49 protein-coding genes, 1 tRNA gene and 3 pseudogenes (2 of these 53 cut by a window edge) are annotated in these 57671 nt (G+C 44.4%); 30 read left to right on the top strand and 23 right to left on the bottom strand.

The window, feature by feature from the left end; genetic code table 11:
- The 6 genes from ACXABW_RS17485 to ACXABW_RS17460 all read left to right on the top strand — a co-directional run.
- A protein-coding gene (locus tag ACXABW_RS17485; RefSeq protein WP_193272084.1) for a hypothetical protein crosses the window boundary here: on the top strand, nucleotides 1–547 show its 3' portion. Its footprint begins 338 nt before the window's first position; only the last 547 of its 885 coding nucleotides appear in the window; the start codon falls outside the window, past its left edge; its stop codon occupies nucleotides 545–547.
- Nucleotides 537–953 carry a hypothetical protein gene (locus ACXABW_RS17480; RefSeq protein ID WP_193272083.1) on the top strand — a complete coding sequence of 139 codons (417 nt, stop codon included), beginning with the start codon at nucleotides 537–539 and terminating at the stop codon, nucleotides 951–953. The genes ACXABW_RS17485 and ACXABW_RS17480 overlap by 11 nt, the downstream gene beginning before the upstream one ends.
- 104 nt (nucleotides 954–1057) lie before the next feature.
- Nucleotides 1058–2200, top strand: a complete 1143-nt coding sequence (locus ACXABW_RS17475; protein ID WP_457526550.1) for a DUF3800 domain-containing protein — start codon at nucleotides 1058–1060, stop codon at nucleotides 2198–2200.
- A 164-nt stretch (nucleotides 2201–2364) separates the two neighbouring features.
- Nucleotides 2365–2814: a hypothetical protein gene (locus ACXABW_RS17470; RefSeq protein ID WP_457526549.1), complete on the top strand. Its 450-nt coding sequence runs from the start codon at nucleotides 2365–2367 to the stop codon at nucleotides 2812–2814.
- A 197-nt stretch (nucleotides 2815–3011) separates the two neighbouring features.
- Nucleotides 3012–3410, top strand: coding sequence for a hypothetical protein (locus ACXABW_RS17465; RefSeq protein ID WP_457526547.1), 399 nt, complete (start codon nucleotides 3012–3014; stop codon nucleotides 3408–3410).
- A gap of 271 nt (nucleotides 3411–3681) precedes the next feature.
- On the top strand, nucleotides 3682–4758 hold the full coding sequence (locus ACXABW_RS17460; protein ID WP_457526545.1) for a hypothetical protein: 1077 nt from the start codon (nucleotides 3682–3684) through the stop codon (nucleotides 4756–4758).
- Between the two features lie 346 nt (nucleotides 4759–5104).
- Here ACXABW_RS17460 and ACXABW_RS17455 read toward each other — a convergent pair whose 3' ends face one another.
- The 3 genes and pseudogenes from ACXABW_RS17455 to ACXABW_RS17445 all read right to left on the bottom strand — a co-directional run bounded on the left by ACXABW_RS17455 (nucleotide 5105) and on the right by ACXABW_RS17445 (nucleotide 6327).
- On the bottom strand, nucleotides 5105–5776 hold the full coding sequence (locus tag ACXABW_RS17455; RefSeq protein WP_457527214.1) for an IS110 family RNA-guided transposase: 672 nt from the start codon (nucleotides 5774–5776) through the stop codon (nucleotides 5105–5107).
- Between the two features lies 1 nt (nucleotide 5777).
- A pseudogene (locus tag ACXABW_RS17450) lies at nucleotides 5778–6076 on the bottom strand (type II toxin-antitoxin system RelE/ParE family toxin).
- A gap of 8 nt (nucleotides 6077–6084) precedes the next feature.
- Nucleotides 6085–6327, bottom strand: coding sequence for a type II toxin-antitoxin system Phd/YefM family antitoxin (locus tag ACXABW_RS17445; protein WP_457526543.1), 243 nt, complete (start codon nucleotides 6325–6327; stop codon nucleotides 6085–6087).
- A 189-nt stretch (nucleotides 6328–6516) separates the two neighbouring features.
- On the opposite strand from ACXABW_RS17445, the gene ACXABW_RS17440 reads away from it, so the two are divergent.
- The 4 genes from ACXABW_RS17440 (at nucleotide 6517) to ACXABW_RS17425 (ending at nucleotide 9164) form a co-directional block, all read left to right on the top strand.
- Nucleotides 6517–6774, top strand: coding sequence for a type II toxin-antitoxin system Phd/YefM family antitoxin (locus ACXABW_RS17440; protein ID WP_457526541.1), 258 nt, complete (start codon nucleotides 6517–6519; stop codon nucleotides 6772–6774).
- Complete coding sequence (locus ACXABW_RS17435; RefSeq protein WP_457526539.1) at nucleotides 6762–7064, top strand: type II toxin-antitoxin system RelE/ParE family toxin; 303 nt, start codon at nucleotides 6762–6764, stop codon at nucleotides 7062–7064. Before ACXABW_RS17440 ends, ACXABW_RS17435 begins: the two co-directional genes overlap by 13 nt.
- 234 nt (nucleotides 7065–7298) lie before the next feature.
- The gene (locus ACXABW_RS17430; RefSeq protein WP_457526537.1) at nucleotides 7299–8483 is read left to right on the top strand and encodes an amino acid aminotransferase; all 1185 of its coding nucleotides are present in this window, start codon (nucleotides 7299–7301) and stop codon (nucleotides 8481–8483) included.
- 21 nt (nucleotides 8484–8504) lie between these two features.
- The gene (locus tag ACXABW_RS17425) at nucleotides 8505–9164 is read left to right on the top strand and encodes an ATP-dependent zinc protease family protein (protein ID WP_265686353.1); all 660 of its coding nucleotides are present in this window, start codon (nucleotides 8505–8507) and stop codon (nucleotides 9162–9164) included.
- A gap of 82 nt (nucleotides 9165–9246) precedes the next feature.
- On the opposite strand, the gene ACXABW_RS17420 is transcribed toward ACXABW_RS17425, so the two are convergent.
- The gene (locus ACXABW_RS17420; protein WP_252031010.1) at nucleotides 9247–9432 is read right to left on the bottom strand and encodes a hypothetical protein; all 186 of its coding nucleotides are present in this window, start codon (nucleotides 9430–9432) and stop codon (nucleotides 9247–9249) included.
- A 272-nt stretch (nucleotides 9433–9704) separates the two neighbouring features.
- On the opposite strand from ACXABW_RS17420, the gene ACXABW_RS17415 reads away from it, so the two are divergent.
- Nucleotides 9705–10598, top strand: a complete 894-nt coding sequence (locus ACXABW_RS17415; RefSeq protein ID WP_457526535.1) for a LysR family transcriptional regulator — start codon at nucleotides 9705–9707, stop codon at nucleotides 10596–10598.
- Here ACXABW_RS17415 and ACXABW_RS17410 read toward each other — a convergent pair.
- The 6 genes from ACXABW_RS17410 to ACXABW_RS17385 form a co-directional block, all read right to left on the bottom strand.
- The gene (locus ACXABW_RS17410; protein ID WP_457526533.1) at nucleotides 10595–12115 is read right to left on the bottom strand and encodes an AbgT family transporter; all 1521 of its coding nucleotides are present in this window, start codon (nucleotides 12113–12115) and stop codon (nucleotides 10595–10597) included. The two genes, ACXABW_RS17415 and ACXABW_RS17410, sit on opposite strands and share 4 nt — an antisense overlap.
- A 42-nt stretch (nucleotides 12116–12157) precedes the next feature.
- Nucleotides 12158–13333 carry a M20 aminoacylase family protein gene (locus ACXABW_RS17405; RefSeq protein WP_457526531.1) on the bottom strand — a complete coding sequence of 392 codons (1176 nt, stop codon included), beginning with the start codon at nucleotides 13331–13333 and terminating at the stop codon, nucleotides 12158–12160.
- 146 nt (nucleotides 13334–13479) lie between these two features.
- Nucleotides 13480–15948, bottom strand: coding sequence for a diguanylate cyclase (locus ACXABW_RS17400; protein WP_457526529.1), 2469 nt, complete (start codon nucleotides 15946–15948; stop codon nucleotides 13480–13482).
- Nucleotides 15949–16206: 258 nt separating this feature from the next.
- Entirely contained in the window at nucleotides 16207–18561 is a 2355-nt protein-coding gene (locus ACXABW_RS17395; RefSeq protein WP_457526527.1) for a fatty acid cis/trans isomerase, read from the bottom strand.
- 165 nt (nucleotides 18562–18726) lie between these two features.
- On the bottom strand, nucleotides 18727–20292 hold the full coding sequence (locus tag ACXABW_RS17390) for an arylsulfatase (protein WP_457526525.1): 1566 nt from the start codon (nucleotides 20290–20292) through the stop codon (nucleotides 18727–18729).
- A gap of 268 nt (nucleotides 20293–20560) precedes the next feature.
- Complete coding sequence (locus ACXABW_RS17385) at nucleotides 20561–21313, bottom strand: substrate-binding periplasmic protein (RefSeq protein ID WP_457526523.1); 753 nt, start codon at nucleotides 21311–21313, stop codon at nucleotides 20561–20563.
- A gap of 226 nt (nucleotides 21314–21539) precedes the next feature.
- Here ACXABW_RS17385 and ACXABW_RS17380 point away from each other — a divergent pair, with 226 nt between their 5' ends.
- The 7 genes and pseudogenes from ACXABW_RS17380 to ACXABW_RS17350 all read left to right on the top strand — a co-directional run bounded on the left by ACXABW_RS17380 (nucleotide 21540) and on the right by ACXABW_RS17350 (nucleotide 29161).
- Complete coding sequence (locus ACXABW_RS17380; protein ID WP_457526521.1) at nucleotides 21540–22526, top strand: AAA family ATPase; 987 nt, start codon at nucleotides 21540–21542, stop codon at nucleotides 22524–22526.
- Nucleotides 22527–22538: 12 nt separating this feature from the next.
- Complete coding sequence (locus tag ACXABW_RS17375) at nucleotides 22539–23501, top strand: DUF58 domain-containing protein (protein ID WP_457526519.1); 963 nt, start codon at nucleotides 22539–22541, stop codon at nucleotides 23499–23501.
- A complete protein-coding gene (locus tag ACXABW_RS17370; protein WP_457526518.1) occupies nucleotides 23498–24091 on the top strand; it encodes a DUF4381 domain-containing protein in 594 nt (197 codons plus the stop codon). Before ACXABW_RS17375 ends, ACXABW_RS17370 begins: the two co-directional genes overlap by 4 nt.
- Nucleotides 24088–25134, top strand: coding sequence for a vWA domain-containing protein (locus ACXABW_RS17365; protein WP_252030986.1), 1047 nt, complete (start codon nucleotides 24088–24090; stop codon nucleotides 25132–25134). The genes ACXABW_RS17370 and ACXABW_RS17365 overlap by 4 nt, the downstream gene beginning before the upstream one ends.
- A pseudogene (locus ACXABW_RS17360) lies at nucleotides 25127–26881 on the top strand (vWA domain-containing protein). Before ACXABW_RS17365 ends, ACXABW_RS17360 begins: the two are co-directional and overlap by 8 nt.
- Nucleotides 26871–28139, top strand: a complete 1269-nt coding sequence (locus tag ACXABW_RS17355) for a BatD family protein (protein WP_457526516.1) — start codon at nucleotides 26871–26873, stop codon at nucleotides 28137–28139. Before ACXABW_RS17360 ends, ACXABW_RS17355 begins: the two are co-directional and overlap by 11 nt.
- A 116-nt stretch (nucleotides 28140–28255) precedes the next feature.
- Entirely contained in the window at nucleotides 28256–29161 is a 906-nt protein-coding gene (locus tag ACXABW_RS17350) for a LysR family transcriptional regulator (RefSeq protein ID WP_457526514.1), read from the top strand.
- Between the two features lie 75 nt (nucleotides 29162–29236).
- Here ACXABW_RS17350 and ACXABW_RS17345 read toward each other — a convergent pair whose 3' ends face one another.
- The gene (locus ACXABW_RS17345; protein WP_457526512.1) at nucleotides 29237–29815 is read right to left on the bottom strand and encodes a sugar O-acetyltransferase; all 579 of its coding nucleotides are present in this window, start codon (nucleotides 29813–29815) and stop codon (nucleotides 29237–29239) included.
- Nucleotides 29816–30033: 218 nt separating this feature from the next.
- Between ACXABW_RS17345 and ACXABW_RS17340 the strand changes: the two genes are divergently transcribed.
- The gene (locus tag ACXABW_RS17340; protein ID WP_252034217.1) at nucleotides 30034–30441 is read left to right on the top strand and encodes a hypothetical protein; all 408 of its coding nucleotides are present in this window, start codon (nucleotides 30034–30036) and stop codon (nucleotides 30439–30441) included.
- Nucleotides 30442–30623: 182 nt separating this feature from the next.
- Complete coding sequence (locus tag ACXABW_RS17335; RefSeq protein WP_457526511.1) at nucleotides 30624–31046, top strand: hypothetical protein; 423 nt, start codon at nucleotides 30624–30626, stop codon at nucleotides 31044–31046.
- 59 nt (nucleotides 31047–31105) lie between these two features.
- Here ACXABW_RS17335 and ACXABW_RS17330 read toward each other — a convergent pair whose 3' ends face one another.
- Both ACXABW_RS17330 and ACXABW_RS17325 read right to left on the bottom strand, forming a co-directional pair.
- Nucleotides 31106–31786, bottom strand: a complete 681-nt coding sequence (locus ACXABW_RS17330) for a DUF1826 domain-containing protein (RefSeq protein WP_457526509.1) — start codon at nucleotides 31784–31786, stop codon at nucleotides 31106–31108.
- 257 nt (nucleotides 31787–32043) lie between these two features.
- Complete coding sequence (locus ACXABW_RS17325) at nucleotides 32044–32715, bottom strand: heparin lyase I family protein (protein WP_457527212.1); 672 nt, start codon at nucleotides 32713–32715, stop codon at nucleotides 32044–32046.
- Nucleotides 32716–33118: 403 nt separating this feature from the next.
- On the opposite strand from ACXABW_RS17325, the gene ACXABW_RS17320 reads away from it, so the two are divergent.
- The gene (locus tag ACXABW_RS17320) at nucleotides 33119–33682 is read left to right on the top strand and encodes a flavodoxin family protein (protein ID WP_457526507.1); all 564 of its coding nucleotides are present in this window, start codon (nucleotides 33119–33121) and stop codon (nucleotides 33680–33682) included.
- Between the two features lie 67 nt (nucleotides 33683–33749).
- On the opposite strand, the pseudogene ACXABW_RS17315 reads toward ACXABW_RS17320, so the two are convergent.
- Both ACXABW_RS17315 and ACXABW_RS17310 read right to left on the bottom strand, forming a co-directional pair.
- Nucleotides 33750–35434: pseudogene (locus tag ACXABW_RS17315) on the bottom strand (alkaline phosphatase family protein).
- A 9-nt stretch (nucleotides 35435–35443) separates the two neighbouring features.
- Nucleotides 35444–36232, bottom strand: coding sequence for a formylglycine-generating enzyme family protein (locus ACXABW_RS17310; RefSeq protein ID WP_457526505.1), 789 nt, complete (start codon nucleotides 36230–36232; stop codon nucleotides 35444–35446).
- Nucleotides 36233–36368: 136 nt separating this feature from the next.
- Here ACXABW_RS17310 and ACXABW_RS17305 point away from each other — a divergent pair, with 136 nt between their 5' ends.
- Nucleotides 36369–37724 (top strand): anaerobic sulfatase maturase, encoded by a 1356-nt coding sequence (locus ACXABW_RS17305; protein ID WP_457526503.1) that lies wholly within the window; start codon nucleotides 36369–36371, stop codon nucleotides 37722–37724.
- Nucleotides 37725–37771: 47 nt separating this feature from the next.
- Nucleotides 37772–38794, top strand: coding sequence for a hypothetical protein (locus ACXABW_RS17300; RefSeq protein WP_457526501.1), 1023 nt, complete (start codon nucleotides 37772–37774; stop codon nucleotides 38792–38794).
- Nucleotide 38795: 1 nt separating this feature from the next.
- Here ACXABW_RS17300 and ACXABW_RS17295 read toward each other — a convergent pair whose 3' ends face one another.
- Together ACXABW_RS17295 and ACXABW_RS17290 are read right to left on the bottom strand one after the other, a co-directional pair.
- On the bottom strand, nucleotides 38796–40418 hold the full coding sequence (locus tag ACXABW_RS17295) for a VRR-NUC domain-containing protein (RefSeq protein ID WP_457526499.1): 1623 nt from the start codon (nucleotides 40416–40418) through the stop codon (nucleotides 38796–38798).
- An 80-nt stretch (nucleotides 40419–40498) separates the two neighbouring features.
- Nucleotides 40499–41740: an L-lactate MFS transporter gene (locus ACXABW_RS17290; protein WP_252030960.1), complete on the bottom strand. Its 1242-nt coding sequence runs from the start codon at nucleotides 41738–41740 to the stop codon at nucleotides 40499–40501.
- Nucleotides 41741–42163: 423 nt separating this feature from the next.
- Between ACXABW_RS17290 and ACXABW_RS17285 the strand changes: the two genes are divergently transcribed.
- Nucleotides 42164–42706, top strand: coding sequence for a DUF3332 domain-containing protein (locus ACXABW_RS17285; RefSeq protein WP_252030958.1), 543 nt, complete (start codon nucleotides 42164–42166; stop codon nucleotides 42704–42706).
- A gap of 111 nt (nucleotides 42707–42817) precedes the next feature.
- On the opposite strand, the gene ACXABW_RS17280 is transcribed toward ACXABW_RS17285, so the two are convergent.
- Complete coding sequence (locus ACXABW_RS17280) at nucleotides 42818–44278, bottom strand: DUF3360 family protein (protein WP_265686324.1); 1461 nt, start codon at nucleotides 44276–44278, stop codon at nucleotides 42818–42820.
- Between the two features lie 366 nt (nucleotides 44279–44644).
- On the opposite strand from ACXABW_RS17280, the gene ACXABW_RS17275 reads away from it, so the two are divergent.
- The 5 genes from ACXABW_RS17275 (at nucleotide 44645) to ACXABW_RS17255 (ending at nucleotide 51834) form a co-directional block, all read left to right on the top strand.
- Nucleotides 44645–47203: a DUF294 nucleotidyltransferase-like domain-containing protein gene (locus ACXABW_RS17275; protein WP_457526496.1), complete on the top strand. Its 2559-nt coding sequence runs from the start codon at nucleotides 44645–44647 to the stop codon at nucleotides 47201–47203.
- A gap of 172 nt (nucleotides 47204–47375) precedes the next feature.
- Nucleotides 47376–49373 (top strand): HAMP domain-containing methyl-accepting chemotaxis protein, encoded by a 1998-nt coding sequence (locus tag ACXABW_RS17270; protein ID WP_252030953.1) that lies wholly within the window; start codon nucleotides 47376–47378, stop codon nucleotides 49371–49373.
- A gap of 158 nt (nucleotides 49374–49531) precedes the next feature.
- Nucleotides 49532–50950, top strand: coding sequence for a transporter substrate-binding domain-containing diguanylate cyclase (locus ACXABW_RS17265; protein WP_457526494.1), 1419 nt, complete (start codon nucleotides 49532–49534; stop codon nucleotides 50948–50950).
- A 115-nt stretch (nucleotides 50951–51065) separates the two neighbouring features.
- Nucleotides 51066–51140 (top strand) — tRNA-Gly (locus ACXABW_RS17260).
- A gap of 187 nt (nucleotides 51141–51327) precedes the next feature.
- Nucleotides 51328–51834, top strand: coding sequence for a DUF3087 domain-containing protein (locus ACXABW_RS17255; protein WP_457526493.1), 507 nt, complete (start codon nucleotides 51328–51330; stop codon nucleotides 51832–51834).
- 74 nt (nucleotides 51835–51908) lie between these two features.
- Here ACXABW_RS17255 and ACXABW_RS17250 read toward each other — a convergent pair whose 3' ends face one another.
- The gene (locus ACXABW_RS17250; protein WP_457526491.1) at nucleotides 51909–52748 is read right to left on the bottom strand and encodes a hypothetical protein; all 840 of its coding nucleotides are present in this window, start codon (nucleotides 52746–52748) and stop codon (nucleotides 51909–51911) included.
- Nucleotides 52749–52919: 171 nt separating this feature from the next.
- Between ACXABW_RS17250 and ACXABW_RS17245 the strand changes: the two genes are divergently transcribed.
- Complete coding sequence (locus ACXABW_RS17245) at nucleotides 52920–53666, top strand: hypothetical protein (protein WP_457526489.1); 747 nt, start codon at nucleotides 52920–52922, stop codon at nucleotides 53664–53666.
- Nucleotides 53667–53685: 19 nt separating this feature from the next.
- Here ACXABW_RS17245 and ACXABW_RS17240 read toward each other — a convergent pair whose 3' ends face one another.
- The 4 genes from ACXABW_RS17240 to ACXABW_RS17225 all read right to left on the bottom strand — a co-directional run.
- Nucleotides 53686–54795, bottom strand: coding sequence for a DSD1 family PLP-dependent enzyme (locus ACXABW_RS17240; protein WP_457526487.1), 1110 nt, complete (start codon nucleotides 54793–54795; stop codon nucleotides 53686–53688).
- Nucleotides 54796–55006: 211 nt separating this feature from the next.
- A complete protein-coding gene (locus tag ACXABW_RS17235) occupies nucleotides 55007–56011 on the bottom strand; it encodes an aldo/keto reductase (RefSeq protein WP_457526485.1) in 1005 nt (334 codons plus the stop codon).
- Nucleotides 56012–56027: 16 nt separating this feature from the next.
- Nucleotides 56028–56978, bottom strand: a complete 951-nt coding sequence (locus ACXABW_RS17230) for a Gfo/Idh/MocA family oxidoreductase (RefSeq protein ID WP_457526483.1) — start codon at nucleotides 56976–56978, stop codon at nucleotides 56028–56030.
- Between the two features lie 26 nt (nucleotides 56979–57004).
- Nucleotides 57005–57671, bottom strand: partial view of a DUF1932 domain-containing protein gene (locus ACXABW_RS17225; protein ID WP_457526481.1) — the 3' portion only. 266 nt of this gene lie beyond the right edge of the window; 667 of the gene's 933 nt are visible here — the last part of the coding sequence; its start codon lies beyond the right edge, outside the window; its stop codon occupies nucleotides 57005–57007.

The following is a 57671-nucleotide window of genomic DNA, read 5'->3' as shown; positions in this document are numbered from 1 at the left end:
ATTGGCAAAACTTGAAGATGAAATCGCGACAGCTGCTGAAGAATTCGATGTTGAAGAATTCCCAAATGTCTTTTCACTAGATCGCCATAGGCTATTGAAAGGTTATACTGAACTTTCCCAGTCAACATCTGGCTTGAACAGTGTCGATCAGGTTTACTTAGACTCTCAAGGCAAAATTAAGAAAATTAATAAAAAGTTCCATTTAACCAAAGAAGATGTCGAAGCTATCTTGATTGAAAAGGTAGAAAAGAACACTACAACAGAAACTTTGGTTATTAAGAAAGCTGATTTTATCGGCAAATCTATGTGGGACTTTTTACGTAAAAAGTCGACTATTTCTGCCCGAATAACACACCAAGAATGGCTGGATAAGTTTCATTCCCGTCAAGAGATCGTTGCCCCTGGTGATGGTTTATTGTGTGATCTCGTTACAACGGCTTACTTTGATAAAAGTGATAATTTGATCGACACAAAGTATGAAATCATACTCGTTCACAAGAAAGTTGACGTACTTAACGTACAGCAAGAGTTAAAATATGACAGCTAGTAAGTCCAATCAAAATGCGTGGTTAATTCTGCTTTCAGAGTATTTGTTTATTTTCTTGCCGTTTTTAGTTATCGGTATTATTAAAATTTATAAGTCTGACTTTTCAACATTCTTTCAAGCAGCCGATTGGAGTTTTGCCGCATCAATTTTGTTTGGTCAGGTGATTGTAAAACTTGTTTCGGGCTCTGTTATTCATAAAAATGCTCAGTGGCAAAGGGTCGTGGTATTACTATCGTTTATCCTAGTTCTTGGGTTAGTGCCTAGCTTGATTGTTTTAGCGTTGATACTTATTGACGGTGGTGTGTCAGAGTTCTTGGTTAGAATGCAACTTAGCCTGTTTGGCTTAGCCTCATTGGTGTTTTTTCTTGTAGGTAGTGCTGCACATACAATGATAGATGAGGGTTAACAAAGCATTTAAGAGTGATTCGCAACGTTTGGCATTTTCGCTTCGCTCAAGTATAGCCAAACGTCGCTCACACCTTAATGCGGCGTTATGCCTTAGGAGGTAAATTGAAAAATCATGCAAATGTTTATTTCGACGAATCAGGTTTCACGGGGAATAAACTGTTAGATGCTCAGCAACCTGTTTTTTGTTATGCATCTGTAATCACAGAAGACGAAGAAGCAAAGTCGCTAGTAGAGCACATAATTAAAAAGTATAAAATTCAAAATGGTGAGATAAAAGGTGGAAAGCTTGTAAAGAAAGTTAAAGGACGTCGTGCAATTGACGAGATACTTACTGCATTGCATGGAAAAATGAAAGTATCAGTATCAGATAAAAAATATGCATTAGCAGGAAAGTTTTTTGAGTATATCTTTGAGCCTTCCCTTGCTCGTATAAACTCAGTTTTCTATCAACTAGATTTTCACAAGTTTGTTAGCACTATGCTCTACATTGAACTTGTTAGTAACCAAACTGCAGCAGAAGACCTGTTCGAAGAATTTGAAGAGCTAATGCGGAGCGGTGATTTCACTAACTTGAAATTGCTGTTTGGGGGGCACACTGGTGACAGGCTTACACAAACCATGGAGTACATACTTACATTTGCTGTGAACAACAAAGCAAATGTGGAAAAAGAACTCGATGGTTATATCGGTGAGGGGGCTGGTAAATGGAGTTTGGATCTAACCAATACTAGCTTACATACCTTGCTGGCAGATTGGGGGCAGACCTACGACACTCTAACGGCATATTGTGACAAATCTAAACCTCTAGAGTCAGATCATGAGGTTCTAGATGCTATGGTTGGTAGAGAAGACAGAGTTTATTCGACATTTGGTGATCAAAGCTTCCCTATAACCTTCAACCTTACTGAACCAATCATCCTTGTTGACTCATTAGATTACGCAGGAGTTCAACTCGCAGACGCTGTAGCAGCTGCGTTTTCGTATGCATGTAATCGTGACAATCAAGATGAATTTGCTATTAAATGGCGTGGTTTAATTGAAGATGTCGTGACTTATGGAAGTGTATTCCCTGATTTTGACCATATAGATCCTAGTAGAATGGAAGCTCAACGAAATGGCATGATTCTTCAGGAGTTAGCTCGTCGTTCAGAAAATAATGAGGACTTATTGTTTGGTATTACTGATTTTGTTCAAGGTGCTACAGCATTTTTAAATAGTCCGGAATTTAAGTTGGCACAGGCATAACAAAGCATTTAAGAATGATTCGCAACGCTTGGCATTTTTGCTTCGCTCAAGTATAGCCAAGCGTTGCTCACACCTTAATGCGGCGTTAGCTTACTAAGTATCAAATTAACAATTATGAAAAAGGAGACATTTTGGTCTGGGCAATAATCACATCGGTAGCGTCATTGGCAAGCATCGTCGGGTTGGCATTTCAGCTCTATCAGCATAAAGAAAAACCCTTAACGTATGCATTGTTATCTGTTGCCTTAGTTACTTCAATTGTTTCAGGAGTTCTTTGGGCAGAGAGTAGGTCACTCGATATAGAAAACCAGAAATTAAAGGCTGCTCGCTACCAAGCCGAAATGTTGTACACAAGTTGGCCGGATCCTGATGATTTCAATTTTGTGTCTGGTGGTGAGTTTAGAGGGATCGTGCTTTCTGGTATGGCATTTTTGGAAGCTAATAGAGAGTTGTTTCCTGAAACCTATGAAACAACTAAACATTTAATGTTTACTGAACTAAAAGCATCAACCGATGATGAACCTAATTACGTAGCTAAAAGGAGCAAGTTACAAGAAGCAGCGGAAGCAATGGTTTTAACCATAAAAACGATCAGAGTGCCTCCTAGCTCGTAAGCTAACAAGGCATTTAAGAGTGATTCCCAACGCTTGGCATTTTTCATTCCATCGTTGGGTTTTGTGTTTACGGTGGTATGGTTAAGTTTCGTGGTAGCGCTGCTCACACCTTAATGCGGCGTTAGCTTGCCTGCTATTTCTCATTTACTTCGCAGCTCTAAGTGAGATAATTACGTTTTAATATCTAGAACCTTGAAATGTCTCAAAATACAGATGTTCCTGCTCTTTCTGGCGCAGCAATTGCCGGTACTGTTTCAGTTTTTATGGGTAGTGGCTCATATGGCGTTATCAGCGCTATTATTAGTTTAACGCTGATGGTGTTTCTTAAAACTTACTCGTGGCATGCTGCTGACACAAAAGAAAAGCAGGTTGTATATTCGATGGTGTTTGCATTGGTTGCATTACCATTTGTTGCAACGATTTTGGAGGCTATTTTTTATTGTAGTCCGTTTATTGGTATGGTTTGGGAGTCCTCTTGCCTTGTGGAGTTCGGCAGGCAACCAGGTACATGGGTCACCGATACTCATATAGCATTCTCATGGGTAGCCATATTCATAATAGTATTTTTGGTGCGTAGGTATCAAAAAGCTAGCTAACAAAGCATTTAAGAGTGATTCCCAACGCTTGGCATTTTTCATTCCTTCGTTGGGTTTTGTGTTTACAATGGTAATGTTAGGTTTCGTGGTAGCGTTGCTCACACCTTAATGCGGCGTTAAGTGAATCGATGACCACCTGTTGCATATTTAACGAAAATGCGATAAGGTACGCCGTGTTGATTTGGTGGTGGCGCAGTTGGGCGCAAGATTACTTTTGTAATCTGGGGAGTTCGAATCTCTCGGCCACCGCCTAAATCTCTGGAGTATCCTCATGAATTACACGGTGAATCAATCTTGGAAGATACTGCTACCGCTGAGCCATCTGTCTCCAAATTATCTTCATGAACATCAACTATTTCAACGCCAAACGGGTAAGTCATTTTTGCGAAAAATTGGCGGCGGAATGGATAAGTTTCCAATAAGCCCTGAAATATTAAGACCGACTATTGTTTTTGATAATGAAATAAATAAAGTTGCACGCGCTTTAGGCTTGAAAGGCAAAAGAATGCCTTACGAAACAGCTAATGGAACATTAAATGTAAATATCCATTATTATTTTGAAAAATATATAGTCTTAGATGTGGTTTTCAAGCAGAGGATATCTTTTGGAGATATTTCTCTTCTACAAAAGTCTCGATTAAGCAGCTACCCAGAAATTGAGAGCTTAGTGCTTGCTATCGCTGGTCTCATTGTTTCAGGGAATCAACAGTCATACTCGCCTCTAACTTCTATTCCTACTATAAGGTGTTTTAGCATTCAAAGTCTTGATGATAATCAGTTTTCAAATATGGAGCTAGTTGAAGCTTTAACGGGTCATATTGAACCAACTCAACGAATTATTGACGATGTTTTGGCTAGGAATAGTGGGCATCAGACTAGTGGTCCCATAATTACATTGATCGATAAGCAAGGTGTTATTCAATTTATTCCTAATAAGCCTAAATTGACCAAGGATGCACTGCAAAAATATTCTAGCTGTTGTAACTTACTGGAGCTAATGCTTGTCATAGAACAATCTATTAAAGATGGTCATTTAGATTCAAATAATGTGTTCCTATCAGCACTCAAGAGTTTGGTTGAAAAACCTGAAGATATAGTGAAAAGCTATACTGCCCAAAGAACAATAAAGCAATATTCCAAAGACTTTCACCTTGAAAGCCGATTGTCTGATTTAACTAAAAAAATCGAGCTAGCTTCGTCAGTTTTGATATCAGAAAAGAAAACTCTGAGGAGAGGCTGGGACGAGTTTTATGCATCAAATGATTTTTTCCAAGTTTTGTTTACTGCTTTAGTTGCTGGGCTGGTTACTGGTTTCGGCATATTGTGGGCATTCTTAAAAGGGCTCTGAATTCACTTAACAAAGCATTTAAGAGTGATTCGCAACGCTTGGCATTTTTGCTATGCGTTGCGTTTTGTGTTTTAAGTGGTATGCGGGAGCTTCAGTATGACGTTGCTCACATATATGGTCTCCCCCTGTTTTGCAAGTCAGTAGCGTGATTAAAAGCGCAGGTTAACTTCCATATATACGGCCTGTTTTAACGGTTATTGCCTTGGCCAAGATGAGGAAGTCGAACACGAAGTCCTAATCACCTTATCGACTTTAAAAGCCAGAGTGAGCAGAAGGTTTTCAACGTGTAGTATTTCTCCTGTTATTCATCTCACTACGTACTTTGCAAAGGGTGGTGTTTGCTGTTTTATGTTGGTTGGTACTCTTCGTTTTTTGTTGTGACGGCCCATGCTATCCGCATGAGTTTGTTCGCGAGTGCGACCGCAGCGCGGTTGGGTCCTCGTCGTTCTTGTAAATCAAGCATCCATTTACTGAGTTTGTCGGATTTAAACTTGGCTCGTCTCAAGGCGGCCCTCGCTCCATGCACAAGTAAGGACCGAATGTAAGTATTACCGCGTTTCGTAATACCGAGAAGCATCACATTGCCACCCGTTGTATCTTGCCTTGGAACAAGCCCCATCGCAGCGGATGCATCTCTGCCCGTTTTAAACTGTTGCCCTGAACCAAGCCATACCGCAACAGCTTGGCTAGTGAGTGGCCCAAAGCCAGGAATAGACATCAATCGCTTGGCATTATCGAATTGTTTGATGGTTTGGTTGAGCTTGTCTTCAAACCACTGGATTTGTTCATCGATATATAGATAGCGTTCGTACTGGCGTGACAGAAGTTCTCGCAATATGGGCGATAGCTGATTTTCGGCGTCCTCTAGCACTTGGGGAATAGTTTGTCTGAACGAGGGTTTCCCTTTGGGAAGAACAATACCGTATTCGGCAATAAGGCCTCGAACTTGATTAATCAAACGGGTTCTTTCCGTTACGCATAATCTACGCACCCTAACTGTGATTGTTAGGGTGTGAATATTATTTCAAATGATTCTGAGGCAGTTGCGATTGACCAAGACAGCAACGATCAGAATAAAGCCGTCTTCTTTGGTAAAGTAGGCAGTGTGCTTACCAACAGGGAAGTAGAAGCCACCAAGGTACAACTCATCACAGTTTCTTCCAACTGCTGGATTGTCAGCGAGCATTTGAAAAGCAGTTAGTAGGTTGTCTCTATAGCTATTCCATTGGAGTTCAGAAAAGTTCGTAACGGTGTAGCTTTTAATTTTGCGTAAATGGCTTTGTGCTAATTTGCTTAGCTTATATTTGTTCGTTTGCATACTCTAAGTTACAGACTCTTCAAGAATGTGTCGCCATCAACGGCATTACCTTGTGCTAGGTCTTCGTTTGCTACCTCAAAGCAATGTTTAATGTAATCAGCTTTCATGGCTTCAAGTTCTTCGTAGTCCTGAATAGACATAACAACGACAGCATCTTTGTTGTTTTTGCTAATTTTTACAGGCTCTCGTTGAGCACTAAGAAGTAGTTCGCCAAAATTACGTTTAGCGTCATTTGCTGTTAATGTATGCATGTTAAAGGTCCAAACTTGAGTTGCTAGTAAGAATATAATCGTTTGTGCGAAATGTTCAATTTAATTAAATCGTGCGATTTGTGTGAAGGTTAAACTAGCAATTCTTAGCAAGGCGTTAGCCGTCATGGAGCTTGATATGCTCAAAGTGATAGAATAGTATCACTTTAGTATTCCTTTGGAGCAGCTCTCATGAAAGTAGAACTAGTTACATCACTCAAACGTCAAGCAACTAAGATCCTCGCCGATCTCCACGACACCAAAGAGCCAGTGTTAATTACTGAGCATGGTAAGCCATCCGCTTATCTCGTTGATGTTGATGACTACGAGTTTATGCAAAATCGTTTAGCTATTCTTGAGGGTATTGCACGAGGTGAGCGTGCGCTAGCTGACGGTAAAATGATAAGCCATGATGAAGCCAAGGACAAAATGTCAAAATGGCTAAAATAATCTGGACTGAACCAGCGTTATCTGACCTCAACGATATCGCTGAATACATCGCACTTGAAAATATCGTAGCTGCAAAGCAGTTAGTGCAAACGATCTTCTCCAAAGTCGAACGCCTACAAACTTTCCCTGAGTCAGGTCGTATTCCACCCGAGCTAGAACATCTAAGTTATCGTGAAATTGTCGCTAATCCATGTCGTATTTTCTATAAACAAGATGGTGACAAAGTGTTTATTCTGTTTGTTATGCGTGTAGAGAGAGATTTGCGTAAGTTCCTGTTGAGTAAGCAGTAACCTTTGGAAATGAGCGGCTAACATGAGACTATAGCGTCGATTGCTTATGCTTTCATTCGGCATGGCGCCATGACTCAATATCGAGTGCTATTTGTTCAACGCACCACCCCCAAACCATTCATCACTTTACTCAATTCTAATTTTGACCATCGATTACCAAATTTATCTTCGATTTTTTCACATCTAGTGTTAACTTGAACGCCATTACTTGAATTTCAAAGGGTTGTGACTTTCATGTTCTCACACTTACCAACACCAACACTGGATCCTATTCTTTCTCTTTCTGTTGCTTACCGTAACGATTCTCGCGAAAACAAAGTCGATTTAGGGATTGGCGTATACAAAGATAGCCAAGGCCAAACGCCGGTTATGAAAGCGGTTCAAATGGCGCAAGATGTTGTCGTTGAAACGCAAAAAACAAAGGCGTATGTAGGCCTTGCTGGCTGTGAAGAATTCAACCAAGGCATGGTTGATTTGCTTCTCGATGGCACTTCAGCAACCGACCGTGTTGCCGCTATACAAACACCAGGTGCGAGTGGAGCACTGCGCATGCTGGGCGATTTAATGAAAGTCGCACAACCAGATACCACGGTTTGGATTTCAAACCCAAGCTACGTTAACCACCAGCCTGTGATGGAAGCGGCTGGCCTAAAAGTGAAAAAGTACACTTACTTTAGCCCAGCGACAAAACAGGTCGATACCGCAAGAATGCTAGAAGAACTGTCACTAGCAGGCCCTAACGATGTGGTATTGCTTCACGGCTGTTGTCATAACCCAACAGGGGCAGACATCGATTTCGCCGCATGGCAAGAAATCACGAAACTGGCTCAGAAGAATGGTTTCACACCGTTTGTCGACATTGCTTACCAAGGCTTTGGTGATGGGCTAGAAGAAGACGCGAAAGGCCTGAAGTTTATGGCTGATAACGTTGAAGAAATGCTGATTACTACGTCATGTTCAAAGAACTTTGGTTTGTACCGTGAGCGTACTGGCGCAGCGATTGTAGTGGGTAAAAACGTACAAGATGTGGCTAACGCGAAAGGTAAGCTGCTTACCCTTGCTCGCGCTACTTATACTATGCCACCTGATCACGGTGCGGCTTTGGTGAAAACCATTCTGCAAGACCAAGAGCTAACGCGCGTTTGGAAACAAGAATTGAGCGAAATGCAGCAGCGTTTGCTTAACCTGCGTCAAACATTGTGTAACGATTTGAGAAATACGCACAAAACGTCACAGTTCGACTTTATCGAAAGTCACAAAGGCATGTTTACTGTGCTAGGCTTTACACAAGAACAAATGGCGCAACTACGTGAAGAATATGGAATTTATGGCGTTGGCGATGGCCGAATCAACATCGCTGGCCTGTCTGAACAGCACATTCCTTACGTTGCAGAAGCCATCGTAAAAGTAGCAAAATAATAAGTTTGACTGGGTGATTATATGAATAAACCATGGAAAGTATTGCTTCCGTTAATGTTAAGTGGTGGTTTGGTAGCCTGTTCGACAACTGGGCAAGCGCCAACAGAGCCTCAAGACAAGCCACAGATTGAAGAACCACAGGTAGAAACACCGGAAACTAAGCCTGAAGTCAAACCAGAAGAGAAGCCGGAAGTTAAGCCAGAGCCTAAACCTGAGCCGAAGCCAAAACCAAAGCCTCAGCCGACCAAAACTGAAGACGGCAAACTGATTCTGGGTGAGGAAGAGTGGGTTTTCATTCCGGGTTTAAAACAAAGCTTCAAAGCGCGTATCGATACCGGTGCGACAACATCTTCAATCAGTGCGACAGAAATCGTTCCGTTTGAGCGTGATGGAAAAGATTGGGTTAAGTTCAAGATTGATCACGACGGCAAGCAGAGCAAAGAAATCGCTCTACCAGTTCAACGCTGGGTGAAGATTAAGCAAGCGAACAGCGACGAATCGGACAAACGCCCTGTGATTATCGCTTGGGTTCAAGTGGGTGATCTGAAAGAAAAAACAGAGTTCACACTGGCTGATCGCACGCATCTTACGTACCCACTTCTAATGGGCCGTAGCTTCTTCAACGATGTCGCGGTTGTCGATGTCAGCAAGAAGTTTGTTCAGCCTAAAATCACTAAGTAATCGTGATTTATTGATAAGAAAAAGCGCCGAAGTTCGGCGCTTTTTTGTTTCTGGCGTTCGTTTAAATTAAACGAATTGGATACTACCACTTCTGATCAAACTGAATACCGATGTCTGGCGCGTTTGGGTCGTCGTCAAACGGGTGTTCAGCCCGATCCCTTAGCATCTCAAGCTGATTTTCAAGCATATTGACAGTATCGTAGTCGCCTTCAGAGCATGCGATGTATATCTGTTGCTCCAATGCTTCAATGCTATCTCTTATACCCATAAACCACCTCCTAGTTGCATACCAGTGGTACGAATCGCTGGTATTAGCTAGTTGCACGGTTCTACTTATTCTAGAACTAGGATAGTGCATGTCTGAAGATTATTCATAACGAATTATTTGTTATTTTGTTCTGATAATTTCAGTGAATGTAAATAAAAATATCGCCTATTGATAGATATCGCAGTTTATCAATATTTTACGATAGCGTGACAAATCCAAAGGGTGGGGCTTTACCATCCAGAAAAATCAACAAATGGAATGTGTGGTTCAGGATGAACATTACCTATCGTCAATTGAAAGCGTTTGTCGCGCTGGCGGATACGCAAAGTTATACGTTGGCTGCTGAAAAAGTCCATGTTACCCAATCGGCATTAAGCCAGATGGTCAGAAAGCTATCGACTCAAGTTTCTTGCGAGCTGGTGGAGCAAAGAAACCGACAAGTGGTATTAACCGAAGCAGGGGCTTCGTTTTATCTTGAAGCCAGCATGATCGTGAATCGATTAGACAAATGGGAACAAGACAACAAAGCGCGCATGCAAGGGAAGCACGAGACGCTAGTGATTTCATCGCTTTATTCAATGTGTGCTTCTTTGGTCCCGCAAACTATTCATAGCTTAAAAGAACAGAACCCGTTGTTCTCTTTCCGCTTGATTGAGGAGAGGGTAGACGACATCAACAGCTCTGTTTTAGATGGACGAGCAGACATTGGCCTAGGCACGCCACCTAACAATCCACAGTTGAATTTCGAGCCTCTGTTTAGGGACCACCTATGTTTTGCATGTAAGGCAGGGCATCCGCTTACCAAGTTAAAAGAGGTGAGTTGGCAGCAGGCTCATATGTATGCGTCGATCGGTATTAGCCCGGGGAACAGCCTACGAATTCTGGCGGACCAAGCTTTTATGAATGCAGGCTTAGCGTATGATCCGGAAGTGTGCGTGTCTCATACTTCAACGCTGCTTGGAATGATTGAAAGCGGGTTAGGCTCGTCGATTCTCTCTTCCACCATCGCGCAGCTGCATGCCAATGAGCAACTTAAATTCATCCCGATTGTCAGGCCGGTTCAATACCGCTCGATTGGCATCATTACCAAAAAAGAAACTCATCGGCAGATTACCGATGAGTTCATTTCAGGGTTGAAGAAGAAAGTTGTTTCGCTAGCGAATTAAATTGGCCCCACAGGCAAACCCGTTAACGTAAAGAGCAAGAACATTCCGCCCCATACCGTGAATAAGATAGCGGCGTAAGGAATCATCATGGCTAAGAAAGTGCCAAACTTAACGTTCGAGTTGTATTTGGCGATTAAGGCCAAAACCATTGGAATATAAGGGTTTGTCGGCGAAATGATGTTGGTGGTCGAATCCGCAATACGGTAGGCCATTTGTGTGTATTCTGGAGAGATGTCCAGCAACATAAACAGCGGAATAAACACTGGCGCCATGATGGCCCACTGAGCAGAACCGCTAAAGACGATAAGGTTCATTACCCCTGCTAATAGCATAAACGTCGCAAGCATCAACAGCTTTGGCATTTGAATATGAGACAGCGTTTCAGCACCATTCACCGCCACGTAAACCGCTAAGTTCGACCAGTTAAACCAAGCGATAAACTGTGCGATAACAAACACTAATACAATGTAACCCCCAATACCATTGAGCGAACGTGCCATTAGCTCGGGAACGTCACTTGGTTTGGTGATCACTTTGGCTTTAATCCCATAGACGATAGCGTTAAGAATAAAGAACGCCATGATGATTGGAATGATTCCAGACAAGAATGGAGAAGGCACTAACCCTCCATCTTCGTTACGCAGAGGCGAGCTTTCAGGTGCGATGAGTGCAATACACACGCCAATGAACAGCACGGACGCAATGCCAGACCACTTCAACGCTGATCTTTGTTCTTCACTCACCTGATACTTCTCAGACTCTTCGGTGTTTTGGTTCGATTCTGAGATTTGTTTGTCGAACTTAGGTTCTATGTATTTGTCGGTGATAATGGTTCCGGTAATCACCAAGAGCGGCACACTGATCAGCATGAAGTACCAGTTTGCAGCAGGGCTGACTTCAGTCGGCGCAATAATGCTCGCCGCTTCAGTAGATATTCCGGAAAGCAGAACATCTGTACCTGCAATAAATACGTTTGCGGTGAACCCAGCCGCGACAGCAACAAACCCCGCAGCAATGCCCACAACAGGGTTGCGGTTCGTTGCCGAGAAAATTATCCCTGCGAGCGGCGGCACCAAAATGAATGCCGCATCTGACGCTAAGTTGCCGATAATACCGGTGATGAAAATGGATGCCGTGACAAACTTTTTCGGAGCGTTTAACAGAGATTGTTTGATTGCTGAATCAGCCAATCCCACTTCCTGTACCAAACCCACCGCAAGCATCATCGATAGCACCAAACCTAATGGCTTAAATGCGATGAAGTTGCCTATCGCGGAATTGAGCATGTATACCAATCCATCTCCACTCAATAGGTTTTTGACTGCGACCTCGTCTTGAGTGAGAGGGTGGATTACGCTTCCTCCAAACTTAGCGACAATCCATGACAGAGCCATAATCGCCAAACAGAGAAAGATGAACATATAGAATGGGTGGGGAATTTTGTCTCCAAATTTCTCGATCTTATTGATGATTGGAGTGCCGCTCTTTGTGTAGTTGTCCTTAATAACCTGAGTCATATTGGCATCCTTTGACAATAGTTTCCTAGTTTAGCTCGCTGATTACTGTTGATTGACCAGTGATATGAAGTAGGCGGCACCAATGGGAAGAATGGTGTTGTTAAAATCGTAATTTTTATGGTGAAGGCCGATGTTTTTGCCATCCTCACTTACGCCGTTACCGATAAACCCATAGCACCCCGGTACGTGTTGCAGGAACATGGAAAAATCTTCACTGGCAAGCAGGGCTTCGCATTGGCTGTCAACCTCTGGGCTTGTATGTGAAATCGCTCGCGCTGCTTGTACGGCAAGCTCTGTTTGAGTTTCAGTGTTAACCGTTGGCGGGTGAGAAACCGGACCTAAATGAAATTCTGCTTCCATCCCATAGGCTTTGGCCGTGTGCACTACCAGAGTGTTTAGCTGCTCAACCAGTCGATCGCGAACCTGTACCGACAAGGTTCTAAACGTGCCGCTCATTTCGGCCACATCTGCAATGGCGTTGGTTGTTTCTCCACAATGCAACTGCGTGACAGAGACAACCACTGGCTCAAACGGGCTGGTGGTTCGGCTGACTAACGCTTGGATGCCTTGATAAATATGGGTAGCCACAAGCAGTGGATCTTGAGTATTTTGGGGAATACCTGCATGTCCGCTTTTGCCTTTTACTTTGATAAAAAGGCGATCGGAGCTTGCCATAATCGGGCCTGATTTAAAGGCAAAGTGACCGGCAGGGATACCCGGCATGTTATGCAGGGCATAGCATTCATCGATTTGGTAATCTTCGATAACGCCGTCTTCAATCATTTTCTTCGCGCCGCCCACACCTTCTTCGGCAGGTTGGAAGATCAGCACTACTTTTCCTTTGAAATCGCGGTTCTGGGACAAGTATTTTGCCGCGTAAAGTAGCATTGTAGTGTGTCCATCGTGGCCACAGGCGTGCATTTTTCCGTCATGGCAAGAACGGTGGGCAAACTGGTTGTCTTCGTGAATAGGAAGCGCATCCATATCGGCTCGTAGGCCAATGGTTTTACCATCTCCGGCATTGCCCTGAATGGTCGCAACCACGCCGGTTTTGCCATATCCGGTACTGATGTCGGATATTCCGTATGATTCGAGTGTGGTCGCAACGAGCTGTTGAGTTTGGTGTTCTTCGAAACCGATCTCTGGGTGTTTGTGAAGTCTGTGCCTGATTTCGATCATCTCAGGTAGCCACGCTTCAAGTTGATTAACAATATTCATTACTGCTCCATTTGTTAACAATCTGTAAACATTAAATGGTACAAATGCTCGTTAACCAAGTTGGATTCGTAATAGGTGCAGTAGCGTTGTTAATAGTGAGAAGAAAGTTGCTCAAGGAAGTAATATCCCTAGTGCGGCTTAGAAAGTTATTCCATTACTTTGGACACGACTTGATTCCGCCCATTTTCTTTTGCGCTGTATAACGCGTCATCGGCGGCTTCATAGAGTTGTTCCATAGAGTAAGCGCGCATATTGGTGGTGACTAGACCGAAAGAGGCTGTGAGCACATTAGAGGCCTTGCTGTACTTATGCTCCAGTTGTAAATCTTCAATTGCCTTTCTGATCTGCTCAACAAACTTTTCAGCTTGCGATGGTGATAAACCTGAGAAAATAAGTCCGAACTCTTCCCCACCTAAACGGAAGCTGAAATCAGAGGCTCTATGACAATGGGTTTTGAGAGTATTCGCAATAGAAATAAGCTGACTATCGCCGTTATGGTGGCCGTAGTTGTCGTTGTATTGTTTGAAGTAATCCACATCTAGAATGACGAAACTGAGCCACTCTTCCGCCCGTTGAGCACGCCTGATTTCATCGGGCAGTATTTGATTGTAATGGCGTCGGTTAAAAAGCCCTGTTAAAGGATCGGTAATTGAGAGCTTTTCAATTTTGCTCTTTTCATGGCGAAGTTGCTGTTCAATCTGCTTGCGTTCTGTGACTTCATTGTTGAGCTTGAGGTTAAGGTTAGACAGCTTATGTGTCCAATAGCTCAGGAGTGCCAGCACCAGTAGGGCGGCCAATACAATTTTCCATACTAAGTTATAGTCGACGCCGTGCTCATATCGAACCGTTATCCAGCGTGAATAAATGGCTTTCTTTTCCTCTTCTGAAAGTGAATCCAATGCCTTTTGAAGAATGCTATGGAGTATCGGCCAATCATTTCGTGCCGCCATACTGAGGTCAAAGCGATACGGGGTGGCTCCTGCAACTTTCAGGTTGGTGTAGCCCTCACGTGTCATCACATAGTTGGCGGTTGCGATGTTACCGACGTAAGCGGCAACTCGACCAGTAGACACCGCCTCGAGTGCATCGGCAACGTTACGTGCTTCATAGAGGATGATTTCGGGGTGATTTTCTCGTAGCAGTTCGTTTGAGGCATACCCTTTGACCACGGCAACTTCTTTACCATTGAGTGAGTTGAGATCGGCGATGTAGTGGCGCTGTTGATTAGTGATGATTAACATCGGAAAGCTAAGGTATGGCCGCGTGAAGTTGAGGTATTCTTTACGGTTCGGTGTAATCGCCAAAGCGGGGTAAATATCGAGCTCTCTTCGTTTCGATGCTTCAACCACTTCCGACCAACTCATGTCGATACTTGGCAGCAGTTCTATTCCCAGTCGTTTGGCTATGATTTTGATGTAATCGGCCGCCATGCCTTGATATATCATGTCTTCATCAACGTATTCAAAAGGTGGCCAGTCGTTATCAATCGCAAGTCGAAGGTAAGGGTGCTGTTTGAGCCATGCGACTTCCCTGTCGGTGAGTTTGAGGATATTACTGTTTTGATAATAAGTATCGAGTAGGTAGGTGATGCTGAAGTGGTACAGCTTGCCGCTTTCATTGGCTTTGGAAAGCGCCCGAAAATCGATGCGTTGCCAGTTGTCACCAATAAAGCTTTGGAACATGCCAATACTTTGATTATTAATGGCATACATGGATGAGCTAAATTGGGTAGACTCCGCCGCGAAGTCATTACCTTTTAAATAGTCTTCGAGTAAAACCAGCCCCCACGCGGCTTCAGTGAAGTGGCCGCCGACAGAAACATACGGAACGTCACTCTTCACAACCTCTAGCGCCTCTGGTAACCAGTCTATACCGCCAAGTATGATTGAACTCTCTGGTATCGAAAGCTCTTTCATTGCTTCAAGCGCCCCAAGTGCTAATGAATCTGAGGCTGCCCAGACCATATTGATCTTTGGGTTAAGTTGGAACTGCTCTAAAAAGTGTGATTTTGCTTCTTCTCGGCTCCAGTTCGGGCCAGAGTCGACTTCGCCTACCACTGAAATGTGCGGCTGGTGGATCACATATTGGTAGAGCCCATAATTTCGCTGCTGAGCCGACACTTCTTGCATGTTCCCGTTGATGACCAGCATGTTAATGGATTCAAGTTTCTGCGCTTTGGCTTTGATCAGTAGTTGCTCTGCAAGCAGGGAGCCGGCCTTTTGGTCATTAGGCGTGACACTGCCAATCCAATATTGATATTTGGTGCGAGGAAGGAAGTCATCGGAAACAAATCCGGTATTGTAGAGGATGCTTGGGACTTTGTAGCGCTCAGCAATAGAGAGGATCTGTTCGCCAACCTGCTCATAATTCATGAACAATATGCCATCAATACCTTGTTCGCACGCCTGTTCGACCTGCTTTAACATGGCCTGAGATTGGTTATTGGCGTCATAGACTCGCAACTCAATACCGAGATCTTCAGCAGCCGCTTGTGCAAATTGTATTTGTGATTGCCAAGCCGCAGTTTCACTTCGTGGTACAAACAGTGCAATTTCTGTAGCCAAAACCTGCAATGGTAACGATAAACAAAGAAACAGAATTATTTGAGTCTTCATTGGCTCGGTTAATACGCTGGCTTTTTTCTAGTATAGCAGCGGTTTTTGAGCTTTAAGCGCTGCGTTTGGAATAGGGGGACTTTAATTGGAGAGTTGTAAAGTGGCCTATTAAGGTATTGTTATGCTGCTGGTTTCTTATTTGTTCAAAAGTGGATCAGCTACGTTGGACATAAAAAAGCCTCACTACATAAAAGCAGTGAGGCTTTGGGTTGCGTTACTAATATCCAATCGAAAACAAAGGCGTTTTCGCTCTAATCACTATCTGTTTTCGAAGCGGTTATAGTCCAGCAAACCGAACTCGATAGGTTGATCTTTCTGATACCAAGTATGAACACGGTCGCTGAACGGCCAGAACTCAGGCGAGCTTCGGCGAATGGCGAAACGGTCTAACAGTTTCACGTAGTCTTCTTCTGACTCGAGTGTTTGCAGCGCCTTCACTAATTCCGGAATTTCATCTTCCTTTAAGTTCAGATACGCAGCAGGGTAGCTGCCGATTACACCGCGAACAAGCGTGAGATCATCGTTGGCAATATCGCGATTGCTGTCTTCATCAAACAAGCTAGAAATATTAGTGTGAGCATTGTTATGCAGCAGGGTAAAGAGTTGGTCTTCACCACTGTTCGACTCAATCATCAGCATCAAGATTTGAGGAACATAAACTAACCCTGCACCTTTGATGTTGTCGATGGTTTGCAGAGCTGCCTCGTTCTTGTCGCTAAATCCAGTTTGTTCAATCGCATATCGATTAGACAGGACAGGGCTTAGCTGAGTTTTAAGAATATCGTACAGTTCTGCTTTCGGGTCATCGGTTTGATACGGCACATTAGATGGTTGATCAAACGGTTTAACGTTACGTTGCAGGAATTTACTAAACTGAGGGCTTTGGTCTTTATACCAGCTAGAGTGTTCCTCATGACGCATGTCTTTTGGTAGCAATGAGATAAAGTTGCTTTCACCTTCTAAACGCAAGAAGTCCATGAACATGCGGGTAATTAGCTGGTGGCCAAAGTTGCCATACACATCGAATCCTGCCACTAATAAGTAGTGAATTCGCTCTAGCAATGCGTAATCCAAAATCCAAGCTGTTTTAGGTGGTTGGCCTACTAGGCCTTGCACAACCGATGCACTGTCGAAATGGCGGAAAACCGTAAGTGCAGCGTTAGGGTTAGTCCCGTTGCCTGTCCAAATTACATCGGTTGTGAGGTGTTCACCGTTCTTAAACCAATTGTTAGTGAATTCAGCTTTCGCTTCGAGGAAACGCGCCTGTTGACGTGAGTATGTTACCCAGTTTGAAACTGGCACTGTATTGCTTTCGAGTTCACCTGGTAGTTTAAGGTTGTCCGCTTGGCTGCGGTAAAACTCATTGATCTCTGGGATATCCGATTTTTCAGGGTCGACAAAGAATACCCAGAATCGGTCGTTAATAACGTTCAGAGCTAACTGACCACGACACACAGGGCCCTTAATGAATGCCATGATGGTGTTTTGGGCGTTGTCTAACATAAAGCTAAAGCGCGCTTTCACGGGTAGGTCGATGAACGCTGTCATTGGGTTTGCCGCCACTTTCACATCATAGCTCGGCAGGCGTTCTACGGTGTAATCTGCGTCAATAAACCACTCTTTCCACTTGAGCATACGTTCTTCGTTCAGAGCGTAGGGCATGTGAGTTTTATCAACGATGGTGCCTTGTTCTGGAACTAAGCGGTAGTAGACACGATTTACGCCCGGATCGTCGTATGGGCGGCGTGTGCTTATACGCTCTACCGGTTGGCCTGGTGGTGTTTTTGAACGAATCAAGGTGAAGAAGCGGGGCTGTTCGTTCAAGTCTGAGAAGTAGAGGTGAGAAAGGAACAGGTGCTCGTAGATATAGCGTGCAGCCAACTGATTCTTACGCGAACTCTTGTTTAACACTTGCTCATATTGTGCGACCAGTTTTTCTTGCTCCGCAGTCAGTGGAACGTGTTCATTCATGATGCCGCCATTTTGCAACCACGTCATGAGCGTGTTGTATTCACCTTTCTCTAGATTAGGCATACCGAAAGGCATTCCCCATGTCGGGTAGTCTTGTTCGTATTGAGCATAGGTTTCGATAGTCGGACATTCTTGTTGGCGGTCTATAGAGAAATCAAAGCCTTCCAACTGGTCTTGCTGTGGAAGTGGGTGATTCTCTTTTTGCATCAGCATACGAGCGACAAGGCCGGCTTCCATGTTTGCAGTAGGTGTTTGAATACGCTCGTTAAGAATTGGGTGGAAGCCAAGATCACGCCATTGCTCTGTGGATTCCGCATCTTCAAACAGTCGGGTAGGGTTCGCTGCGGTTAGACGAGTTCCTTGGTAGACGAGTTCTGGGTTTGCTCCACGATCAATCCCTTCAACAGAAGACATTTTCAATTGGCAAGGGGCATCGTAACAGGCATGGCAGACCACACAGCGGTTATCGATGATCGGTTTGACTTCATCCATAAAGAAATCAGCCTGAGCGGAATCTATGGGTGCTTGACGTTGCTGTACTTCTGGCTCGCCAAATAGTTCGTCATAATTCAAACCTGCGTAGGTTGCACAGCCGGCAAAAATCGTGACTAAACCAATGACTAAAAGGTTACGTAAATTCATAAAGTTAACGTTCAAAGAGAATTTTTTGTAATTAAAGCAGAACGTCAGGCAAATACCAAACAGTGATATTGATAATTTACATGAATTTGGGAGGGGAATAGCTGAATGAAGCGCATACAAAAAAGGCCGCTACAGAGGAGCGGCCAAAGTGGAACAACCGGATGGTTATTTCATTACTTTTTGACGTACTTGCTCAAGTTGATTCAATTTACCTTGAAGCATGTAAGTGTTTTGGTTGAAGTTACCCGGGTTAAGCACTTGGCTGTTCTGCATTGGGTAATCCGGGAGAGTCTTCATGAACTCTTGAACTTGATTGCCTACTGGTACAAACAACCACATGTTATCAGCCATCCAACGTAGATACATGCCAGATTCGTGTGGTGCTTTTTCAAACGGGTCTGCACGTAGGTGAACAATCTGTGGCCAGCTTGGTTGGAAACGTACTGCGTCGGTAATGTTACCGTCCATCACTGCAAATGAAATCTTGAAGTCGTTCCAACGCACAGCGTTTAGCTCAGCGTTAGCAGAGAAGTACAGTAGTGAATCACGAGGGCCTTGTTCTTCTTTACCTTCAAAGTAAGGCAGGAAGTTGTAGCCATCTAAGTGTACGCGCCAGTTTTTGCCGTTGTAACGTGCACCTTTGTCTGATGCTAGCTTCTCAACCACTTTGTCGTCGCCTGCTGCAGCAAGTAGGGTTGGGATCCAGTCTTGGTGTGCCATGATGTCGTTGATCTTAGTACCTGGTTCAATTACGCCAGGCCAGCGAACAAGCTGAGGAACACGCATACCACCTTCGTAAGTTGTACCTTTTTCTCCGTGGAATGGTGTTGCACCGCCGTCAGGCCAAGATACTGTCTCTGCTCCGTTATCGGTTGAGTAGATAACAATGGTGTTATCAGCGATGCCAAGTTCGTCTAGTTTGTCTAGTAGAACACCAACGTGGTCGTCGTGCTCTAACATGCCGTCTGCGTAGATGCTGATACCAGATTTACCTTGGTATTTTTCTTGTAGGCGTGTCCAAACGTGCATACGAGTAGTGTTGTGCCAGATGAAGAAAGGCTTGTCAGCTTTGACCGCTTTTTCCATAAAGGCTAGTGACTCTTCTAGGAACTCTTCATCTGCGTGTTCCATACGTTTACGAGTCATTGGGCCTGTGTCTTCAATCTTGCCATCGGCTGTCGACTTGATTACACCACGTGGGCCATAGTTCTTACGGAACTCTGGATCTTTCGGGTAGTAGTATGTCTCTGGCTCTTCTTCCGCGTTTAGGTGGTATAGGTTACCGAAGAACTCATCGAAGCCATGGTTAGTTGGTAAGTGTTTGTCTTGGTCACCCATGTGGTTCTTACCGAACTGAGCTGTCATGTAGCCTTGTTCTTTAAGAAGGTCGGCGATAGTTGGAGCCCAATCAGGAATACCGTGGTCAGAACCTGGCATACCAATGGTAAGCAAGCCAGTACGGAATGGTTCTTGGCCTGTTAGGAATGCTGCACGACCAGCGGTACAGGATTGTTGGCCGTAGTGATCGGTAAATAGTGCGCCTTCATTTGCAATACGGTCGATGTTTGGGGTTTGGTAACCCATAATGCCGTTGTTGTATGCGCTGATATTGTAGATACCAATATCATCGCCCCAGATTGCGAGAATGTTCGGTTGGTCAGCTGCTGCAGCCGCACCAGAGGCTGCTAGTAAACCAACACCGACTGCCACTTTGTTTATTTGGGTAGCCATAGGGACTCCAATGTGTTTTTGTGGTTGGAAAGACAAACCTTTCGAAAAGTAAGGTTTTGCTGGCTGCTAAATTAATCCCTTAGGCTGTAACTGTCGCTTTATAGTGACTATAACTATTTGTTATATCTCAAATGTAAGTGTTTGAATTTATGTGGTATTAAGGTTCTTCTGGTCGAATGGCTGCTAAAGGTTAGTGTTAACTGGGTCATACTCGGGACATTTGTCGTAGGTGGTTTGAGCGATGTGGAGGTGAATTGCTGGGGGAGTGCTAGTTAGAAAACTCGAGAGGTGGCTCCAAACCGTAATGAGCGTATATTTTAGAAATTTTGCCTTGTTCCCTTAGCAGCTTGATACGTTCATCAAAAATCTTAGCCAATGACACAGATTTTTCCGAGTTGGAGAATACAACGAACAGTTTCTCACCTTGCTTAGCGGGTTCAATCGAATAATCCGGATTATTGTAGGCAAAAGATTTTTTAAAATTAGATTGGTAGTCCAGCACGGCATCCACTCTGTTGTGCTCGAGTAGTTTAAGCGCTTGAGAGTAATCGTTGGTTTCTAGCGGTTTTAAACTGATACCGCTTAGAAAGTTGGTGTCAAAACTATAACCTCTTACCCAAGCTACGGTTTTGCCACTTAACATCTCGATGCCTAAAGTGTCCCATTCCTTTTTCAATCCGCTTTTGAATATGATACTGACATGCTCTTCAATGCTGAGGTGTTCTTTAGGGTAGATATAGTCGATTTTATGTTTCACAAAGTCATAGTAATCACCGACGTACGCATCAGCGGTCTTGGCTTTGACCATATGTTGAGCTCGCTTCCATGGAACTGTTCTCAGCGTAAGTTGAATCCCTAACGGTTCATAGACTGCCCTGACAATATCCCAATACACCCCAGTACCGTCGCTGTTGGTGTAATCAGGCCACTCCGCACATACCAGCGAAACGTTTTTAATGTCTTGTGACATCGCATTGAACGACAACATAACTAACAGGAAAAATAACGACTTAGCTTGCATACCCAAATAGATGGAAAGTGAATGTCTTGATTTAACTATAGAAGCTACAGGCGCAGATTAATAAGTACTACCACGACGAAGTGCCTACAATGAGGCGCCTATCACTACTTGAGTTCCAGCGCAGACTACCGATTCCCATAATCACTATAACCAATAGTTATCTCTGAATTTTTTAAAATTGAAGCTGACAATTTTATTCGCGTTAGATTGGATCTAAGAGGTTTCAATGAATCAGCTGCAGAGCAAAGTGAGTGAGCTCATCACTCGTGTAGAAAGTGACGTCATCGGCCAAGAACATGTTGTTCGTGCCTTAGTTATTGGGCTTCTCACAAATGGACATGTTCTATTAGAAGGCTTACCGGGAACCGCAAAAACACGTTCGGTAAAGTCACTAGCCAGCAGCCTAAATAGCCAATTCGGACGTGTTCAATTTACCCCAGATCTTCTTCCTTCTGACGTTACGGGCACGGAAAGTTACCAAGAAATTGATGGCAAGCCGCAGCTAAAGTTTCAGCCAGGCCCAATCTTCAGCAACATTGTGCTAGCGGACGAAATCAACCGTGCTCCTGCTAAAGTACAAGCCGCGTTATTAGAGGCGATGGCGGAATCGACTGTGACAGTGGGTGAGAAAAGTCATGTTTTGCCTGATTTGTTTATGGTGCTTGCGACGCAAAACCCTGTAGAACAAGAGGGGACTTACCCACTACCTGAAGCGCAGATGGACCGCTTCATTATGAAGGTTACCGTCGATTATCCAGAAGATGAAGCAGAGCGAGACATTATTCGTTTGGTTCGCGGTGAAGAGCTAGCGGAGAAAAGTTGTGATGCAGATTCGGATGTTCAAGGTGCACTAGACCCAAACACCATCTTAGAAGCTCGCAAGGAGCTAGCAACGGTGAATGTCTCGGAAATGGTTGAAAACTATATTGTTGCCTTAGTCATGGCGACGCGTAAGCCAAAACGTTACCCTAACACTGACCTAGAAAAATGGATTGATGTGGGTGCAAGTCCTCGTGCTTCCATTGCACTCGACAAGTGTGCTCGTGCACAAGCATGGTTGCACGGTCGCGATCATGTGTTGCCTGATGACGTGAGAGCTATCGCCCATAATGTACTCGGCCATAGATTTAGTCTGTCTTACGATGCATTGGCAGATGGCATTAGCCAGAAAATGGTGGTCGATTTACTGCTTGATCATGTTGCCATCGGCTAAGGGGCAAAGGCCATGGTTAAACCGGTTATCCCCACACAAAGTCAGTCGTTAGATCCTCGGCTGTATTGTGACTATGCGAGGTTAGTTAAGCTTCAAGCACAATCGCAGTCTTTCACTTTATTGCCGCAACTGAAAGCGGGAAGTGCGCTTTCAGGTCGACACCAATCTACATTTCGTGGCAGAGGATTAAACTTCGAAGAACTACGTCATTATCAACTTGGCGATGATATTCGAAATCTTGATTGGAAGGTCACACTGCGTACTGGGAAACCCCACGTGCGCAGCTATACCGAAGAAAAAGATCGCAATGTGGTGATTGTTGTTGATCAACGTAGCTCAATGTTTTTTTCCTCTGTTGAAGTCATGAAATCTGTGGTCGCAGCTGAAGTGGCAGCCTTGTGTGGATGGCGAGTTTTGAAAGACAGCGATAGAGTCGGTTTTCTTATCGCTGGAAATAACGGATTAAATTGGAGTAAGGCCAAACGCTCACAAAATGATTTATTGGCAAGGCTTAAGTTGCTGTCCAATATCAACCAAGAACTAAACGTGCATTCTGTTTCCGACAATACCCCAACGTTTTCTCAGATCGTGTCTTTACTGAATCGCCTCAAACTAAGGGCGTGTACTCTCGTTTTTATTAGTGATTGGTCTGATGCAGAGCAATCTGATGTGGATTTGCTCAAGCAGCTTCAGCAACACAATGACCTGCTCGCCGTGAAAATTAGTGACCCTTTTGAACAGAAACTGCCTGACGAAGCCGCCGATAGAGGCTGGGTAATGGGGGATGGTACTTATCAGTTGAGCGTGAATGAAGCTGCTGCACTTAATCAAGTGAATCAGCACTTTAGGCATAAACACGGTCACATCCAACAACAGCTAAGTAAGATGATGCGAGCACACCACATTCCGCTGGTGGAGCTTGATACATCAGGCGAACACCTAACACAATTTAAGAAAATGGTTGGGGGACGATGATGTCTGAACATATGCCTCCAAGTACCTACATATTACGTAACTTAATTGATGTAGAAGTACCAGAATCTGTCAGTTGGTTTCCTCAAACTATAGGCTGGAAGATCATCGCTGTGCTCCTTGTTGCTTTGCTTATCTACGCTGCTTATCTTGGCGTTAAACATTGGTGGCACAACCGGTATCGTACTGAAGCGATAGAGCAACTTAAGCTCATTAATCTCGAAAGTGCTTCATCTGAGCAAGCGCTATTTAACGTGACTAAGTCGGTAATGGTTTACCTAAACCCACAGCACGCTTCTTTGTATGGTGAAGCACTCCTTAATTGTCTGGATAGCTACTTACTGAGTAAGGGGCAAGGGCTGCCAAACCAAACTGACAGTTTTCGATTCACAACAGAGGTTGGCAGAAAGTGGATGCAGTCGCTGGTGCAGCCTGATTGTTCACTAAGTCTTGAAGAACGACAGTTGTTAGCGAGAGATTTGTCCTATTGGGTGAAGACACACCAAGCGGCGTGCTCCACTGACGTTTTAGAGTCAAAAGAGGCTTTAGAGCAGGGCTCAACCGCCAGTCAACGAAAAGGAGGGCAGCTATGAACATTGAATTGGCTCATCCATTATGGTTTGTCATCCTGCCGCTGCCATTGGTCGTCTACTGGCTGCTCCCTGCATATAAAACGAAACAATCGGCTACTAAGGTGCCTTTCTTCGCTCAGCTTGTCGAAGCGTTAGGTGAATCACCCAGTATGGGGGCGCAACAGCTTCGGCCGAGGTGGTGGCAACGTATTGTGCTGATTCTTTCTTGGGTTTTTATTGTAACGGCATTGGCTAAACCGATGACGCTGGGTACACCCATTGTTAAAGAGAGTATTGGTCGCGACTTGATGGTGATACTCGATTTATCGGGTTCAATGTCTGAGCGAGATTTTGTGTCTGACTCAGGTAAGAAAGTTGATCGTCTCGACGCGGCTAAACAAGTGTTAGAAGAGTTTGCCAAGCAACGCGAAGGGGACAGGCTAGGAATGATTTTGTTTGGTGACGAAGCGTTCGTGCAAGCGCCTTTTACAGCGGATCATCAAGCATGGCTAGAACTATTGAGACAAACGGAAGTGGCTATGGCAGGCCCAAGCACCAACCTTGGCGACGCGATAGGGCTAGCGATAAAGGTTTTTGATGATCAACAACAGGCGGAAGCGCCGAATGAACCAGAGAAAGAAAAAGTCGTCGTCGTGCTTACCGACGGTAACGATACAGGAAGCTTTGTTGAGCCAATTGATGCAGCAAAAGTTGCAGCGGTGAAAGGCGTACGCATTCATATGATTGCAATGGGCGATCCAACAACGGTGGGCGAGCAAGCTTTAGATATGGATACCATAAACCGGGTGGCGAAAGAAACCGGTGGGCAGTCTTTTGAAGCACTCGACAGACAAGCACTTGGCGAGGCGTATTCCGTGATTTCAGACATCGAGCCGCAGCTTTATGAAAGTACTACTTACCGCCCAAAACAGAGTATTCATCACTATTTTGTTATTGCGATTGTTTTGCTCAATCTTATCGCCTTTGGGGCGGTTACTTTGACGAAAAAGCTGCGCAGTCGAGCCATTAATATGGAATCGAGAAAGGAGCAAAATCATGTTTGATTTCTCTTTTGTAAGTGAAGTTATCAGCCAATTTCACTTTATTCGACCGTTATGGCTGATAACCCTGATACCGCTGTACATAGTGTTTTACTTACGTTTGCATGAAGGTAACGACAATCAACTCGCAGAGTTGTTGCCTGCGCATCTTAAAGCTGCATTAACCGTCAATGATCAGGGGTGGAAAAGGCAATTGCCGCTCAAAGTATTATTTGGTGGTTTACTTTTTCTAGTCGTTGTTTGCGCTGGACCCACTTAGCAGCGTGCGGCTTCGCCATTTGGAGAAGATAAAGCGACACTTTCTATCGTGCTTGATGTCAGCGAAAGCATGAAGCAACAAGACGTCGCACCTAGCCGACTAGAGCGCGCTAAGCACAAGGTTCATGATTTGCTTGAAACGCGTGAGGGTGGCCGAACTGGGTTGATCGTTTATTCGGGCTCAGCTCACACCGTAATGCCACCGACTCAGGATAAGCGCGTGTTTGCACCGTTTTTAGCTGCTATCGATTCGGACGTTATGCCTGTTGGAGGTAAATCTGCTGAAAAAGCACTTCCGATTATCAAAGATCAATTGGTTGATCTTCCGGGTAGTACGGTTTTGCTCATTACCGATGGCGTAACACCAAGCACTATCGAACATTTTAAACGCTACTTCTCTGAGCATGAAAGCCAATTACTCATTCTGGCAATGGGAAATCCCACCATTGATACGCAGCGACCATTGGATATGGCGTCGTTAGATAAACTCGCTGATGTTACCAACGGGCGTTTGGTTGAAGTGACTATCGATAGTACAGATATCGACGCGCTTGGTCGGTTTGTAGAAAGGCACATGCAAATGAACGGAGATTCTGCAATGCCTTGGGAAGACATGGGGTACCTGCTGCTTTTCCCAGCAGCGTTACTATTGATGCTTTGGTTTAGAAAAGGCTGGCTTGTACAGTGGAGTGCGTTGCTTATTGTGTCATTGCCTATGTTATCACCAAGCCAAGCTTATGCCTCTCAGGCGGCGGATGATACTTCAAGATATGAGCAAACAGTTGAACAATCGAGTGCAGAAAAAGCTAATAAAGGCGAACTGGAACGCCAAGAAAAGAGAAGCTTTAGCAGTCAAATTTACCAATGGTGGATGGACTTATGGTTTACAGCGGATCAGCAAGGGCAGCTGTTGCTTAATGATCAGCAATACCTCGAAGCAGCAAAGCATTTCTCAGATCCGATACGTAAAGGGGTGAGCTTTTATTACGCGCGAGAATTTGAGTTGGCTCATAGTGAGTTTATCTCCGCTGATAGCAACTTGGGTTATTACTATGCGGCCAGTGCATTAGCGATGCAACGTGAGTACATGGCCGCTCGTGGAGTACTTAAGGCCCTGCTAGATAAAGAAGACTTAGAACCTGCATTACGTGAAAAAGTGGCACATAACTACCAAGTGATTAATGCGTTGATAGAAGAAATTGACCGCGTCAGTGAAAGTCAAACTAACACCACAGAGAGCATGGAGGAGTCCATAGAGCTTGGTGACAACCCGAGAACCAGTGAAGGGGCAGAAGAGCAAGCAGCTGCCGAGCTAATGAAGCGTGAAACCTTAAATGCTAACGAAATATTAGGCAGTGAGGAGTTAGCGAATAAATGGCTGACTAGGGTTGAATCGGATCCGAAGTTATTCCTTCAAGCCAAATTTCATATTCAATACCGTGATCAGAAAAACCAATCAACAACGAAACAAGGTGAAACGGATGCTCAATAGAATATGTCGAAGTTATTTCTTACCTGTTCTTGTGGGCTTCGGTTTGCTGTTTTCAGGTGCAGTTCATGCTGCAAGCAGCTTTAAGAATGACACGGTCAAAGACAGTAAAACTTCGGTTGAGTTATCAGCCTGGGTGGGTGATAAAGCTGCAACGTCGCCGCAAACTTTTACTGTAAAAGAACAAATTATCTTGTCTATTGATGTGGGTACACCACGCTGGTTTACCAGCGGTACTCGTATTGGTGGGTTAGAAATGGCAGATGTGATTGTGAAACAACGCAATCCGATGGCAACCAATTATACCGAGCGCAGGCAAGGCAATACATGGTCGAAACAACGTTGGGAGCTGACGTTGTACCCTCAGAAAGCAGGGCAATATACGATTGCACCGATTGCGGTTGAGGTGACGGTGTCACTACCAAGTGGTCAGTCGAAAAATGTCACGCTCTATACCAAGCCAATGACGTTTGAGGTGACGACACCAAGTGGCATGATTGCGAAAGACGAAGCTTGGCTCAATGCAAGCCGTGTAGATGTGTCGCAGCAATGGCAAACGTCTACCGATGATCTCAAAGTTGGTCAGGCGATCACTCGAACCGTGACCTTAAAAGCGGATGACACATTGTCTATTCTTATTCCGCAGATGTTGTCACTCGATTCTCAAGATAGTTATCAAACCTATGTTCAGCCAGTCCAGTTCGATGATGGCCAAGAGCGGGGTAACTATCGTTCGGAGCGCATAGAGCAGCAAACTTACGTGTTGCAGCAGGGAGGTGAGATTGAGTTCCCTGCAATTGAGCTGAAGTGGTGGAACAGCGACAAGCAACAATTGGAGTTGGTGACCATTGAAGGGAAAACCGTTGAGGTGAGTCATACCTTAAGTTCATGGCTGTCTGCTTACTGGCTTTGGTTGGTCTGTTTGGGTGTATTAACCTTCACCTTGATTGTTGGTTTTTTTGTTGCTCGTAACCACATCAAAACCCATGGTGCGCCGGAATGGTGGACACTTAGAGTGGCGATTAAATCACATCGTTGGTCAGAAGCGCGTGTGACCATTTATCGCAAGTTGCGCTTACAACACCAAGAGGTAGAGTTAGCGAAACACCAAGGCAACGAATTATGGCAGGCAGAATCTCAGGCACTTCAATCTGGCAGTACAGAGTCGAAGATCTTTGTTTCATTGTGGCGAAATATAAAAGGTAAATCAGTGAGAAAGAGGACGCTTATTCCTAAAGCGCTAAAAAAGCTCAACGAGTGAGTTCAAACGGAACGGAAAGTATGAATTCATCGTCATAGTTTATGAATAATCCTCGAAAACAGTAAGTTAGTTCACTATCATTAGGGTTCTGGCTTACTGTTTCTTTATAGGATTATATGAAAAACACAGAACTCAATCTTATTCCGATTTTTGTCGCCATTTACGAAGAACTGAATCTTTCTAAGGCTGCAAATCGGTTGGATATCAGCCAGCCAGCAGTGAGTAAAGCGCTCGCTCGAATGCGAGACATATACGACGACCCTCTGTTTCATCGCAATACGTCTGGTGTAGAGCCTACTACGTTTGCAGGTGATATTTACCCTGCAATGTCAGCCGCGTTAAAAAACTATACTTCAACACTCAATGCCTCTCGTGACTTTGACCCAAAAGTGACGAATCGGATTTTCTCGATAGCTTGTGTGTCACCTGCAAATTATGACTTGATGCCTAAGGTGATGAACCTTATCAGCGAAGTCGCACCCAATGTTTCACTCGAAGTCCACCCGCTATTTACGGAAGATTATGAGTCCGACCTTAGATTACAGCGACACGATTTGATCATCGATATGACGCCAAGAGGACGAACTTCCTTAAAATACGATGTGATTTCTAACGAAAACTTAGTTGTGGTTTGTAATCAAGATCACCCAAGGGTAGACGACAGCATTACCATGGAACAATTTCTGGAAGAAGAACATGTGGTTGTGTCACGCTGGCATACTCGTCGAAGCCTATTATCATCAGATGATTTCGGTGATTTAGACCAAAGGAAGATTGTGTACCGAGCGGCAGGTGTTATTGAGATGTTCCCAGTAATACAAGGCTCGGAACGCATCGGAATGTTGCCTGAATCAACGGTTAACGACTTTTCTGAGCGTTATGGCGTAAAAGCAGTACCACTGCCTTTTGACTTACCCAATATTGATTTGTGCATGATTTGGCACCCCAGCCGTACCTCTGAATCGGGACACCGCTGGTTAAGAGATAAGATTAAACAAGCCGCCAAGCAGCGCATTAAGTAATAGTAAAAAGCCCATCAAACGATGGGCTTTTTGCTGAAAGAGGCGAAAGAGTTCTTCTAACCAAATCTACGCCAGTTACTTATCGCTGATCTCATCATGTTCGTTTTCGTGAATGTGGCGTATTAGTTTCGCAGGAGTGCCTCCGTATAGTGAGTCAGGTGGCACATCAGAGTTGACGACGGAATTTGCGGCGATAACGGAGCGAGCTCCGATTGTGACTCCTTGATTGATCACGACATTTCCACCAATCCAAACGTCATCTTCGACGGTAATTGGCGCGCAGTGCGTTTCCCAGCTGCGGCGATCGCGATAGTCGAGCGAATGACTGGCACAATAAAATTGGGTGCTAGGTCCAATTAACACGTTGTTGCCGATGGTGATTTTCGCGCCATCTAACATGGTTACATTCATGTTTATAAAAGTGTGCTTTCCAACAAAGATTGTTTTGCCGAATTCACAGTGAAATGGCGGTCGAATGATACTTGAATCATCAATCTTTCCCATTAACCGCTTAAACAGAGGGTATCGCTCAGACTGAGCGACGCTTTGATTAATAGAGTTCAATAGCTGAGAGGCTTCATCACGTATGCGATTGATATCTTGATCGCCACCGTCAAAGTTTTCGCCTGAGAGCATTTTTTCAAATTCGGTCATCGTTTTTCAACTTCTATACGTTAAGGATAGGGCGGGCAGATGTTACCACGCGAAGAGAATTGCACGATGCAATAAAGATTATTTTTGGTTGATTGGTTCACTAACTAATCAATTACGCGGGCTAAGGTTGATCAAAGGTCACTGGTTGGAAACTGTTATTGCAGCCGTTTGCTAATAAGCGATAGTATAAAGGGCCTTTTATTCGTAAAGATTTCATGATGTCAGATGAAAAACTCGCGCTGGAATGGATGCGCCAACAAGCTCATAAAATTGATCCTTATGCCGAAGAGCGTACATTCGATGAGTGCGTCGAGCTTTTGGAACCTGCTTTTAAAAAAGGGAAAAGTGTCGCGCAGTTAAGGCACATGCTTGGTGTAGCGGATCGAAGAGCTGGTGCTGCAGAACGCAAACACGCTGCTTTAAAGTATGCCAAAGAAAAAAGCCCTAACGCAGGCCAGATCTTACGTCTGCAAAGTAAACTTCAACGCGTGGAGCTCGCGTTGAAGCTGGCGACCGGCGACAACAATATGACCATTTCCCAGTTTTGTTCAGAGTATGATGTGAGCAAACGTGACGGTAGCGAAGCATGGCAGGAAATACTGCTTAAGCAAGGTAAGAAAAGGTAGTTTCTTTGGTTGATTTATCCAAGGTTGATAAATCCATAGAGGGGTAGTAACCTAATTGCAGGCTGGTTGGATGCCTACCTCGCAAAAACGATAGTACCAACGTTATATTAAAACATCGCAAGCTTTCACTTGCATATCATCCCACAACCAATAGCGAGTAGGTTGAATACGAGGAGGACGATATGCGTCATCAAGGCAACCCTGATCTGCAACTGTGGCTTCGTGAAGCGAAGGTGCTGCAAAAAGCTGCCCAATCTACGTCACTGGCAGATTCACTACCTGTGTTAAGACGTTTGCTCGATGCTCGAGTACTCACCAATATTTCACTTCCAGAGCTTAAAAGGAACGCGTCGATGATTCAGCGTAAGCATCTTTTAAACCTTTTGGCTGCGGAAAATGGTTCAAACTGTTGGGCGGATTTCAAACATCAGATTACTCAGGCTCCGAAGGGCTCATTACGCCCATACAGCACAGAACTGCGAGAAGCGGGTTATCCCGTGTTGTGGTTTTCAACCCAGCCTGAAGCCAAGCATTATGCTGATACACATGGTGGAAAGGTTGTACAGGTAGGTAAGCAAGCCGCCGTCGTGCCAAACGATCTATAAAACAAAACCGATACGAGAGCCCAGATAAACAGATGAGCGTCGTATCGGTTTATTTTTGGTTAGCCGAAATCAATCGTAACTAACAAACGCGCTTCTCCAGAGAAGTTGATAGGAGAACGGTGAACAAGTGCATTATCTTCATTGCCTATCCAAGTTTCCCCCTTCAAAAGAGCGACGTCTCCAGTAGACATACACTGTATGTCTGATTCATCAGCATATAAGCCGGATTCCGCATCTGTTTGGCCGTTACTGCCCCTACCCAGTTTGGTTCGATCGAGTGTGTAGTTTGGTAGCCAATCAGTCGCGACTCCGTGGTACGTTGTCACTAAGCGGCAAGGTACTTTATCTACATGAAAACGCGGACACATCGCATTACTTAATACCGCGATGCGAAGCCCGACGTCTTCTAGATCAAACAGACAGCAAAACATATCGACAAGTTCTGCAAGGTCTTCTAGCAAAACTGCTGGTGCACTTCCATCTGTCGCTTTCTCCAGCGCGGCGAGCGCATTGCTAGGTGAAACAGAAAGTGATTTGTTGAACTGAGGGTGGGAGTCCACGAATTCCTGTAGAGAGCGTTTGAATTCGCTACCAAAAGAGCGTTGCCAAATCGCTATATTGAGGTGCTCTTGGTAGATGTTGCCAAGCACTTTGGCTTTTTTACCGGTACTACACGATTGCAGGGCACTTCCTTTTTCTATAGCTATTCGGGAAGGTGATTCGGATAAAGCGGAATTCATGTCATACCTCCGTGTCATATTTAAAAACCAAAATTCTCTGCACTGACTGTTACAGAGAATAATAAATTACACGAAATGTTATAACATAACAAATATTGCGTGATGAGAAAGTTTGTCCGCGGATTAGCTAATAATTTTGACTGAATCAAATGAATTGGTGAGGAGTAGTGCAGAAAGCTGCAATAGGGAACTTAATTTGGGACATGAGATGCAGGACTATCAAGCGACTAGATAGTCCCGGCATGTTTTCTGGTGGACTACTCGTTTAAAGCAATTTCTTGATAACCAGGTTGCACTGATTCTTTTGTTAATCCACGAGTCACATAGCGATAATAAACACTTTGTGTTGGTATTTTGTCTTTCTTTTTAAGCTCTTTGTATCTCGATACATATGTCCGATAAAGGCCGTACTTGAAGTAGGCTTTCGATGCAAAAAGGGTCTGCCCATTAAAACGCACTTTTTCTTTGCCGTTGATCCATGCCTTAAAGAAACCATCGGTGTCTTTTGACCAACGAACGTGCAGTTCTACTCGGTGCCATTTACCCCTTAGTTCTTCTTCGGGTATTAATTCCCATACAGTTTCAGTCTGGCCATCCACTTGTCTATCAAGGTGATAACCGCCTTTTTTTGCTGGAATCCAAGTGTCGTTGAGAGGTGGTGATTGATTCTGGAACATAAACACAGGTGCTGCATTGACCTGGTGGAACTGGCCTAAAGCTACTTTTGTTGGGTAAACACTAGGGTAATCCTCCGGAAAGTATATCTCCCACGCGTACCAATATTCACTGCCATTCACTTGCCGGTTTGTTTTCTGAGATAACTCGCTTCGCTCTCTATCATTGGCGCAGTCACTCCAACCCGCATTAGACGAACAATCTCCATCTCGAACCTCAAAATATTCGACTAATTCTTTGTTGCTAGGATCAATAGGGTCGGCTAGTTGTTGATATCCGTAGCTTCTGGTGTTGAGCGAACGTTTGAATTGCCCAAAGTCTTTATAAGCAGTGGTTTCACACCCAACTAAAGCAAAAGCGATAACGCGGTTATAAGAGACGTCTTCACAAGTAATCCTTTACTTAAATAATGGAAAGTTAACGAAGTATAGATTAGCTAACTGCACTCTCAAGAGAAATAGACGCGTGATACATGGATGGTGTCGTCATTATGACGCTTAAACTGAACCCTATATTCACTTACTAATACGCTAACAAATTCGATAGCTTTAAAAGCTTCAAAAATGATTAATTTCAAATACCTCTTGACCTCAACTTAGGTTGAGGTCTTAGCCTGTGCGTCGTTTCGAATAATTCACGCATAGGAAGGAAAGTATTTTGGCTAAGATTGCTATTGTCTATTTTACGCAAACAGATATCACCGGTCAGATTGCAAGGGCTATTGCCGCTGGTATAGAAAAGCAGGGGGACACCGAGGTTTTCTCTCATCGTATCGATGGTAAGGAGATTGTCGAAGGGCGCTTCACAAACACAGAAATACTGGAAGCGCTCACAGAGTGTGACGCGATAATTTTTGGGTCACCGACATACATGGGGGGCGTGGCCGCACAGTTTAAAGCGTTCGCTGATGCCAGCAGCGAAACATGGTTTTACCAAAAATGGGCGAGCAAAGTTGCCGCCGGGTTTACCAGTGGTGGAGCGTTGAATGGTGACCAATCATCGACGCTTCAATATATTCAGACTCTAGCTAACCAGCATGGAATGGTGTGGGTAGGTTTGGACAAGATAACCAATACTGGGGAGCACGGGATTAATCGATTAGGGACACAGGTTGGTATTGTGTCTCAAGGGATTGATGGAGAAGCCCACTCATCTGATATCGCAACTGCGGAATACTTGGGCGAACGAGTGGCTTCGTTAGTGAACAAGCTTAATCATTAGAGTTAGCGTTAAACTAGATAACAAAACACCCACCAATTGGTGGGTGTTTTCGGTTAAACATAACGCGTTACCGTGTGACTTCTTCTAACACTTCGCCTGTCGCGCCACTTGGTAAGGTGATACCAAGTTTATTCGATAGGGTTGGTGCGACATCGTATGGCGTGATGGCTCGGCTAATCTTTTGCTTCGGAATATCGAATCCGGCAAAAATCACTGGTACGTGTGTATCGTAACGCCAAGGAGAACCATGTGTGGACGCAATGGTTAGCCCTTCCATATCGGTGATGTAACTGCGCTGCTGGAATACAACATACACATCGCCTGAGCGTGCAGGGTGGTAGTTGTTTTTAATCAGCTCCATGACATGAGTGTTAGGAACTTGGTTTTTCGCGATGTCTGTGCTCGTGACGGCATACGCGACTCCCGGTACCTGTGATATCTCGTCGGCAACGGCGGCCTGAACCTTAGCTAGATCTAAGCCTTTACGTTTGATGAGTTCGTGGTCGAGGTAGACGTAGGGTTGAGCGTAGATACGAATTGCTTCTTTGCCTAACTTGAACTCTTTGTTCAGCCTTGCATATAACGCTTCACTTAACAGTGTATCTTGATTGAAGTAGTTTGCTGAGTAAAGCCAAGAGCATTGGCTGCCGGTGAGGCTTCAGGCACGCCGTGGTCAGCAGAGAGTACAATGACTGTGTTCTCTAACCCTACTTGGTTATCAACGGTATTCAGTAATTTAGCGATAGTTCGGTCGAGGCGGACCAAATTATCTTCAGTTTCAAGGCTCTCTGGACCGTACATGTGAATCACGTAGTCATTTGAAGAGAAACTCACCGAAAGATAATCGGTCACATCACCTTTACCTAGGTTTTCTTGTTTTAACAGCGTGCTTGCGAAGTCTTCAGTCAGCTCATCGCCAGCTGGGCTTAACGTTAGCATTGTGCTGAAGTATTTATAGCTGGCCGGTCCGTATGGATGCGGGAATGTACGCTTGAATCCCGCTAAATCGACTTTGTGGCTTTGGTCGTGTTCAACTAAGGTGTAATTCTCTTTTGGTAGGGTAAGCTCCCAACGTTTGCCGGAATATTGATTAGCAATTTCCTTTTCGTTCCATCGGTCTACCCACGTAGGGTAGGCATCATAGTAATAGTCAGAAGTGACAAATTCAGACTTCGCTTTAGAGAACCAAAATGCTTTACCTGTGTGACCAGCAAGAGCGATCGCGCCGCGATCTTTAACTGAGACAGCAAACGCCTTTGATTTTCCGCTGGTGGAGACAATTAACTCGTCACTGAACGTGGTCGAAAGTATAGGCTCTGGTGAGCGACCATCTTGCTGCGCGGCTTTCTGAGTTGGATCGATTTCCGTCGATTTGTCGACATCAGCACCGCTACTGAGCATTGAGTAGTCAGCATCTTCAACGTTATATACTATGCGCTGTTCGTTTCTGTCGTACCATACATTGCCAACCATCCCGTGAACACTTGGTGGTGCGCCTGTCGCTAGAGAGACGTGGCCAACAATGGTTTCGGTATTCCCATGTTCATAATGAGCATTGGTGTAGTGTGTACCGGTATCCATAAGGTAGCGAAAACCGTCGTCACCGAAGTTGTGTTTATATCGATCGAGTAGATCGCCACGTAAACCGTCGACTGTGATTTGTAGTACTAGGTTTGGCTTCGAATCGTTTGCGAATGTTGGCAGGCTGCAGAGCAGGGCGAGAGACAATGCCGAAAGTTGAATTGAACGCATAGGTTTTCCTTAATGTGCATCTTTAGCTAAACGCAGGCCCATGTCAGACATGATGATAGACTGACTGGCGAAATCGCGACGGAAGTTTTCGGAGTCGTTCTTGCCGTAAGAGAAACTTCCACCACGAAGAGATTTATGGGCGAGATTAACATCGCTATCTTGAGCGTTATTTGGGTTGTCGGTTGGGCCAAAGCGATAGTAGGTGTCATCGAATGCATCGATAACAAATTCTCCGACATTACCTGTCATGTCATACAGGCCAAGTTCATTAGGTTGTTTTAGGCCAACAGGGTGTGCGCGGTTGTTAGAGTTACCGTCGTACCATGCCACGTCATCAATGTTGTCTGAACCGCTATAAGTAAAGCCTTGGCTTTCATTCCCGCCTTTTGCAGCAAATTCCCATTCTGCTTCCGTTGGCAATCGGTATTCTTCGCCCGTAAGTTCGTTGAGACGTTCGATAAAGTAATTGGCTTGTTGCCAACTGATATTGTTGACTGGGATGTCATCGCCGGCAAAATAACTCATTGATGATCCCATCACGGACTCAAACAATTCCTGAGTCACTTCAAACTTAGATATGTAGAAACTGTCGACACTGACGTCTCTTGCGGGGTGTTCGGCTTTAGATGCATTACTGGCGTTTGAGCCCATTTCAAACGTTCCCCCCTCAACTAAAACCATGTCGGTATTAATTTGTTGCGCTATCGTGTGGCTTGGTGCCGTCGCACAGCCAGATATAACTAGGGTCAATGTTATGGCGCTAATTGAGCTTAAATACTTGTTGCTTAAAACGTTCATGCTTTGCCTCACGGTCAAAAGAGTTAGCAACAGACTACCGAAAATGGTCATTCCTAATGGTTATAAAGGGTATAACAAGCCATAGACATCATTGGGAATTATGATTATTCCATCGCAAGACTCTAAGGTGGAACGCATGCATATTACTCAAGGCCCGCAATTTAATGGTAAAGCATCAAAAAGACTGCACGTGATGGCAAAGCCAATCGGAGCAGCATGCAACATTGATTGCACTTACTGCTACTACCTAAGCAAACAGGACTTGCTGGAATATAAAAAAGGCTGCTCACCAAAAATGGATGACGAAACGTTAGAGCATTACATTTGCCAGTATATTGAAGGGCAAAATACGCCGGAGATTATCTTTTCTTGGCAGGGCGGTGAGCCGACCATGCTTGGTTTGGAATACTTTGAGAAAATCGTTTCTCTGCAAGAGAAGTACCGTCCGTCGGGAGTGAAAATATCAAACGACCTTCAAACTAACGGCACTCTGCTTAATGATGAGTGGTGTGCGTTTTTGGGCAAAAATAACTTTCTGGTTGGTTTGAGTATCGATGGCCCTGAATTACTCCATAATACTTACCGAACTAACCGCGCAGGTAGAGGCACCTTTAAACAAGTGATGGCTGCGGTAGAACTGCTGCACAAACATCAAGTTAATTTCGCCACCCTGACATGTGTAAATAACCTCACCAGTCAAAACCCGCTCGAAGTGTATCGTTTTCTGCGTGATGTGGTTAAGTCGCCACAAATGCAATTTATTCCGATTGTGGAGCAGAAAACGTTCCGTACAACGGCCCCACAAACTTGGGAAGCGACCGCGCAACTAAAACAAGGTGATAAAAGACTAATCCCTGGCCACAAAGATTCCATCATGGAGCCATGGTGCGTGTCGGATCATGCTTGGGGGAACTTCCTTATCGCGATTTTCGATGAGTGGATTCAAAAAGACTTAGGCAAAGTGTTTGTTCAGTACTTTGAAGCGAGCGTAGAAACGTGGATGGGGCGACCAAACCCTTTGTGCACGTTGAATGAGCTATGTGGTAAAGGTTTAGCGATGGAACCTAATGGCGACGTATTCGCATGTGACCACTATGTGTATCCGGAATACAAGGTGGGAAATATTCATCACCAGAAACTTGATGACATGGCTTACAGCAAGGAACAACAAACTTTCGGGTTTGCGAAATCAAGAACGCTGACTAGCCAGTGCCAAGGGTGTGACTACAAGTTTGCTTGTCATGGTGAATGTCCAAAAAACCGATTCATCCGCACCAAGGCAGGAGAGCCAGGGCTTAATTATCTTTGTGCAGGTTGGCATAAGTTTTTCGCTCATGCGGACAAGTCTCTTGCTTACATTCTGAGAATGACGGGCAACCCAGTTGCTCATGGCAAATTTAATGACCAAAAGCTGCGTGAGTTAAATGGTCAATCTGTGGTGGCAAGTCGCACACTTCATTCAAATCCATCTCGCTTTGAAACTAAATTCTGAGGGCTTTAACTGTGATTAATTCAACTCATTCAAAAGTAAATAAATTCATGACCCTGTTAGCCTGTTCTGTAATTGCTGGCTCTGCACTGGCACAAGATGAAGCGTTGTTACAACCGGATCAAATCCAGGGAGACACTGCGGTTACGCAAGCGGCGGATGATGTACAGGCGAGATTAACAAAGCTTTCTTACACCGCGCAGAACCAAAATGAACAACCGGAAGTTCGCGCCGATGCACTAAGACAGCTTGCGCAGTACCCGAGCCAAAATGCTTTAGTCGCTGGAGCACGAGGGCTTAAAGACCCAAGCTTTGTGGTACGTGAAGCAGCGATCATAGGCTCAGATCCATACCAATTAGAGCACCGTTGGCGTATGGTGGCTCCACTTTTAACTGATGAGCATCACTCAGTGCGCGCTGCAGCGGCGGCTAACTTAGCACGTGACTACAACAATGTAAGTGAAGAGCAGCGTGCTCAATTAGAAGCGCCGATTGCCGAGCTGGTCGCTTTTCTAGAGCAGCAGCAAGATGACGGCTCTAAATTGCTTCTTGCCGATGTACTTCGCTGGCACAACCAATGGGTAGAAGCGGACAAGCGCTACCAAACATTGCTTGTAAAAGATTCAGACAACCCACAGTTGTGGCTAAACCTAGCCGACAACTACCGAGCGCAAAGCAAAGATAAAGAAGCGATTGATACACTGGATACTGCTATACGCAAATTACCGGGAACCGCATCATTGCATTACTCGAAGTCTCTTGCGTTAGTGCGTTTGGAAGACAGAACAACAGCAGCTGAGGAGATTGAAACCGCGGCAAAACTGGCTAAAGACAATAGTTATTACTGGTATTTAAACGGTGTTTTACAAGAAGATTTAAACATCGATAAGTCGACAAAATCATTCGAGAAAGCCTATCTAATTTCAGGTGCGCCTGAGCAGCTTTATGCCGTATGCGACATCTACGTGAGATACGGCAATGAGAAAACAGACGAGTGTCTAAAAGAGCTTGGCAAAGTCGCACCTGACTATGTCATCAAAGACCTAAAGTCGAAACAGGTTAAGGGAAGTTAATCTACTGATTCACCCAGCAAACCGAAAATGGAATGCCCAAGCGTTCAAACTGCTTTATCCAACGCCATTGGTTATCTTGCAGTTTATCGCCTGGGCCTTTTACTTCTATCCACTCAAAGCCACCATCCTTGAATACGATGAGATCTGGCATGCCATTTCGGTAAAGCTTTAGGTCGCTCATCATTATCTTAAATAGCGCTAACAAAGTATCGATTGGGATATGTTTGCATGCTTGGTCTAGCAGCTCTTGTGATAATCCATTCCAATGCACAAACGGATTGGCAAGACCAAACTTATCTCGATAGGTTTGCATCATGTGTTCAAACCCGTTTTGTTTAAGTCGCTTAAATGCTTTCTCGAACATCACTTTGCGCTTTTGGGAAAAATCGGAGTGATACAAATCCAGTGGCCTATGCTGATAGGCATTAATAAAAGCGCCTTCGACGTCTGCAAAAACCACATCCCAAAACGCTAAACCAAATAGTCCATTCAGCAGAACGTTTTCACAGTAGAAAGCTTGGTATCCCGCTTTTATAAAATGCTCCATAGCCGCGAGTTCGACACGTTGTTGGGTGAGATCCAACGACAAATGGTGCTCTTTAGTCTTAGGCTTTTTCGCCCTAGGTACTTTTTGCCCCTGTTTACGAAGCAACCTTTGCTCTAGCTTGATGGCGACTTCTAGTTCTGACTCGTTTTCGGGAGAGGCCAGCATATTGTGAACTATGTGGCTAAAACCATCGTTATCGTCTAATTTGTCGTAGATACGGGCTTGGCGTTCACGTGAAGGTGGAAGTGGGCTTTTCTCAAACCACTCAATAGCGAGTGGGAAATCGTTGAATCGTTCAAGATCGCGCGCGAGATCGTTAATTAACTTGAATTGCTTGCGTGCGATATAGGAATGTTCCGATACCGCAGGTAATACTTGAGACAGCGCCTCTAATAAAGCATCGATATTTGCTTTGTCTTTTTGGTTGCATAGCCAATAGGCGTTGCTCAGTTGGCTTAATGTTAATAGTTGGTCGATTTCATCTCGCGACGTAAAGAAGCGGCGCTCCTTACTTAACGGATATTGTTCAAACTGATGCAGACCGAGATCGTCGAGAACAAACTGGCTAAGATCTTGGTGAGTATTGGCGAAAAATAGCGTGAGTAATACCGAAATGAGCTCTGAATTAAGTAGCTCAATACAATCAAAGTTTAGTGATTCGAATCGGGTAAAAGGCGTGTCTGTCAGGCTTGCAACGAGCTGATGTTTAGGCGCTTTACGATCTAATTGGGGGAAACACTCCAGTACTTCCGGCTTAGTGAGCAGCGATGCTGCGAGGTCTTGTTCGCTGATGAGTCCATTTAAGTCGATAAAATTCTGTTGCTGTAGCTTGGTTAACGCATCCTTAAGCTGGGGGATCTCGGTATATTCAAGTTTATCACTACGAAACCAACTGCCACGGCGTGAATACAAACGAACTAATAAACATTGGCTCTGCTTCGGCAGAACGGAAAAACGTTCTATCCAGCTAAGCTCATTTGGTGTGAGTATATCTGCGTACCAGGTTAGCGCATGTTCTGTGAGCTTTTTGAAATTATCGAGATAGTAATCAGCGGCAAGTTGCGGGGCAGGGAGCATAGTGTCTATAGATACAAAAAGAGCTTAACCATAGGTTAAGCTCTTTACGCAATAAATCAATATTGTTCAACGACTAGCGATTAAGCGCTCGCGTTTTGAAGTTCTGCTGCTTTTGCTTCAGAGATTGGCTTGGTAACAAATGCTAATACCACACACACACCCATCATTACTGCAGAGATAGTGTAAGCCAAGCCGTAGCTGCCAGCACCTTGTGTCATTGAGTAACCAACCACTGCTGCACCAATAGCGCCGCCGATACCCCAAGCTGTGTAGAGCACACCGTAGTTCGTACCGTAGTTTTTCAGGCCGTAGTATTCCGCAGTGATAGATGGGAATACAGCTAGAAGTGTGCCGTAACCAACAGCAGCAATTGCAGTACCGATGATTAGCGTGAACTCAGAGCTAAACGTTGAGAACAGTACCATGTTGATGCCTTGCAGAATGAACGCAAGAAGTAGAGTACGTACGCAGCCAATCTTGTCAGAAAGGATACCTGCCGCAACACGGCCGCCTGAGTTAAATACCGCTAGGATAGAAGCTAGGTAAACCGCGTTAGGTAGGTTCGCCTGAACACTTGCAATGTTAGTGATGTTACCAATGATCATCAGGCCAACAGATGCTGCGAATGCGTACATTACCCAAAGAGAGTAGAACTGAGGTGTTTTCAACATCGCTTTCCAGCTCATGTCCGCAGATTTCTTAACCGCTACAGGCGCTTTACCCGCTTTTACTTTTGGTTCTGCAGGTACATAGTCTGAAGGTGGGTTGTTGATAGTACAAGCAAGTGGTACAGCAACAACCAATACACCAACACCTAGAATCATAAATGCAGTGTTGATGCCCAGATCAGTGATTAGCATTGACGTTAGTGGTGCTAGGTAAATAGCAGCAAGACCGAAACCAGCAGCAATCAAACCGTTTACTAGGCCTTTCTTCGATGGGTGGAACCACTTCATCGCAGAAGGAGAAAGACAAGCATAACCAAAACCGATACCCGCACCAGTAATCACACCGAACGTGATGTTTAGCATTAGTACAGAGTTAACGAAGCCAGATGCGATCATGCCCAAGCCAGTCAGTACAGTACCAAGGATCAGAATCTTACGTGGGCCCATACGGTCTTGAAGGATACCCGCAACTAAAAGACAAACAGAGAAAGTAATGGTTGCGATTGCGTAAGGTGATGATGCGTCAGCTGCGCTCCAGCCAAAGTCAGTAACAAGTGCTTTGTTGAATACACTCCAAGCATACAGGATGCCAAGACAAAGGTTGATACAGAATCCTGCTAACAGGATGCGCATTGCTTTATCAATCTTGCTCATTTTATTTCTCGGTTTGGCCCTAAAAAGAGGGGGATGGTTACAGTCGATTTATTAAAAATTAGTTTGCGTTTATCAACACAAAACGCAATGAGCGCGGATTATAACCAATATAAATGTGATTGGAATCTCTTTTTCAACCGATTAGGCATTTAATTTCAGAATGTTAATGGCGTGTTTTTGGTGTTAATTAAAAAGTGCGATTTTTTAACTTTTGATTTGTAGGACTGAAAAGTTATTGACACGTCAATAGTGGCAATTGCCAGAATTATCAAGGGATGAGACTTGTAAGAAATTTCCTACATTGCAATTACTTATAGAAAATTGACTAAGTCATAGTTGTGTAAAATGAAGTGTAGAAGCATTTCAAAGTATGAATTTCGTCATTATGATGCGCCGCATTCAAAAATAAGTGGTAAAAAACACATGAAATTCAAAACTCTAAAAATCGCACTCATTGCAGCAGTCGGCGCTACATCTCTAACAGGTTGTATGGGACAAATGGCGACTACAGGCATGGTATCTAAGTTCAACCTACAAGTTGTAGATAACCGTTACGGACGTGAAGGTATGTTCATTCTTCTTTCTCCTGTTTACGGTATTGCGAGTGTGGCTGACTTATTCATTTTCAATGCAGTAGAATTCTGGACTGGTACTAACCCAATCTCTGGTAAGTCTCCTGCAGTTGTAGATACGCCAATGGATGCAATCATCAAAGTAAACAAAGATCTAGATAGCAGCCTAACTGAAGTACCGCTACAGACTAACAACGAAAACGTTGAAAAAGCGACACTGAAGCAAATCGACGAAAACACCATGCAAATGGATATTTCATACATCGATGGTACGCAACAAGTACTACGTGGTGAAAAAGGTGAAGATAGCGTTGCGTTCTACCTAGACGATGAATACATCACTACCGTTTCGAACGCTGAACTAGATAACTACGTTGCTTCTGCACAAATCTAATTGACGTTCATATCGATTAAACAAGTTTTCATCTAAGTCCAATGAAACTGTTCGGTTAGAAAAAACCTTCGCTTTAGCGAAGGTTTTTGTTCACTGGGCCAGGGTAGTCGCTTAATTATTGATTAGCGCTGGAATACCTGGTAGTTGACCAACGAGTGCTAGAGAGCCAACACAGATAACAAAGGCAAGCCCCGGAATTAAATACTTGTCTTTAGCTGAAAGAGATTTAGCACGCTCATGATCACCGATGAGCCCCATGTTATCGAGAAGCATAGTTGTCGCCCAGCCAAAAACAGGGTTTACAAACGCACAGGCAAAGATACAGATACCTGCACTCAGCGAATCTTTGTGTTTGTGAATCATCTGCATACCTGCTTCAAGGAGTGGCAAGAACACACCAACAATCAATGCAACACGTAATACTGGTTCCCACATTGCCAGGTCCATTGGGTAACCAATCACAGAAGCCGCGATACACATAAGTCCAGTAAGTAAAGCGCCGCCCGGAATAGGACGTTTAGCAATAGCGGCAGGGATCATGTAAGTGCCCCAAGAAGATGCTAAGTTACCACCACCTAGTAATGCCCCCACACCTTGACGAACTGAAGCACCAACCATGGTGTCGTCAACGTCCATCAATACGCCTTTGGCTTCTTTTGGGTAGTTGAGTTCTTGGAACACTCTATGGCCCAAATAGTCTGGCGACCACATAGCGACAGCAAGCAAGGCAAATGGTGTAACTGCGATGAAGTGTTCTAGGTTTGGCCAACCGAGTTGCCAACCCGTATTTTCACCCCACCAGTAGAATGGGCTGAAGTGAGGGAGGCCAGGCTCTGTCGTGAATGAGAAATCGGCTCCCATTATGTAGGCCACGATACCAGCAAGCGCAGAGCAGAGTGGGATAGCTAGCCAACGTTTATTAATCTTAGCGAGATAAGCATAAACCATCACCGTTACGCCTATGACCGCAAAGGATATATAGCCTTGATCGGTGCTTGATGCCCAAGCCTCTGTCTTGTTGATTTGGCCGATTAACCCAACTGCACCAAGGTAGATAAGCAGGCCGCCCCGTACGCCAACGCCTGTTAAGGTCATGAGCTTAGAGCCGCCTTTAGTGAAGGCGAGAATTAAGCCGAATGCGCACACCATGAGCCCCAGTGCCAAAGGATGTCCCCCAGCTGCAGCGATTAGTGGGATCAACGGAATCATCGGTCCGTGTGTACCGGCGAGGTTAGCGTTGGGGTTAAGGATTGCAGAGAAAAGGATAACGAACAGTGCACCTGCAATAAGCAGCTCGTAACGTACGTTTTCTGCGACAAACTCTGGTGAAAGGCCAAACTGAGCGGCAAATGCAGCGACCATTGCGGTCACCATCACTACCTTACCTATGGTTGCAGCTAGCGCAGGCACCCAGTCTTCAATTTCTATACTGTAGTCGCGTGAGGGTAGGTGAATACCCCAACGACGAAAGCTCATGATTTTAAGATCGTGATTTAGGAACTCTTCTCGGCTTTCAAATTCCTGCGCTTTTCGGCGCATATCCCTGTAAAAGGTTTTACTTGTGTTAGACATTTCGTCTTCCTTTGTTATGAGACGAAGTTGAACCATGTCAATTAGCACTCCACTTACTGTTGGTATACTGACCTTCGATCAGTACGTGACGACATCCCAGACGCTACCAATAGCCTTATCTATATGAAAAGGCGGGAGAAAACCTGGCTTGCTCCGTTAATTACGACAAAGCGCTAATCAGGCGCTTCGTCAAAAAAATCGAGTCAAAACATTGGCCTCATACTAGGAAAGTGGCTTATTGAATTATTGATTTCGATTAATTTAAATCTCGATCATATAAGCTGAGTGATTATTTGTTATCAGAAACACAACGCAACTCACACTTTTGATTTAACTATCAATATGCAAAGGAATGAAAAGGATCGAATGAAAATTTCGGAGCACGCTAATCGAACAGAGCGACTTTATGGGGTGCGAGCAGAAGACATCCATCGATGGATCGACGGCTTCTTTGATTACAATGGCAAAGACCATGATGAAACGATGGCGAAAGCGCTCGAATACGATCCATATTCTCATCGTCGATTCCGTCACTGTAAAGAAGCGCTGTCCGAGGCCATTAAGACTTTTGGTGATAAATACACCAATCAACAAATTAAAGATGTTTTCGAAACTCATATTCGCGACGACTACCATGGTTATTTGCCTATGAAAGCCGACTTTGAAAACGGTTCGTTCACAGCCAAATATCATGATGTAAGCCATGAAAATGAATTGGCCGACGTACTTGATGACAATGAACTCGCTGACTATTTTGATGGCGCAATGGTGGCTCAAAGCGAGCGGCAGTCGACACTGAGCCGATTTGGTTTACGTATTGTGTTGCCAACGGTTAGTGCCATTGTTTTGTTTGTAACGGCAATTATTCTCGTAATTTTGCCGTTGGTACAAGAATCAATGGTTGGGCAAAAACAGCAAATGCTTAAGGAGTTAACTTCTACAGCAGTCAGTGTTGTTGATCGTTATGTTGAGTTAGAACGACGTGGGGCGCTTAGTTTAGAGGAAGCGAAAGCCAAAGCAGCGATGGATATTAAGTCGATGCGATATGGCGCGGAAAATAAAGACTACTTCTTTATTACCGATATGCATCCTCGAATGATCATGCACCCTTACCGTAGTGATTTGACCAACCAAGATCTAACCCACTTTTACGAAACCGACAGTAAGTCAGGTTTTCCGATTTTCGTGGAGCTGGCCAAACTAGTCGAAACGTCTCATGAAGGTTATTTAGAGTACTTATGGCAATGGAAGGATGACGCATCAATTACAGCGCCTAAAATGACCTATGTTGAAGGCGTAGAAGAATGGCAGTGGATTGTCGGCACGGGTGTTTATCTAGAAGATGTTCAGCAGGAAATTGATAAGTTAGAGAGCACGCTTTATCGAGTATTTATCGCCATAACACTAGGCTTGGCAGTTGTTTTGTTCTACGTCATCGCTCAGTCGAAAGTGATCGAGAAAAGAAAGATGCGTGCAGAGCTTGCATTACACGAAGCCAAAAATCGCTATAAAGCGTTAGTTGAGTCCTCAAATGAAGGCTATATATTGGAAGCCGATGGAAAGATAGTATTCTCTAATTCAAGACTTCACCAACTACTCGGATACACCGACACTGAGTTAAAGTCACAAGGGATGTGGAAGCAGCTATTCTCGGCATCTGCCCGTAACGCTCGCGTACAATCTCATCTAATGCACCTCTTTAAACATGAAGTTGAACCCTCGGAATTTGAAGCTCAAATTTTAACCAAAAGCGGGCGCGAGATAGATATCATTCTAAGCACATCGCGTATTTTTCTATCTGAGAAGCTGGGCCATGTCATCTCATTTAGGCCAATTGTTAGGAAGATCTATGGCGCGAGTTTCGGTTCCATAACTCCAAGTTCGGCCTACAGCAATACCAGTTCAAGTATCGTCGAGGATATACAAAAAGGTGAAAGCCACAGTCATGTAATTGAGTCACTTAACCGACTCACCGATTTAATTCGTGAAATGATTGCAGCTGGCGCTCGCTCGGACAATTTGCGGAGGCTAATTGGGAGCACTTATGATGCGGCAATTTGTCGGTTTATCGAATTGACCATTCACGAGATCGGTGAACCACCAGTCCCATTTTCGTTTTTGTCGTTTGGTAGTAATGCACGCCATGATATGACGCTATTCTCCGATCAAGATAATGCCATTGTGTTTGAAACTCCTGATGACCAAGATCTAAAAGCAACTCGTCAATATTTCCTACACCTAGCAGAAAAGGTCTGCGCGATGCTAAATCAAGCAGGATATAGCTACTGTGATGGCTTGATTATGGCGTCAAACCACCAGTGGTGTTTGAGTGAAAAGGAGTGGCATGACAACTTTACCAATTGGATAGAAAAAGCCACGCCGGAGAGTATATTAGAGCTGAATGTGTTCTTTGATATCCGTTCTACATTTGGCGATGCGAAACTGGCGGGTGGAATTCAAGCGCATATTCAGCAGTTATTAAACAAAGAAACACGCTTTCTGGAGGTGTATGCACAGAACTGTTTGGCTCACAACATACCTTTAAACGATGAGGGAGCGTTCATTACAGAGTCATTTGAAGGCAGAGAGGTCATCAACCTCAAAGCGTGTTTACGTCCAATGGAGATTTTTTGTCGACTTTACGCACTCAAACACGACATACGTGAGAGTAATACGGTTGAACGGCTAAAAGGTTTACAAGCAGCGCAAGAGATTGAGGCAAAAACTTATCGAGAAATGGTGTGTATTTTTGACCATAGTTGGCATTTGCGCTTTATGAACCAAATCATTGAATACAGCGACCTAAGAAAGGTTAACGATATGTTGGCGGTAGGCGATCTAACGATATTGGAGCAGCAAAATTTAAGGAACGTCATGAGCCGTATCGGATTGTTCCACGAGAAAGTGCAGCAAGATTTTACTTAACTACCAACGCGCCTCAGGAACTCAGTGGGTTTGTAGCCATGAGCTTTTTGTACGTATTTGTGGGGCGAATCAAGCTTGTAACACTTTAGTTTTAGAAAACGTAGTTACATCCATTTAACAATATTTGGAACAGCGCTATATTATGAGGTAACAAATTAAAAGGAGTTAAAGGATGAAGCTCTCGATATCAGGGAAGTTACAGTTAAGTTTTCTGTTGCTTGCAGTACTTTTTATCGTGTCCGCGTTTTTCGCTTACCGCAGTGTTGAAGTTGTAGAAAAACACACTGAATCACTATTACAGTCAGACCTACCAACGGTCGATACCAGCCGGTCCATTCAGCAGTCCATTCAAGCGACGATTTCCAACGTCCGTGCCTACATGTTACTTGGCGGCGATGAAGCCGTTGGGGCAAGTCAGCTTGAAGCGCTTAACACCATCATTACCCAAACCGACGAAGCATTGCCTACTTTAGAGCAATTGTTGAATGCCGATGAATTTGGGGTAATCAACCAACAATGGGGTGCGTTAAAACTGTCGGTCGCTGAAATTACTGAACTTAGCCATAGCGATGAGAACTTGCCAGCCCATAGCCTGTTTATCAACGAAGCCGCGCCGATTGCCGAAGTGGCTCTAGATCAGTTGCAAGGGCTGATTAACGATGAGTCTTCGAATCGCGAAGGCGGGGAGAGAAAGCGTCTATTTAAGTTATATGCCGATAGTTACACTTCTCTGGCAAATGCATTGGCTTCTATGCGTGATTTCCTGATTTACGGAAAACAAGAGAACCTTGATAAGTACGCAGACTTCATCAAAGCGCATGAAAAGTCTGTGGCTGAAATTGAATCGAAAGTTGAGTTACTTTCTGGAAGTGATGCTAGCCTTTGGTCTCTGTTCAATGAAATGCAGCAACTGTATTTTCCTTTGGCCCAACAGGTGGTTGAACTAAGACAGTCATCAGGCTGGAACCTAGCTAACCAAAAAATGGCAACAGACTTAGTGCCAAATGCTCAAGCCTTGGAGCAAAGTTTAGAAAACATCGTCATCAAGCAACAGCAGCAAGCGGATCGTAGCGGGCAGGGGATCTTTGGCTCGATTGCCCAAGTAGTGACCTTGTTGATTGTGGCCGTTGTAGTAGCGGTAGTTGCTGCTTTCGCAATTTCTACGTACATGGGGCGAAATATTGGTCGTCGTGTCAGCTTAATTTCTAAACGAGCACAGCTTATCGCCAGTGGCGATATCTCTCAGCAGCCTCTAGTGATTGAAGGAAGCGATGAATTGGCAAGCCTTACCGATTCCATCAATCGTATGAACCAATCTTTGGCAGACATCGTTCACGGTGTGACCAACAAAGCGCAGCAAGTTGACGAAAGTATGGCGGGTCTGCTTGCCGCGAACCAACAAACGTTAGATGAAATTACTAAGCAGCGAAACAACATCGAACAGATCGGTCAGCAGCTTAACGATGTGGCCCATTCAGCTGCAAGCACTACTCAGCAAGCTAAAGAGTCGGTGATCACTCTGAACGAATCGAACAATCAAATTACTCAGGGATCTAACACTCTGGATTTAAACAAGGCAACCGTTGAGCGCCTATACGAAACCATCGAGAAAGCGAGCGATGAAGTTACTGAACTGAGTCGCGAGAGTGAAGCGATTGGTCGTGTGACCGAAGTCATTGAAGGGTTAGCAGAGCAAACGAACCTGTTGGCATTGAATGCCGCAATTGAAGCCGCGCGAGCGGGTGAATATGGTCGCGGCTTTGCTGTGGTTGCTGATGAAGTACGCTTGCTGGCAACGCGTACTACGGAGTCGACCACCGAGATCAACAATATTGTGAATGCGATTCAATCGTCGACTTCTTCAGTTGTAGACGAAATTGAAGCAAGTAAATTGCTTGCAAAAGAAGGCTCAGAGCATACCGAACAAGCTGTAGTTAAGCTTCTCTCTGCAACCGAGCAAATTGCAACGCTCAATAACCAAATGCAAGATCTTGCCGCCGCCGCAGAGCAGCAGTCAGACTCTACACAAGCCATTAATGCGCTTATGGAAGGAGTTACAGATTCTGTAAATGACGTGTCACGTATCAGTGAATCATCTCATAGCACTTCGTTGGATGTTCGGGATCGCGTTGTTGAGCTCAATAAAGAAATGGAGCAATTCAAAGGTTAATCGCTACTTGTTTTCTTCGCATGGAGTGAGGGTGTATTACTGATATTGTTTCAATCTTGAATTATCAGGACATCGCGAAAATGCGATAGAAGCGTCACTCTCATTACTTTTAATCGTTTTTGGTCTATTACTTATATTAAGTAGTTTACAAGTAAGCGATGGACGCGATGATAAGCCAAGGGACTGCACTCAAAAAGACGCCAAATGTAAAGTGGCGTCTTTTTGCTTTTGCCCTTTCTCTAGCAACCTGCTTCATGAGTATGTCAGCTCTGGCGGAAACTGATGAAGAGGTTCTTCGGGTTGCTAACTCTAAAGCATGGAAACCCTTTTCTTACATTAATAGTGACGGCCAGCCAGATGGAATATTGATCGATCTTTGGCGCGAGTATGGAAAGCGGAATAAGGTCGAAATAGAATTTGTTCTACTGGACTGGAATGAATCTTTGGAAGCAGTAAAAAACAACCGGGCTGATGTTCATGCCGGGTTATTGTGGTCCGAACCTCGCGATGAGTTTTTCGACTTTGGTGATGCTTTAATTAATATTGAAACTCAACTCTATTACAGCCAAGCGCTCATTGGATTTGACGTTGATGAGTTACTTAAGGGGAAAGTTGAACAATATGTCGGGGTGGTGAAAGGCGGCTATGAGGAATATTTCGCTCGCAAGGAGTTTCCCAAAGCAAATTTGAAAGTATATCCAAACAATGAGCTGTTAATTAATGCCGCGTTTAAGGGGGAAATCTCTGCTTTTGTTGCCGATCTTCAAGTCGCGAATTTCTATCTCTATTCCTCAGACGATCCTATGAGCTTTGTGCCTGTGAAATACTTGTACTCAGGTGATCTATACCCTGCGGTGACAGAAGGTAATAGGTCAATGCTTGATGCTGTGAACCTAGGGTTTAAAAAAGTAGGTACAGCCACACGTGAAACAATCTTGCATAAATGGATGCACATCGAGACTGTCTATCCTCAGCACTTTTTTCCAACCGTGGTTGGTGTGAGTGGCTTAGTCGCCATGCTTTATATCATTATGTTGAAGCGTACGGTCAGAGCGAGAACACGTGAGTTAGAGCTCGTTAATGAGCAGCTTACCGTGTTGTCTACCACTGATGAACTCACTGGCATAAAAAACCGACGTTGTTTTATGGATGCGATACATCAGTTGGACACGCAAAGTGAGTCGCTGACGGTAATGGTGTTTGATATCGATAACTTTAAGTCCGTGAACGACAATTGGGGCCATGCGATAGGAGACGAAGTGATTAGAGAAGTCGCACAGAGTGTGGAATCGATATTAACGCCTTCAATGTTGTTTGGCAGAATTGGCGGTGAGGAGTTTGCTCTCGTGGTTAGAGAGCTTAGTAAGGAATCGGCGATAGACTTAGCGCAAAGTGTATGCCTAAAAGTTTCCGCCGCGAGAATGCAGGTGGAGTGTAATACCCACATTTCAGTGAGCGTAGGTTGTGCATTTTACCCCCATGGCAGTGATGAAGTCGATTTAGTCGCTGCAGACAAGCTGATGTACAAAGCCAAACAACAAGGAAAGAACAGGGCGGTGGTAGAGTTAATTGATTAAAATTGGATGTAATCTCGACGATTTGTCCAATCATTGCGCACTTGAACAAAAGAGGCATAGAAAACACTTTTCTTTTCAGTCAGATGTGGCATATTAACTAGGTCTTCGACGCAAAGCGTACTTCGTATAATGGCTATTACCTCAGCCTTCCAAGCTGATGATGCGGGTTCGATTCCCGCAGTACGCTCCAAATTTTCTCATACTATCCAGTATAAAAAAACTGAAACGCCGATGGCGTTTTTTTTTATGCCTGCTATTCTTGCTTTGCTCACCGTTTGCAACAAAGTACCTCTCAATTGTACGTCTTCGCCATGTATAATCCGTAACTAGTAAGTGAGCGAAATTACGCTTTTTATCTCTCTATTTATGGAAGAAACATGAAACTTAAACAGATCGACAAGCAATTATACCGCTCGCGTCTCAATATCGTGATTGTAGCCTGCATTGCTAGCTTAGCAGTATTGAGCCTCGCCATATCTCAAACCTTGATTATGCTGTTCCCGTCAGAAACTGGCTCCCACTTCCACTGGAACTTACTTGGCGTGATTGTAAGTGCCATTGCATTAGTGACGGCTTTGCTAAAACTTAAAGCGCACCCGAAAATGTACGAGGTCGTCTACGTGTGGGAGTTAAAGCAGGCGTTAAACCTAATCTACAGAAAGAACAAAAAGCTTCTTGCCGCCGCTGAACAAGGTAATTCAGACGCAATGTTAGCACTGCAGTTTAGCTATGATGGCTCGCGTCAGTTATGGAAACTAGACGACAACACCATCACGATGGATAGCTTGAATACCGCTCAAGCCCAACTCGATAAGTGGGTAGAGCAATACAGCGTTGAACTCGATGTTTCGAACTACCAGTCGGATATCCTTAAATCATTTTAAGGTTGATTGAATTTTTTGGTCGAATAAAACACGCCTAGCCAAATGGTAAGCTAGGCGTTGTATCTACCGATGGATTATGCTTCAAATACGTTTCTGAAATACCCTTGCTTTGACCACTTGCCTGGTTCACGAACTGGATCCCAAGATGTGACCACGACTGGATGCCCGATAAGCGCTTTCGCTTTTCGAGTAACAGTACCCGTTTTATCGAATGTGCTGGTTTTCATGAACCATTGCTGACCATTCTTCATAGTTAGAATAGTGCACGGAGAACCTCTGTGTACTTTATCTATTTCAACAGAGACTAAGATATCTGGCGCCGTTTTGGTTACAACTTGACTAGTACCGGCACGAAGCTGCTCTTTTTCGAGTTCTTGCTTCAATGACTGAATCTCTTTGTGTAACGCTCTGCTGCTTTCCGCATGCTCCCTACGTAACTTATCGACAAAAAGGTCTGTTTTAAGCTGCATAGCGTTGATATGAACAGAAGCTTTGTTTTGGCTGAGTTCGTTGACTAGATCTGAGTGCTTGGTTAATTGCCCTGATACGTATTTAGGGTGTAGGTCTAGCAGTATTTCAGTTGTGAGTTCACCGTCTTTACGGAGGTTCTTCATAACTTCAGATAGGTAAAATTCCGTATCTTGATCGTTTCGCCATACTGCAACTAACTTGATCCCATTTGACGTTTTCAGAACAACGAACGTGCCATAGCAGGGCTCTTGAGTTGTTGGATGGAGAAAGTAACCGTCGAACTTCGCACGATTTCCGTGTTTGCGATCCGGTTCCGCCGGAGATGTTTGGAAGATTTCGATCGTTGTATCTCGTGGAAAGCTAAAGCCAAATCTAAGTGGCAATGAGTCTAGGTTGCAGTGCTCGTTACTTTTGAGCTGTACCGTTAGCTTTGGATTATTCATTGGTTTGACAGATTAATATCGAAGATGTGGATGCTTAATTCTAACTAGGCACTTTCTAACTACAAGGCCAAAGTACGCCAAAGTGTATCAACATTTTTCAATAGCCATTAACTCAACAAAATAGGCCGAACGAGGCTAGACTATAAGGAACTTCTAACAAAAAGGGCAGATATGAAGCTTATCGCTCTGGTTCTTTTCATTGTCTCTGGTTACGTTCATGCCGAAAGCAAACGCATTGACGTGATTGTAGGCGTGAGCGATGGATTTCCGGTTTATTACTTCGACAAACAAGAACAAGTATTTAAAGGCCCGATGATCGAGTCTTTTGAAGCCATATGCCGTGAAGCTAACTTTAATTGTATTTTCCGCGCACTTCCCAAAAAGCGCATTGAGACAGAATTGATTGAGGGCTCGATTCATTTTGGGACAGTTATCAATAGTGCTTCTCAGGCAGCCTTGCTCAAAGAGATGGTGTACTTCACTGAGTTCAACGTTCCAGCAAGTTTGGGTATCTATTCAACGTTGCCCTCTGGCGAGATACCAGAAGATTTAGAAGCTTATTATGGCGAAAGCATTATATGTGTACTGGGGTGGAGTTTATCTGTACTACCTGGTATTTGGGAAGCTGAGAAGGTAGAACACGTAACGATATTCAAACCGAGTACTATTGATGCGGCAGTTCGCATGTTGAAGTTAAACCGCTCTAAGTTCCTATACGCGAATAAGCAGAAAATGGACGTCTATATTACTGAACAGGACGGCTTGCATTACAAGGAGTTTAAGTCGCTTAACCAGACGTTTGGTTTATCATTGGCGTCGCCCCAGTACCAACAGATCAAGCAAAAAGTGGATACCGCAATATCAACCTTACTCATCAGAGGCGTAATCGATCCAGTAACTGGGCACTTAGCAAAATAGTGCCCAGTTACAAAGTTAACTAGTCTGAACGACCTCGTCCTTGAATTCTCCATTGGTGGATTACTTCACCGTCACGCACTGCATTTAGCACATCAAAGTTATGCAATGTAGTGTCGCAATGGCTAGGGATTAGTGAGATAACCTGACCAATTGCATATGGCGATTTACCTTGCTCGATCAACAGGATTCCGTGTTCGTCTCCGCCGCATTTGTATGTGACAGTGTCACTATGCTCGCGTACTTTCGGCATACCTAAATCAATTGAAAGTGATTTCATGCCTGCGTCGACAACGGCACGCCCAGAGCTTGGGTGGCTGATGACAGTGCTTAACACAGAAAGGGCTGAGCTAAATTGGCGATTGGTATCTTCATTGTTCTCGTCGCCTATTGCTGTATAAGTGCTGTCCATAAACAAGTAAGAGCCGGCTTGAACTTCGGTATAAGCATGCGCTGAATGGGCTTGATAGGTTCCTGTACCTGCGCCGGAAATGATCTTTGGCGCTAAACCTTGGGGTTTAAGTGCGGTTTCAATGAAAGTGAACAGAGAATCTACCGCATCATGAGCAGCCCGCTGTCGCTTCTCATAGCCTTTTATCAGCTGAAGATGGCCGCTATATGCTTGAATCCCATCGTATCGAACGCCTTCGGTGGTTTTAATATGATTAATCAGCTCGATGAGAGCTTGGTCAGCGTTCACACCACAACGTTCTTGACCACTCTCTACTTCAACTAGAAGGCCTATCTCGATACCGTTCTGGCTAGCATACTTACCAATAATGTCGACATGGTAAGCGTGGTCGATGACTTGGCGAATTGTCGCATTTGGATGGTTTAAACATAGGTCGACAAGTCTTTTAGTTTTTGTCTCACCAGCAATTGGCGTAGTGATAAGTACGTCGTTAACGCCGCCTTCGACCATGACTTCTGCTTCACCTAACTTAGATGTACAGACTCCGATCGCTCCGGCTGCTATTTGCATGTGAGCTAATGCTGGGATCTTGTGTGCCTTTGTGTGCGGGCGTAGGGCTAAACCAAGTTGATTGATGCGCTTTTGCATACCCGATAGATTTTGCTCAAGGATATCAAGATCAACGATGAGCGCTGGAGTGTCGAGCTGAGTGATTTTCATTATTGTTAATTCTAGTTAGGAGGTATGGGCACGAAATTAACACAGATTACTGAATGAAGAAGCGTTAGAACGTGAATTAGCAGAATTTTAACGTTATGAATAACAAAGAGTTATTAAACGAGTGTGGAGTATTTGCGTGGCTATTGATTGGTTATTGAAAGAGCAGGACTGGAAATAAGCCTCATCGAGATGAGGCTTACGGATTAAGTGGCTAGAATTCTTCGGTGTCTATTTCAAGCTGCGTTGGCATGTTATAACGCGCACCAGCTACGTCACTGGTTTTCATTGTGCTTTCAACCAGTGTCATTAATTCTGCTGAAAGCGTGTATTGTTGCGAATTCCAGTTATCTTTTAGGTGCTTGATATCTGTTGTGCCAGGCAAAGCAATTGAATCTGGTGCTTTCGCTAATGTCCAAGCAATAGAGAGCTGGGCGAGCGTTGGGTAAGGTAAACTGTGATTCTTTTCCTCGAACATAGGAAGCAGTCGGTTGAGCTGTTCGACTTTATCCAAGTTCAGAGGGAAGTTTTGGTCAGAGAAACGCGGCATTGCTAAGCGAATGTCACCTTGGACAAATTCGTTACTGCGAACTTCACCACTGAGCATACCACGGCCAACGGGGCTAAACGAAACGAATGTAATGCCCAACTGGTTACAAGTATCGAGTACGGCGATCTCTGGATTACGAGACCACAGTGAATATTCAGACTGAACCGCAGCAATAGGATGAACCTGATGCGCTTTTCGAATGGTCGTTGCAGATACTTCAGACAAACCAATGTGCTTTACCTTGCCTTCTTCAACAAGCCTCGACAGCTCTCCAATACTTTCTTCGATTGGCACATTTTTGTCCCAACGGTGTAAGTAGTATAAGTCGATTACATCGGTGTTAAGTCTGCGAAGAGCTTCTTCACAGGTGCGTCTTAGAACCGTAGGGTTTCCGTCTATTGTGCGTTTACCATCTGGCCCTTTAGCCATGCCGCATTTGCTTGCTAAGAAATACTCATCACGACGATGGCCAACCGCTTTAGCGAGCAGTTTCTCGTTAGCACCAAACCCATACAGGGCAGCGGTATCGAGCATGTTGTAGCCCATGTCTAGCGCGGCGTTAAGTACATTAATACCGTGTTGCTCTGACGGGGGAGTGCCATATGCATGAGATAGGTTCATACAGCCCAGAGCGACCGGTGCTAATGTTTGATTGCCAATTGTTGCCATCGTCGTTTTCCTTTAATTATTCTTCTAATAGCTGTTCAAGTTTATCCAAGGTTTCCATTGCAGGTAAGCAACTCTGAACGCTTGAATTTGGTTCCCTGCCAATACGAATCGCATCGAAAAACTCTCGGTCAATAAGTTCAATACCGTTATTTGATACCGCAACACCTTCGAGAGAGATTGGGTTGTCGTTACCATCATAAAGATCATCATAACGAGCAATGTAAGTGCCTTCTTCACAGATATAACGGAAGAAAGTACCGAATGGCCCGTCGTTATTGAACGACAGTGAAAGGGTACATAGCGCACCAGATGGTACTTTCATGCCAATGCTCATATCCATAGCAATCCCAAGTTCTGGGTGCGTTGGACCTTGCAGAGCTTGTAGCTTAGTTGCCTGCTCGCCAGTTTGATACTGGAAGAGATCGACTGTGTGGCAAGCATGGTGCCATAGTAGGTGATCAGTCCAGCAGCGAGGCTCGCCCTTAGCATTAGTATTGGTTCTTCGGAAGAAGTAGGTTTGCACGTCCATTTGTTGGATGTGTAGTTCACCTGCTTGGATTTTGTTGTGAATCCATTGGTGGCTAGGGTTGAAGCGACGAGTGTGTCCCGCCATGGCAATTTTGCCGGTACGTTTTTGTGTCTCAACTACTTTGTAGCTGTCTTCAATGTTGTCGGCCATCGGAATCTCAACCAATACATGCTTCCCCGCTTCCATACATGCAATGGCTTGTGAAGCGTGCATCTGCGTTGGTGTCGCAAGAATAACGGCATCAATACTTTCAACTGCTAGAGCATCTTCCAGTTGAGTAAAGCCAACTGCATTTGACCCATATTGGGTGATCAGTTCATCAAGCTTATCTTGCTCTGGAGATACCATCGCTGTTACAACAACATCATCGATTTGTTTAAGCGCATCTAAGTGCTTTCTTCCAAAGGCGCCAGTTGCACCGACAACACATACGTTCATAAATATTCCTTTACCTGTATTGGATGTTAAATAGAGGAGCTGATCGAACCGTGAGTCGTCAGCTCTTTCTTGTTTGGTTTCTGAGGGTAGAGCGCTGCCAAAATGCTTTGAGCTTGTCCACCCTTAGGTTCGTTAGTGAGTATTAGCGATTGCTTGCCAATTTTGTCGTGCCATTCGAGTGCTGATTTTGTCATCTTTGGTTCAATTTCTAACGACTCCAGCGTATTGGCAACGGCGGATAATTCTTCACTTCTTCGTATTCCATGCGACGCCATTCGCTCTAGGTTATAGGCGACTTTGCTATTGATGTTCAAACCAGGGTAGCTTTTGGCCAAAGAAGAAAAAATATGCTGTTCCAAGCCCGATTTATGAGCGGCCAATGCGCATTCGGCTGTTAGCGCCTCAAGGCCTTTTACGAATACTGAGCGAACCATTTTGACCGTTGTAGCGTCGCCAACTTGGTCAGAAATTACATTAACGTCGAAGCCGAGCGATTCCAAAATTGGCACTACTTCAGTGGCGTTTCGACCTGAAATATTAAGCGGTATGGCTTGTTGAGCTTTTACAGGCGCCATAATCGCCACATCGACATAGTTTGCACCATACGATTCAATAGTTGATGCATTACGCTTTTTTACCTCTGGAGCACAAGAATTGCAGTCAAATAGCCATTGTTTTGGTTTGAGTTCACTT

Source organism: Vibrio paucivorans, from assembly GCF_054053395.1.
This window is presented reverse-complemented; position numbering and strand designations above follow the sequence as displayed.

Excerpts from the sequence above, each read along its gene's own strand:
- ACXABW_RS17480 (WP_193272083.1), top strand. The coding sequence starts at position 537 with ATGACAGCTAGTAAGTCCAATCAAAATGCGTGGTTAATTCTGCTTTCA.
- ACXABW_RS17435 (WP_457526539.1), top strand. The coding sequence starts at position 6,762 with ATGGCTAAAATAATCTGGACTGAACCAGCGTTATCTGACCTCAACGAT.
- ACXABW_RS17405 (WP_457526531.1), bottom strand. The coding sequence starts at position 13,333 with ATGAATATTGTTAATCAACTTGAAGCGTGGCTACCTGAGATGATCGAA.
- ACXABW_RS17280 (WP_265686324.1), bottom strand. The coding sequence starts at position 44,278 with ATGTCTAACACAAGTAAAACCTTTTACAGGGATATGCGCCGAAAAGCG.
- ACXABW_RS17350 (WP_457526514.1), top strand. The coding sequence starts at position 28,256 with ATGAAAAACACAGAACTCAATCTTATTCCGATTTTTGTCGCCATTTAC.
- ACXABW_RS17245 (WP_457526489.1), top strand. The coding sequence starts at position 52,920 with ATGAAGCTTATCGCTCTGGTTCTTTTCATTGTCTCTGGTTACGTTCAT.
- ACXABW_RS17445 (WP_457526543.1), bottom strand. The coding sequence starts at position 6,327 with ATGCATACATTAACAGCAAATGACGCTAAACGTAATTTTGGCGAACTA.
- ACXABW_RS17400 (WP_457526529.1), bottom strand. The coding sequence starts at position 15,948 with ATGAAGACTCAAATAATTCTGTTTCTTTGTTTATCGTTACCATTGCAG.
- ACXABW_RS17305 (WP_457526503.1), top strand. The coding sequence starts at position 36,369 with ATGCATATTACTCAAGGCCCGCAATTTAATGGTAAAGCATCAAAAAGA.
- ACXABW_RS17465 (WP_457526547.1), top strand. The coding sequence starts at position 3,012 with ATGTCTCAAAATACAGATGTTCCTGCTCTTTCTGGCGCAGCAATTGCC.
- ACXABW_RS17390 (WP_457526525.1), bottom strand. The coding sequence starts at position 20,292 with ATGGCTACCCAAATAAACAAAGTGGCAGTCGGTGTTGGTTTACTAGCA.
- ACXABW_RS17340 (WP_252034217.1), top strand. The coding sequence starts at position 30,034 with ATGTCAGATGAAAAACTCGCGCTGGAATGGATGCGCCAACAAGCTCAT.
- ACXABW_RS17285 (WP_252030958.1), top strand. The coding sequence starts at position 42,164 with ATGAAATTCAAAACTCTAAAAATCGCACTCATTGCAGCAGTCGGCGCT.
- ACXABW_RS17425 (WP_265686353.1), top strand. The coding sequence starts at position 8,505 with ATGAATAAACCATGGAAAGTATTGCTTCCGTTAATGTTAAGTGGTGGT.
- ACXABW_RS17330 (WP_457526509.1), bottom strand. The coding sequence starts at position 31,786 with ATGAATTCCGCTTTATCCGAATCACCTTCCCGAATAGCTATAGAAAAA.
- ACXABW_RS17270 (WP_252030953.1), top strand. The coding sequence starts at position 47,376 with ATGAAGCTCTCGATATCAGGGAAGTTACAGTTAAGTTTTCTGTTGCTT.
- ACXABW_RS17345 (WP_457526512.1), bottom strand. The coding sequence starts at position 29,815 with ATGACCGAATTTGAAAAAATGCTCTCAGGCGAAAACTTTGACGGTGGC.
- ACXABW_RS17295 (WP_457526499.1), bottom strand. The coding sequence starts at position 40,418 with ATGCTCCCTGCCCCGCAACTTGCCGCTGATTACTATCTCGATAATTTC.
- ACXABW_RS17255 (WP_457526493.1), top strand. The coding sequence starts at position 51,328 with ATGAAACTTAAACAGATCGACAAGCAATTATACCGCTCGCGTCTCAAT.
- ACXABW_RS17440 (WP_457526541.1), top strand. The coding sequence starts at position 6,517 with ATGAAAGTAGAACTAGTTACATCACTCAAACGTCAAGCAACTAAGATC.
- ACXABW_RS17355 (WP_457526516.1), top strand. The coding sequence starts at position 26,871 with ATGCTCAATAGAATATGTCGAAGTTATTTCTTACCTGTTCTTGTGGGC.
- ACXABW_RS17385 (WP_457526523.1), bottom strand. The coding sequence starts at position 21,313 with ATGCAAGCTAAGTCGTTATTTTTCCTGTTAGTTATGTTGTCGTTCAAT.
- ACXABW_RS17335 (WP_457526511.1), top strand. The coding sequence starts at position 30,624 with ATGCGTCATCAAGGCAACCCTGATCTGCAACTGTGGCTTCGTGAAGCG.
- ACXABW_RS17365 (WP_252030986.1), top strand. The coding sequence starts at position 24,088 with ATGAACATTGAATTGGCTCATCCATTATGGTTTGTCATCCTGCCGCTG.
- ACXABW_RS17235 (WP_457526485.1), bottom strand. The coding sequence starts at position 56,011 with ATGGCAACAATTGGCAATCAAACATTAGCACCGGTCGCTCTGGGCTGT.
- ACXABW_RS17370 (WP_457526518.1), top strand. The coding sequence starts at position 23,498 with ATGATGTCTGAACATATGCCTCCAAGTACCTACATATTACGTAACTTA.
- ACXABW_RS17460 (WP_457526545.1), top strand. The coding sequence starts at position 3,682 with ATGAATTACACGGTGAATCAATCTTGGAAGATACTGCTACCGCTGAGC.
- ACXABW_RS17415 (WP_457526535.1), top strand. The coding sequence starts at position 9,705 with ATGAACATTACCTATCGTCAATTGAAAGCGTTTGTCGCGCTGGCGGAT.
- ACXABW_RS17230 (WP_457526483.1), bottom strand. The coding sequence starts at position 56,978 with ATGAACGTATGTGTTGTCGGTGCAACTGGCGCCTTTGGAAGAAAGCAC.
- ACXABW_RS17250 (WP_457526491.1), bottom strand. The coding sequence starts at position 52,748 with ATGAATAATCCAAAGCTAACGGTACAGCTCAAAAGTAACGAGCACTGC.
- ACXABW_RS17300 (WP_457526501.1), top strand. The coding sequence starts at position 37,772 with ATGACCCTGTTAGCCTGTTCTGTAATTGCTGGCTCTGCACTGGCACAA.
- ACXABW_RS17395 (WP_457526527.1), bottom strand. The coding sequence starts at position 18,561 with ATGAATTTACGTAACCTTTTAGTCATTGGTTTAGTCACGATTTTTGCC.
- ACXABW_RS17275 (WP_457526496.1), top strand. The coding sequence starts at position 44,645 with ATGAAAATTTCGGAGCACGCTAATCGAACAGAGCGACTTTATGGGGTG.
- ACXABW_RS17410 (WP_457526533.1), bottom strand. The coding sequence starts at position 12,115 with ATGACTCAGGTTATTAAGGACAACTACACAAAGAGCGGCACTCCAATC.
- ACXABW_RS17265 (WP_457526494.1), top strand. The coding sequence starts at position 49,532 with ATGGACGCGATGATAAGCCAAGGGACTGCACTCAAAAAGACGCCAAAT.
- ACXABW_RS17240 (WP_457526487.1), bottom strand. The coding sequence starts at position 54,795 with ATGAAAATCACTCAGCTCGACACTCCAGCGCTCATCGTTGATCTTGAT.
- ACXABW_RS17310 (WP_457526505.1), bottom strand. The coding sequence starts at position 36,232 with ATGAACGTTTTAAGCAACAAGTATTTAAGCTCAATTAGCGCCATAACA.
- ACXABW_RS17290 (WP_252030960.1), bottom strand. The coding sequence starts at position 41,740 with ATGAGCAAGATTGATAAAGCAATGCGCATCCTGTTAGCAGGATTCTGT.
- ACXABW_RS17380 (WP_457526521.1), top strand. The coding sequence starts at position 21,540 with ATGAATCAGCTGCAGAGCAAAGTGAGTGAGCTCATCACTCGTGTAGAA.
- ACXABW_RS17430 (WP_457526537.1), top strand. The coding sequence starts at position 7,299 with ATGTTCTCACACTTACCAACACCAACACTGGATCCTATTCTTTCTCTT.
- ACXABW_RS17420 (WP_252031010.1), bottom strand. The coding sequence starts at position 9,432 with ATGGGTATAAGAGATAGCATTGAAGCATTGGAGCAACAGATATACATC.
- ACXABW_RS17375 (WP_457526519.1), top strand. The coding sequence starts at position 22,539 with ATGGTTAAACCGGTTATCCCCACACAAAGTCAGTCGTTAGATCCTCGG.